This is a genomic window from Streptomyces sp. NRRL F-5123 (assembly GCF_000721495.1).
GTDB lineage: Bacteria > Actinomycetota > Actinomycetes > Streptomycetales > Streptomycetaceae > Actinacidiphila.
Genome location: NZ_JOHY01000046.1, coordinates 1 through 56,780 on the forward strand (window position 1 = coordinate 1; position 56,780 = coordinate 56,780).

General features: G+C 73.6%; 49 protein-coding genes, 1 pseudogene and 1 riboswitch. Of the genes and pseudogenes, 19 read left to right on the forward strand and 31 right to left on the reverse strand.

Features of this window, described 5'->3' with window-relative positions; all coding sequences use genetic code 11:
* Window positions 1-720 precede the first annotated feature (720 nt).
* A complete protein-coding gene (locus IH54_RS0128625) occupies window positions 721-2,373 on the forward strand; it encodes a DNA repair helicase XPB (RefSeq protein WP_031522307.1) in 1,653 nt (550 codons plus the stop codon).
* A gap of 22 nt (window positions 2,374-2,395) precedes the next feature.
* Here the strand turns inward: IH54_RS0128625 and IH54_RS46305 are convergent, their stop codons facing one another.
* Window positions 2,396-2,572 (reverse strand): hypothetical protein, encoded by a 177-nt coding sequence (locus IH54_RS46305; protein ID WP_199923479.1) that lies wholly within the window; start codon window positions 2,570-2,572, stop codon window positions 2,396-2,398.
* A 152-nt stretch (window positions 2,573-2,724) separates the two neighbouring features.
* Complete coding sequence (locus IH54_RS47785; protein WP_031522311.1) at window positions 2,725-5,088, reverse strand: protein kinase domain-containing protein; 2,364 nt, start codon at window positions 5,086-5,088, stop codon at window positions 2,725-2,727.
* A 367-nt stretch (window positions 5,089-5,455) separates the two neighbouring features.
* Here IH54_RS47785 and IH54_RS0128640 point away from each other — a divergent pair, with 367 nt between their 5' ends.
* Window positions 5,456-6,166 (forward strand): copper homeostasis protein CutC, encoded by a 711-nt coding sequence (locus tag IH54_RS0128640; RefSeq protein WP_031522312.1) that lies wholly within the window; start codon window positions 5,456-5,458, stop codon window positions 6,164-6,166.
* Between the two features lie 110 nt (window positions 6,167-6,276).
* On the opposite strand, the gene IH54_RS0128645 is transcribed toward IH54_RS0128640, so the two are convergent.
* The gene (locus tag IH54_RS0128645) at window positions 6,277-8,376 is read right to left on the reverse strand and encodes an AAA family ATPase (RefSeq protein ID WP_031522313.1); all 2,100 of its coding nucleotides are present in this window, start codon (window positions 8,374-8,376) and stop codon (window positions 6,277-6,279) included.
* Window positions 8,377-9,092: 716 nt separating this feature from the next.
* On the opposite strand from IH54_RS0128645, the gene IH54_RS0128655 reads away from it, so the two are divergent.
* Entirely contained in the window at window positions 9,093-9,788 is a 696-nt protein-coding gene (locus IH54_RS0128655) for a hypothetical protein (RefSeq protein WP_052397977.1), read from the forward strand.
* Window positions 9,789-9,807: 19 nt separating this feature from the next.
* Here IH54_RS0128655 and IH54_RS0128660 read toward each other — a convergent pair whose 3' ends face one another.
* On the reverse strand, window positions 9,808-10,482 hold the full coding sequence (locus IH54_RS0128660) for a class I SAM-dependent methyltransferase (RefSeq protein ID WP_052397978.1): 675 nt from the start codon (window positions 10,480-10,482) through the stop codon (window positions 9,808-9,810).
* Window positions 10,483-10,586: 104 nt separating this feature from the next.
* Window positions 10,587-11,321, reverse strand: a complete 735-nt coding sequence (locus IH54_RS0128665) for an SDR family oxidoreductase (RefSeq protein ID WP_031522320.1) — start codon at window positions 11,319-11,321, stop codon at window positions 10,587-10,589.
* 111 nt (window positions 11,322-11,432) lie between these two features.
* Between IH54_RS0128665 and IH54_RS0128670 the strand changes: the two genes are divergently transcribed.
* From IH54_RS0128670 to IH54_RS0128680, 3 genes are all read left to right on the forward strand, one after another.
* Window positions 11,433-11,879, forward strand: coding sequence for a MarR family winged helix-turn-helix transcriptional regulator (locus IH54_RS0128670; protein ID WP_052397979.1), 447 nt, complete (start codon window positions 11,433-11,435; stop codon window positions 11,877-11,879).
* A gap of 102 nt (window positions 11,880-11,981) precedes the next feature.
* Window positions 11,982-12,323, forward strand: coding sequence for a hypothetical protein (locus IH54_RS0128675; protein ID WP_031522325.1), 342 nt, complete (start codon window positions 11,982-11,984; stop codon window positions 12,321-12,323).
* A gap of 13 nt (window positions 12,324-12,336) precedes the next feature.
* Window positions 12,337-17,040: a caspase family protein gene (locus IH54_RS0128680; RefSeq protein ID WP_031522327.1), complete on the forward strand. Its 4,704-nt coding sequence runs from the start codon at window positions 12,337-12,339 to the stop codon at window positions 17,038-17,040.
* Window positions 17,041-17,107: 67 nt separating this feature from the next.
* On the opposite strand, the gene IH54_RS0128685 is transcribed toward IH54_RS0128680, so the two are convergent.
* Both IH54_RS0128685 and IH54_RS0128690 read right to left on the reverse strand, forming a co-directional pair.
* A complete protein-coding gene (locus tag IH54_RS0128685; RefSeq protein WP_031522329.1) occupies window positions 17,108-17,389 on the reverse strand; it encodes a DUF4031 domain-containing protein in 282 nt (93 codons plus the stop codon).
* Window positions 17,386-17,763 (reverse strand): hypothetical protein, encoded by a 378-nt coding sequence (locus IH54_RS0128690; protein ID WP_420711805.1) that lies wholly within the window; start codon window positions 17,761-17,763, stop codon window positions 17,386-17,388. Before IH54_RS0128690 ends, IH54_RS0128685 begins: the two co-directional genes overlap by 4 nt.
* Window positions 17,764-17,871: 108 nt before the next feature.
* Between IH54_RS0128690 and IH54_RS0128695 the strand changes: the two genes are divergently transcribed.
* The 3 genes from IH54_RS0128695 to murQ all read left to right on the forward strand — a co-directional run bounded on the left by IH54_RS0128695 (window position 17,872) and on the right by murQ (window position 20,633).
* A complete protein-coding gene (locus IH54_RS0128695) occupies window positions 17,872-18,435 on the forward strand; it encodes a 3'-5' exonuclease (protein WP_234343976.1) in 564 nt (187 codons plus the stop codon).
* A 56-nt stretch (window positions 18,436-18,491) separates the two neighbouring features.
* Window positions 18,492-19,460 (forward strand): MurR/RpiR family transcriptional regulator, encoded by a 969-nt coding sequence (locus tag IH54_RS0128700; RefSeq protein WP_031522332.1) that lies wholly within the window; start codon window positions 18,492-18,494, stop codon window positions 19,458-19,460.
* A gap of 240 nt (window positions 19,461-19,700) precedes the next feature.
* Window positions 19,701-20,633 (forward strand): N-acetylmuramic acid 6-phosphate etherase, encoded by a 933-nt coding sequence (murQ, locus tag IH54_RS0128705; RefSeq protein WP_107060288.1) that lies wholly within the window; start codon window positions 19,701-19,703, stop codon window positions 20,631-20,633.
* Between the two features lie 108 nt (window positions 20,634-20,741).
* Here the strand turns inward: murQ and groL are convergent, their stop codons facing one another.
* The 4 genes from groL to thrC all read right to left on the reverse strand — a co-directional run bounded on the left by groL (window position 20,742) and on the right by thrC (window position 24,885).
* The gene (gene groL / locus IH54_RS0128710; protein WP_031522334.1) at window positions 20,742-22,364 is read right to left on the reverse strand and encodes a chaperonin GroEL; all 1,623 of its coding nucleotides are present in this window, start codon (window positions 22,362-22,364) and stop codon (window positions 20,742-20,744) included.
* 314 nt (window positions 22,365-22,678) lie between these two features.
* Window positions 22,679-22,882: a cold-shock protein gene (locus IH54_RS0128715; RefSeq protein ID WP_003949956.1), complete on the reverse strand. Its 204-nt coding sequence runs from the start codon at window positions 22,880-22,882 to the stop codon at window positions 22,679-22,681.
* Between the two features lie 432 nt (window positions 22,883-23,314).
* Window positions 23,315-23,590 carry a ubiquitin-like small modifier protein 1 gene (locus IH54_RS0128720; RefSeq protein WP_031522335.1) on the reverse strand — a complete coding sequence of 92 codons (276 nt, stop codon included), beginning with the start codon at window positions 23,588-23,590 and terminating at the stop codon, window positions 23,315-23,317.
* Complete coding sequence (thrC, locus tag IH54_RS0128725) at window positions 23,587-24,885, reverse strand: threonine synthase (RefSeq protein ID WP_031522336.1); 1,299 nt, start codon at window positions 24,883-24,885, stop codon at window positions 23,587-23,589. The genes IH54_RS0128720 and thrC overlap by 4 nt, the downstream gene beginning before the upstream one ends.
* Before the next feature lie 17 nt (window positions 24,886-24,902).
* Window positions 24,903-25,029, reverse strand: a riboswitch (SAM riboswitch).
* A 167-nt stretch (window positions 25,030-25,196) separates the two neighbouring features.
* Here thrC and IH54_RS0128730 point away from each other — a divergent pair.
* Window positions 25,197-26,162, forward strand: a complete 966-nt coding sequence (locus IH54_RS0128730; RefSeq protein WP_031522337.1) for a glucosyl-3-phosphoglycerate synthase — start codon at window positions 25,197-25,199, stop codon at window positions 26,160-26,162.
* A gap of 158 nt (window positions 26,163-26,320) precedes the next feature.
* Window positions 26,321-27,736: an alpha,alpha-trehalose-phosphate synthase (UDP-forming) gene (locus IH54_RS0128735; RefSeq protein WP_234343978.1), complete on the forward strand. Its 1,416-nt coding sequence runs from the start codon at window positions 26,321-26,323 to the stop codon at window positions 27,734-27,736.
* A 66-nt stretch (window positions 27,737-27,802) separates the two neighbouring features.
* On the opposite strand, the gene otsB is transcribed toward IH54_RS0128735, so the two are convergent.
* The 3 genes from otsB to IH54_RS0128750 are packed head-to-tail and all read right to left on the reverse strand — an operon-like array spanning window position 27,803 to window position 30,246.
* The gene (otsB, locus tag IH54_RS0128740; RefSeq protein ID WP_031522339.1) at window positions 27,803-28,648 is read right to left on the reverse strand and encodes a trehalose-phosphatase; all 846 of its coding nucleotides are present in this window, start codon (window positions 28,646-28,648) and stop codon (window positions 27,803-27,805) included.
* 59 nt (window positions 28,649-28,707) lie between these two features.
* The gene (locus tag IH54_RS0128745) at window positions 28,708-28,947 is read right to left on the reverse strand and encodes a DUF3263 domain-containing protein (RefSeq protein WP_031522340.1); all 240 of its coding nucleotides are present in this window, start codon (window positions 28,945-28,947) and stop codon (window positions 28,708-28,710) included.
* A gap of 6 nt (window positions 28,948-28,953) precedes the next feature.
* Window positions 28,954-30,246 (reverse strand): extracellular solute-binding protein, encoded by a 1,293-nt coding sequence (locus tag IH54_RS0128750; RefSeq protein WP_031522342.1) that lies wholly within the window; start codon window positions 30,244-30,246, stop codon window positions 28,954-28,956.
* Window positions 30,247-30,516: 270 nt separating this feature from the next.
* Here IH54_RS0128750 and IH54_RS0128755 point away from each other — a divergent pair, with 270 nt between their 5' ends.
* From IH54_RS0128755 to IH54_RS0128765, 3 genes are all read left to right on the forward strand, one after another.
* Window positions 30,517-31,449: an ROK family protein gene (locus IH54_RS0128755; RefSeq protein WP_031522344.1), complete on the forward strand. Its 933-nt coding sequence runs from the start codon at window positions 30,517-30,519 to the stop codon at window positions 31,447-31,449.
* Window positions 31,449-32,642, forward strand: coding sequence for an N-acetylglucosamine-6-phosphate deacetylase (gene nagA, locus IH54_RS0128760; protein WP_031522346.1), 1,194 nt, complete (start codon window positions 31,449-31,451; stop codon window positions 32,640-32,642). Before IH54_RS0128755 ends, nagA begins: the two co-directional genes overlap by 1 nt.
* Before the next feature lie 395 nt (window positions 32,643-33,037).
* Window positions 33,038-33,808 carry a PfkB family carbohydrate kinase gene (locus IH54_RS0128765; protein ID WP_052397981.1) on the forward strand — a complete coding sequence of 257 codons (771 nt, stop codon included), beginning with the start codon at window positions 33,038-33,040 and terminating at the stop codon, window positions 33,806-33,808.
* Here IH54_RS0128765 and IH54_RS0128770 read toward each other — a convergent pair.
* The gene (locus tag IH54_RS0128770; RefSeq protein ID WP_031522350.1) at window positions 33,798-34,808 is read right to left on the reverse strand and encodes a hypothetical protein; all 1,011 of its coding nucleotides are present in this window, start codon (window positions 34,806-34,808) and stop codon (window positions 33,798-33,800) included. The genes IH54_RS0128765 and IH54_RS0128770 overlap by 11 nt on opposite strands.
* A 193-nt stretch (window positions 34,809-35,001) precedes the next feature.
* Here IH54_RS0128770 and IH54_RS40340 point away from each other — a divergent pair, with 193 nt between their 5' ends.
* The 4 genes from IH54_RS40340 to IH54_RS0128790 all read left to right on the forward strand — a co-directional run bounded on the left by IH54_RS40340 (window position 35,002) and on the right by IH54_RS0128790 (window position 40,051).
* Window positions 35,002-35,973 carry an SAM-dependent methyltransferase gene (locus IH54_RS40340; protein WP_052397984.1) on the forward strand — a complete coding sequence of 324 codons (972 nt, stop codon included), beginning with the start codon at window positions 35,002-35,004 and terminating at the stop codon, window positions 35,971-35,973.
* Window positions 35,974-36,454: 481 nt separating this feature from the next.
* Window positions 36,455-37,438, forward strand: a complete 984-nt coding sequence (locus IH54_RS45765) for an NAD-dependent epimerase/dehydratase family protein (RefSeq protein WP_199923480.1) — start codon at window positions 36,455-36,457, stop codon at window positions 37,436-37,438.
* Window positions 37,439-38,000: 562 nt separating this feature from the next.
* Window positions 38,001-39,143, forward strand: coding sequence for an NADH-quinone oxidoreductase subunit D (locus tag IH54_RS0128785; RefSeq protein ID WP_031522357.1), 1,143 nt, complete (start codon window positions 38,001-38,003; stop codon window positions 39,141-39,143).
* Between the two features lie 68 nt (window positions 39,144-39,211).
* Window positions 39,212-40,051 (forward strand): sigma-70 family RNA polymerase sigma factor, encoded by an 840-nt coding sequence (locus IH54_RS0128790; RefSeq protein ID WP_043182566.1) that lies wholly within the window; start codon window positions 39,212-39,214, stop codon window positions 40,049-40,051.
* Window positions 40,052-40,055: 4 nt separating this feature from the next.
* Here IH54_RS0128790 and IH54_RS0128795 read toward each other — a convergent pair whose 3' ends face one another.
* The 10 genes and pseudogenes from IH54_RS0128795 to IH54_RS0128840 form a co-directional block, all read right to left on the reverse strand.
* Window positions 40,056-41,000, reverse strand: a complete 945-nt coding sequence (locus tag IH54_RS0128795) for a hypothetical protein (RefSeq protein WP_031522361.1) — start codon at window positions 40,998-41,000, stop codon at window positions 40,056-40,058.
* A gap of 227 nt (window positions 41,001-41,227) precedes the next feature.
* Window positions 41,228-41,743 (reverse strand): annotated as a pseudogene (locus IH54_RS0128800) (glycine betaine ABC transporter substrate-binding protein); the annotation flags it as partial.
* A gap of 265 nt (window positions 41,744-42,008) precedes the next feature.
* Complete coding sequence (locus IH54_RS0128805; RefSeq protein ID WP_052397982.1) at window positions 42,009-42,464, reverse strand: rhodanese-like domain-containing protein; 456 nt, start codon at window positions 42,462-42,464, stop codon at window positions 42,009-42,011.
* On the reverse strand, window positions 42,464-42,979 hold the full coding sequence (locus IH54_RS0128810) for a cysteine dioxygenase (protein WP_031522367.1): 516 nt from the start codon (window positions 42,977-42,979) through the stop codon (window positions 42,464-42,466). The genes IH54_RS0128805 and IH54_RS0128810 overlap by 1 nt, the downstream gene beginning before the upstream one ends.
* A gap of 661 nt (window positions 42,980-43,640) precedes the next feature.
* Window positions 43,641-44,132, reverse strand: coding sequence for a DUF3180 domain-containing protein (locus IH54_RS0128815; protein ID WP_031522369.1), 492 nt, complete (start codon window positions 44,130-44,132; stop codon window positions 43,641-43,643).
* A 72-nt stretch (window positions 44,133-44,204) separates the two neighbouring features.
* Window positions 44,205-44,816: a 2-amino-4-hydroxy-6-hydroxymethyldihydropteridine diphosphokinase gene (gene folK, locus IH54_RS0128820; protein WP_031522372.1), complete on the reverse strand. Its 612-nt coding sequence runs from the start codon at window positions 44,814-44,816 to the stop codon at window positions 44,205-44,207.
* Window positions 44,813-45,172: a dihydroneopterin aldolase gene (gene folB, locus IH54_RS0128825; RefSeq protein WP_031522373.1), complete on the reverse strand. Its 360-nt coding sequence runs from the start codon at window positions 45,170-45,172 to the stop codon at window positions 44,813-44,815. The genes folK and folB overlap by 4 nt, the downstream gene beginning before the upstream one ends.
* A gap of 16 nt (window positions 45,173-45,188) precedes the next feature.
* Window positions 45,189-45,659, reverse strand: coding sequence for a nuclear transport factor 2 family protein (locus tag IH54_RS0128830; protein ID WP_031522375.1), 471 nt, complete (start codon window positions 45,657-45,659; stop codon window positions 45,189-45,191).
* Entirely contained in the window at window positions 45,656-46,555 is a 900-nt protein-coding gene (gene folP / locus IH54_RS0128835; RefSeq protein WP_031522379.1) for a dihydropteroate synthase, read from the reverse strand. Before folP ends, IH54_RS0128830 begins: the two co-directional genes overlap by 4 nt.
* Window positions 46,556-46,578: 23 nt before the next feature.
* Entirely contained in the window at window positions 46,579-48,486 is a 1,908-nt protein-coding gene (locus IH54_RS0128840) for a phosphatidylglycerol lysyltransferase domain-containing protein (protein ID WP_078862603.1), read from the reverse strand.
* Between the two features lie 211 nt (window positions 48,487-48,697).
* Here IH54_RS0128840 and IH54_RS0128845 point away from each other — a divergent pair, with 211 nt between their 5' ends.
* Window positions 48,698-49,816, forward strand: a complete 1,119-nt coding sequence (locus IH54_RS0128845; protein WP_031522381.1) for an alpha/beta hydrolase — start codon at window positions 48,698-48,700, stop codon at window positions 49,814-49,816.
* Between the two features lie 72 nt (window positions 49,817-49,888).
* Here the strand turns inward: IH54_RS0128845 and folE are convergent, their stop codons facing one another.
* The 6 genes from folE to IH54_RS0128875 all read right to left on the reverse strand — a co-directional run bounded on the left by folE (window position 49,889) and on the right by IH54_RS0128875 (window position 56,717).
* Window positions 49,889-50,497, reverse strand: coding sequence for a GTP cyclohydrolase I FolE (gene folE, locus IH54_RS0128850; protein ID WP_031522383.1), 609 nt, complete (start codon window positions 50,495-50,497; stop codon window positions 49,889-49,891).
* 184 nt (window positions 50,498-50,681) lie between these two features.
* A complete protein-coding gene (gene ftsH / locus IH54_RS0128855; protein WP_031522385.1) occupies window positions 50,682-52,745 on the reverse strand; it encodes an ATP-dependent zinc metalloprotease FtsH in 2,064 nt (687 codons plus the stop codon).
* A gap of 247 nt (window positions 52,746-52,992) precedes the next feature.
* Window positions 52,993-53,547: a hypoxanthine phosphoribosyltransferase gene (gene hpt / locus IH54_RS0128860; protein ID WP_031522386.1), complete on the reverse strand. Its 555-nt coding sequence runs from the start codon at window positions 53,545-53,547 to the stop codon at window positions 52,993-52,995.
* 58 nt (window positions 53,548-53,605) lie between these two features.
* Window positions 53,606-54,601 carry a tRNA lysidine(34) synthetase TilS gene (gene tilS, locus IH54_RS0128865; protein ID WP_031522388.1) on the reverse strand — a complete coding sequence of 332 codons (996 nt, stop codon included), beginning with the start codon at window positions 54,599-54,601 and terminating at the stop codon, window positions 53,606-53,608.
* Window positions 54,602-54,891: 290 nt separating this feature from the next.
* Window positions 54,892-56,076, reverse strand: a complete 1,185-nt coding sequence (locus IH54_RS0128870) for a zinc-dependent metalloprotease (protein WP_031522389.1) — start codon at window positions 56,074-56,076, stop codon at window positions 54,892-54,894.
* A gap of 146 nt (window positions 56,077-56,222) precedes the next feature.
* Window positions 56,223-56,717, reverse strand: a complete 495-nt coding sequence (locus IH54_RS0128875) for an inorganic diphosphatase (RefSeq protein WP_031522391.1) — start codon at window positions 56,715-56,717, stop codon at window positions 56,223-56,225.
* Window positions 56,718-56,780: the final 63 nt, after the last annotated feature.

Here is a 56,780-nt window from a genome sequence, read left to right on the forward strand (position 1 = left end):
GAAGACGGCATACGAGATTTCTGCCTGTCTCGTGGGCTCGGAGATGTGTATAAGAGACAGGGTGGTGGGTGGGCGGGCAGCTGGACGTGCTGGGCTGCGGCCACCCCGTGTCCGGCTGACTCGGGTGATCCGTCGTGGGCTGCTGGCTGGGCCACCCCGTGTCCGGCTGACTCGGGTGGTCCGTCGTGGGCTGCTGGGTGGGCCCGTGCGTGTCGGGGGGGCCGGGCCAGTCGTCGGTGGGCTGCGTGGGGCCGTGACTGGCGGACGGCAACCCGTCGCCCGTCGGGTCCCCGCCTGAGGCGGAAGCGGAGGCGGGGAGCAGCAGGCCGGCCGCGGCGATGACTCCCGCGACGACGACAGCCGAGGAGGCCGCGACCGCGCGGAACGTCCTACGCCGGCGCGGCTCGGCGGGAGGATGCGTCTGCTGGTGATCCATGACCGCAGAAAACATCAAATAGGAAAAATACGGAGGTAAGGCACGAGTAAGGACGCCACAGATTCGCACGGATGGCGCTCAGACCCCATCCCGGGCCCCACCCCGGCTCCCGTTCCAGGCCCTGCACGGACCGTCACTCCCCCGCCCTCACCCCCCGCGCCGACCCCCGCTCACCGCCCCTCACCCCCTCCCCGTCCGCGGGGTGACCGCGGACACCCTGTCGTTGCGCCCGTCCGGCGTACAATTTTTCGTTCGCCCCATCCCGGCAGCCCGGAGGTACCCGCGTGTCCTGCCTGATCGTCCAGAGCGACAAGACCCTCCTGCTGGAGGTCGACCACGAGCTGGCCGACGCCTGCCGGCGGGCCATCGCCCCCTTCGCCGAGCTGGAGCGAGCGCCCGAGCACATCCACACCTACCGGCTCACCCCGCTCGGCCTGTGGAACGCCCGGGCCGCCGGGCACGACGCCGAGCAGGTGGTGGACGCGCTGGTCGAGTACAGCCGCTACCCCGTGCCGCACGCCCTGCTCGTCGATGTCGCCGAGACGATGGACCGCTACGGGCGGCTGCGGCTCAGCAAGCACCCCGCGCACGGGCTCGTGCTGACCACCACCGACCGCCCCGTCCTGGAGGAGATCCTCCGGTCCAAGCGCGTCCAGCCGCTCGTCGGCGCGCGGATCGACGAGGACACCGTGCTCGTCCACCCCTCCGAGCGCGGCCAGATCAAGCAGGTGCTGCTCAAGCTGGGCTGGCCGGCCGAGGACTTCGCCGGATACGTGGACGGCGAGGCGCACCCGATCCACCTCGACGAGGAGGGCTGGGGGCTGCGGCCCTACCAGAAGCAGGCCGTGGAGGGCTTCTGGCACGGCGGCTCGGGCGTGGTCGTGCTGCCGTGCGGCGCGGGCAAGACGCTGGTCGGCGCGGGCGCGATGGCCGAGGCGAAGGCGACCACCCTGATTCTGGTCACCAACACCGTGTCGGCGCGGCAGTGGAAACACGAGCTGATCCGGCGCACCTCGCTCACCGAGGACGAGATCGGCGAGTACAGCGGTACGCGCAAGGAGATCCGGCCCGTCACCATCGCGACCTACCAGGTCCTGACGACCAAGCGGAAGGGCATCTACCCGCACCTGGAGCTCTTCGACTCCCGGGACTGGGGTCTGATCATCTACGACGAGGTCCATCTCCTTCCTGCTCCGGTCTTCAAGTTCACCGCCGACCTCCAGGCGCGCCGCCGCCTCGGGCTGACCGCGACACTCGTCCGGGAGGACGGCCGCGAGTCTGACGTCTTCTCGCTCATCGGCCCCAAGCGCTTCGACGCCCCCTGGAAGGAGATCGAGGCGCAGGGCTACATCGCGCCCGCCGACTGTGTCGAGGTGCGGGTCAACCTCACCGATGCGGAACGGCTGGCCTATGCCACCGCCGAGGCCGAGGAGAAATACCGCTACTGCGCGACGACGGCGACCAAGCGCAAGGTCACCGAGGCGCTGGTGCGCAAGCACGCCGGCCAGCAGACCCTGGTCATCGGGCAGTACATCGACCAGCTCGACGAACTGGGCGAGCACCTGGGCGCCCCGGTGATCAAGGGTGAGACGTCGAACGCGCAGCGCGAGAAGCTCTTCGAGGCCTTCCGGCAGGGCGAGCTGTCGGTGCTGGTCGTGTCGAAGGTGGCCAACTTCTCCATCGACCTGCCCGAGGCGACGGTCGCCATCCAGGTCTCCGGTACCTTCGGCTCCCGCCAGGAGGAGGCGCAGCGGCTGGGACGGGTGCTGCGGCCCAAGGCGGACGGTCACGAGGCCCGCTTCTACTCGGTCGTGGCGCGGGACACCATCGACCAGGACTTCGCGGCCCACCGCCAGCGCTTCCTGGCCGAGCAGGGCTACGCCTACCGGATCGTCGACGCGGACGACCTGCTCACGGGCGCGGGCGAGGACGTCTGAGAGCGTCCAGGGCCTGCGGGGCTCAGCGCTTGCCGCCGGTGCCGAGCACCACCACCTCCACCGCCGCGACGGCGTACACGCGTATCGCGCGCAGGGCGTCGCCCAGGCGGTGGCGGGGGTGGTCGGGGCGGGAGTCGGGCATGGTCGCACCGTGCGCGAGCTGCGGCGCGGGGGCTGGGGTGAGCGTCGAGGAGGCCATGTCCCCACGGTACGAAATCCGGCATTCGCCCCACGTCGGGCTGGGGATGTAATTCTCTCGCCCGGTGATCATCCCCCGGGTGGACCCGCACCCCCTACCCGGATATCAGGGTCACCCCGAGACCGTCCGCCCCCGGTCGGAGGCGGACGGTCTCAGTCGAGCTTCCACAGCGCCAGGCAGTAGTCCAGCGGCTCCGCCAGGTAGTCGGCGCGCGGGCTGAAGGACACGCTGTCGGGAGCCGTGGAGTCGGTCATCGCGGCGCTCAGCGTGTCGGTCGCCCCGTCCGTCGTGCTGTCGAAGGCGTGGACGAGGCTCCAGTCCGCCGTCGCGAGCACCTGCGCCGAGCCGCCGATCTGCGCGACGGCCAGGTACTTGCCGTCGCGGCTGAAAGCGACGCTGCTGACCCAGTACGGATCGCACGGCACGGTTTCCAGCGCCTTGCGGGTGTCGGGGCGCCACAGCCGTACCTCGCCGTACGCGCCCACCGCCAGGATCTTGCCGTTCGGGCTCACCGCCAGGTCCGACAGGCCCTCGCGCGGGCCGCGTACGGTGGCGGCGATCCGCTGCCCGCGCAGGTCGCAGAAGTGCAGCTTGCCGACCGACGTGGACGCCACGACCGTCCGGCCGTCCGCCGTGAAGGCCATGCCCTGGAGATCGCTCTCCGCCTCGTACTCCGCCTCGCTGTCCTGCGGCCACGCCACCTTGGCGGTCCTGCGCCGGGAGGCGACGTCCCACACCGTGATCGTGCGGGTGGCGCCCAGCGCCAGGGATTTGCCGTCCCGGCTGAAGACCAGGGCGTACGTGGACGCCGCCCGCCGCTGGCCCGGGTCGCCGTGCAGTGTGGCGACACTCTTGCGGGACGCGACATCCCACAGGGTGACCGCCGCGTTCTCGTTGACGCTCGCGAGCAGCTTGCCGTCGGGGCTGAACGCGACGTCGCCGGTGCTGTTGAAGACCGAGCCGTCGACCGGCTGCGCGAGGACCGTATCGATCTGCAGGCTGGGCACCCGGCGCAGCACCACGCCGCCGTCCATGTCCCCCACCGCGACGAGCCTGCCGTCCCGGCTGATCTCGGCGGCGGTCAGCATCGACGTCTTCTCGGACAGGACGTACGCCGCCGTCTCCTCCCCCGCCGGCAGCGGGGACGGCGGCGCGGTCGGCGTCGGGCTCGCCGCCGTCGAGGGCGGCGCGGTCGACGGAGACGGTGACGGGGGCCGGGACGCGGTCCGGGTCGGCGGTGCGCCGGAGGCCTTGCCGTCGCCGCCGCCGGAACCGCCGTTCAGCGCGAGCGGGACGCCCACGGCGGCGCCGATGCCGGCGACACCCAGGGCGCCGAGCACGAGCGCCCGCCGGCTCGGGCCCCGCCCGGCGGCTCCGTCCGCCGGTGCGTTTGCGGCTCCGTCAGCCGGTACGTCCTCCGCTGCGTCCGCCGGTACCTCGGCGGGCGGTCCTTCGGCGGGCGGTACGGACCCGGGCACGGATGCGGATGCGGATGCGGCAGGCGGTACGGGCGGCTCCGGCGGTACGCGCGGCGGTACGGCCGGGGCGGCGGTCTGCGTCGGCAGGCCCGCCACGTCGGGGGCCGGTACTCCCCCCGCCTCCCCCGCCGGGCCCGGCTCCGTACCGCCGAGCGCCCGCTCGATCTCCGCCTCCTGCGCGCCGATCAGCTCGTGCACGGCCGCCGGCCAGGGGCGGGTGGCGGGCGGGACGTGGCCGACGCGGGCCAGGATCTCCGCCGGGGCGGGCCTGGCGGCCGGGTCCTTGGCGAGGCAGTCCCGCACCAGGCCGCGCAACTCCTCCGGCAGTCCGCTGAGTTCGGGCTCGCCGTGCACCACGTCGTAGAGCGTGAGCAGCGCGGACGTACCCGTGAACGGGCTGCGCCCCGTGCAGGCGTACGCCACGACCGAGCCGAGTGAGAAGACGTCGGCTGCCGGGGTGAGGGCGCGTCCCTCGGCCTGCTCCGGCGACATGAAGGCGGGCGAGCCGACCACCATGCCGGTGCGGGTGATCTCGGTGCCGCCCTCGCTGTCCGTCGCCCGCGCGATGCCGAAGTCGATGACGCGCGGGCCGTCCGCGGCCAGCAGCACGTTGGACGGTTTCAGGTCGCGGTGGATCAGCCCCGCCCGGTGGACCTCGCCGAGCGCCGCCGCGAGGCCCGCCGCCAGCCGTACGGCCGCGGGCGGCGGCAGCGGGCCCGCGCGCTCGACGACCTCCCGCAGCGCGGGGCCCGGCACGAAAACGGAGGCAAGCCACGGGGTGGGGGCGTCGGCGTCCGCGTCCAGGACGGCGGCGGTGTACGCGCCCGACACCCGGCGGGACGCGGTCACCTCGCGGCGGAAGCGGTCGCGGAAGCCGGGCTCGTGCACGAGTTGCTCGTGCACGAGCTTGACCGCGACCAGGCGGCCGTCCGGCGAGACGGCGAGCAGGACGCGGCCCATGCCGCCTTGGCCGATGGCGGCGACCGGCCGGTACGGACCCGTTTGCGCGGGTCGGCCCGGCTCCCCCAGGAACTCCATGCGGACCTTTCCGGTTCGGGGCGCGTTCGGCGATCAGTTGATCGCGGGAGGCGCGGTGCGTGCAAGCTCTTCACGAAGTCCCCCGCACCCCGCGTGCGGCTGCCGTTGCGCGACGGGCCGGGGCTCGCGCCGTCACGCGCGATCTTCCGCCGGTGCGAGCCCGTCACGCGGTACTCCCCCGAGCTCCCCCCGGGAAGTGCCCGCGCGCGCTCCTTCGTGCTCCGGGCCGCCCCTTGCGGTGGGTACCGCGGCTGTCCCACTGTCGTGGTGGCTCGCGCAGTTCTCCCGCTCCTCCGGGCGTTGCCCCTCGGCGCCACGGGGGACCCGGGGGTCGCGTGGGGCGGGGGCATGTGGCAACCTTGGTCATATGTCTAGACCAATCTTCGAGGTAATCGCCCTCGGACCCGATGACGCCGTTTCGGCACAGGCCGGCGGCGCCGACCGGCTCGAACTGGTCACGGACATGGCCGCCGACGGCCTGACCCCGTCACGGGAGACGTTCGGGGCGATTCGCGCCGCCGTCGACATCCCGCTGCGGGTGATGCTGCGGCTCACGGACGGGTTCAGCGCGGGCGGGACCCGGCAGCTGGACGAGCTGTGCGAAGCGGCGCAGGGGCTGCGGGCGGAGGGCGCCGAGGAGTTCGTGCTCGGCTTCCTCGACGGGAGCGGGGCCGCGGACCTGGAGGCCGTGCACGCGCTGGTCGACGTGCTCGACGGGTGCCGCTGGACCTTCCACCGGGCGATCGACCGGGCCGCCGACCGCGACGCCGTACGGCTGCAGCTCGCGGGGCTGCCCGGCCTCGACACGTACCTGACGGCCGGGTCCGCGAAGGGCGTCGGCGACGGGATGGACGTGCTGTGCGCCGAGGCCGCGCGCGGCGGCGAGCCCGGCTACGAGCCGCGGCTCCTGGTGGGCGGCGGGCTGCTGCTGGAGCACGTCCCCGAACTGCGCGCGGCGGGCCTCGACGGCTTCCACGTCGGCGGTGCGGTACGGGCCGGCGGGTGGTCCGGCGCGGTCGACCCGTCCGCCGTCCGGACCTGGCGCGAGGTGCTGGACGCCCCCGTCGCCGTGGGCTGAAGCGCCCGCCGCGCGGGCTGAACCGGCCCGCCGCCGCCGGCCGAACCACCCGCCGCGCGGGCCGAACCACCCGTCGGCGCCGGCCGAACCACCCGCCGCCGCACCCGCGTTCAGGACGCCAGCGCCGCCGGCAGGGGCTCCGCGTGGAGGACCGTGAGACCGGACACCGCGCGGGTCAGCGCCACGTACAGGCGGCGCAGGCCGGTGCGCGGGTCGGGCTCGGCGGCGACGACGGCGGCAGGTTCGGCGAGGACGACGTAGTCGTATTCGAGGCCCTTCGCGAGGGACGCCGGGACGAGGGTGAGGCGGGCGTCCGCCGAGGTCTCGTCCCCCGGGGCGAGGAAGGGCAGTCCGGCCGCGGTGAGCGCGGCGGCGAGGGCCGGGATGCCGGGGTCCGCGGCGATCAGGCCGACGGAGCCCTCGTGCTCCAGCGCCGTCCCGCACGCGGCGAGCACCGCCGTCTCCAACTCCCCCTCCGCCACCGCCCGTACGGCGAAGTCGCCGCCCGCCTCGCGGACGGACGTCGCCGGGGCGAGGTCCGGCGCGATCTGCGGCAGCAGCCGGGACGCGTAGCCGATGACCTCGCGCGGCACGCGGAAGCCGCGCGTCAACTCCTCGATCCTGGCCTCGGGTTTGCCGAAGTGCCGCAGCGCCTCCGCCCAACTGGCCGTCGCCCAGGGGGTGGTGCCCTGCGCGATGTCGCCGAGCACGGTCGCGGAGCCGGTCGAGCAGCGCCGGCCCACCGCGCGGTACTGCATCGGTGAGAGATCCTGCGCCTCGTCCAGCACCACGTGCCCGAGCGACGGCGTGCGCTGCACCAGGTCCCGCGCCTCGTCGACGAGCACGGCGTCGGCCGCCGACCACTTCGCCGACGCGAGCCCGCGCGCGGGCTTGGCCCACAGGACGGTCCGCTGCTCCTCCGGGTCGAGGATGCCGTCGGCCGCCCGGGCGAGGAACTCCGCGTCGGACAGCAGCCGCAGCACCAGCTTCGCCGGGTCCACCGGCGGCCAGCACTCCTTGACGGCCGCCTTGACCGCGGAGTTGCGGGCCACCGCGTCCTGCACGCGGTCGTCGGGGGCCTCCCCGGCACGCTCCATCTGGACGAGCACGGCGTGCGCGATGCGCTGCGGCAGCGCGTCGTGCGCGGCTCCGTAGCGGATGTCGCGCCCGGCCAGCTCGCGGACGATCTCCTCCAGTTCGTACACGGGCACGCGCCAGCGGCGGGAGCCGCGGACGACCACGACCGGCTCCCGCGGCATCCGGATCCCCGAACGCACCGCGCGCCGCAGCACCTCCGCCATCCGGGCGTCCCCCTTGAGGCGGGCGGCCTCCGCCGAGTCCGCGCCGCGCACCGGCACATGGGCGACCAGCGAGTCCACCGTGGCCTGCTTGACGTGGAGTTCGCCCAGCGCCGGGAGCACCTGCTCGATGTAGCGCAGGAAGGACGCGTTCGGGCCGATCACCAGCGTGCCCGCGCGGGCGAGGCGCTCCCGGTGCGCGTAGAGCAGGTACGCGACGCGGTGCAGGCCCACGGCCGTCTTGCCGGTACCCGGCGCCCCCTGCACGCACACCGTGCCGGTGACCCCGGCGCGCACGATCTCGTCCTGCTCCGGCTGGATCGTCGCGACGATGTCGCGCATCGGGCCGACACGCGGCCGCTCGATCTCGGTCTGGAGCAGCTTGCTCGCGGTGTCCGCCTCGCCGGGGTCGGTGAGGTGCTCGTCCTCGTACGCGGTCAGCTCCCCGCCGGTGTAACCGAACCGGCGGCGCAGCCGGACGTCCATCGGCTCGGCGCGCGAGGCGCGGTAGAAGGGCTGGGAGACCGGTGCGCGCCAGTCGATCACCATCGGGTCGCCGACCGCGTCGTGGACGTGCCGCCGCCCGATGTAGAAGCTCTCGCCCTCCGCGCCCTCGGCCGCTTCCGCGCCCGGCGCGTGGCCGTAGTCGAGCCGGCCGAAGAAGAGGGGGGTGTCGGCGAGGTCGGCGAGCGCGACGATGCGGGCCGCGTGCGCGGCGGCCAGCACCTTGGCGTCCACCCAGTTGCCGCTGACGTCGCTGATGTCCATCGCCTCGACGTCCGCGCGCATCGCCCGCAGCGCGGCGCGCGAGTCGGCGAGGTGGTCGCGCTCACGGCGCAGCGGGTCGCTTCCCGCGGGGGCGCCGGCGGGGGTGGGGCTGCTGTGGTCCTGGCTCTGGGCGTGCGAGGGCACGGGTGCCTCCGGCGGTCGGGGCGGGTACGTGAGGAGGCCGGCCGGTTTCCGTCCGGGCGGCGGCGCTCCCGTCCGGGAGGCGGCAAGACCGGCGATCCTACGCCTCCGGCGCGGGGGAGGCGAATACGTTTTTGCCCCGGAGCCGACTCGCGTCCGCCGGGGTGCCTCTTGCGGTCCGTGGCGGGACCTTCTCGCCGTCGAGGCCGGTCACGCTGTTCTCCCCCGGGCCCCGACGGGAGGTGCCCCACGCACCCCTGGCTGTCCCCGGCGGGGCGGACTTCCCGGAATTGCCTTCGGGTCCCCGGGGCCGAACGGGGCCGGGAAGCCGACGGCGATGCGCATGATCGCCGCCGTCTCCCCGGTGTCGGGCGGCACGCTGCGCGTGCCGGGGAGGACCCGGAGGTGGAAGGTCTGCGATCCGCGCACGGCCCGGGTCCGTACCGCGGGACGGCACGCTGGACACACCGCGCCGGCCGCCCGGGAGAACCTGCTGGTCCACGGGCGCTGCTCCGGGCTGCCCCGCGCCGGGACACGGGCCCGCACCGCCCGGCCGCGGCCCTCTTTCCGGTGATCTTCCGCGCCGCCGCGCCGGCCCTGGCGGTGCGCGGCTGGGGCGCGGGCCGACACCGTGAGCGCCCGGCGGGGCGGGCGTCCGCGACAGCGCGGACCGCGGTGCGGCGGACCCGCGACCACCCCGCGCGTGTGCTTCCGCCACAATGGCCCGCATGCCTCACACCAGCTCCGTTGCCCACCCGCGGTACGACGCCCTGCTCGCCGAGTGGAACCAGCTGCTGCGCCGCTGCCAGGAGAGCGAGCACGGCGGGGCGGGCGAGCAGGCGCCCGACCCCGGGCCGTACGGGCAGGAGCTGCTGGACCGCTGGGGCGAGCCGCAGCGCCGCTACCACACGGTCGACCACCTCGCGGAGGTGCTCGCGCGGGCGACCGAGCTGACCGGTTACGCGGAGGACCCGGACACCGTGGCGCTGGCCGCGTGGTTCCACGACGCCGTCTACCGTCCCGACCGCAGCGAGAACGAGGAGCGCAGCGCCGATCTCGCGCGCCGCGCGCTCACCGAGGCAGGGGTCGGCGCGGAGCGCGTCGCGCAGGTCGTACGGCTCGTGCGGCTGACCGTGACGCACGACCCCGCGCCCGGCGACGCCGACGGCGAGGTGCTCTGCGACGCCGACCTGGCCGTCCTCGCGGGCCAACCGGCCGCGTACGCCGCCTACGCCGCCGCCGTCCGCGCCGAGTACGGCTTCGTGCCCGACCCGGACTTCCGCGCCGGGCGGGCCGACGTCCTGCGCCAACTCCTCGGCCTGCCGCACCTGTTCCGCACCCCGTACGGCCGCGAGCACTGGGAGCGCACGGCGCGCCGCAACCTCACGACCGAGCTGGAACTCCTGGAGTCCTGAGACCTCGGCCCGGGGCGCTTCAACTCCGCGCGCGCACCGCACGGATGAGGGTCGTGGCGACGGGCGGCCGGCGGTCGCCGCCGCCCGGGTCGCGCAGCACCTCGGTGGTGATGTCGGTGAAGCCCGCGTCCACCAGCAGCTTCTCCCACACGGCGGCCTCCAGCACCCAGCGCCGCTTGGTCGACAGGCTGCCGCTGGAGGAGCGCACCGACACCTCGGAGGGCCGCAGTTCGGACGCGGGCGGCGCGCCGTCCTCGTGGTGCGCGAGCGTCGCGAGGACGAACGTGCCGCCGGGCCGCAGCCCGCTCGCGGCGGCGGGCAGCAGGTGCACCGGGTCGGAGAAGTCGGCGGCACCGAAGCAGGAGTAGGCCACGTCGATGCTGCCCGCGGCGGCGGCCAGATAGGTGGCCGCGTCGCCGTGCACGAAGTCCAACTCCGCTACGTGGCCGTACCGTTCGCGCCCGAGGGTGACGCGGGTGGCCGAGGTGTCGATCGCGGCGACCTGGTCCGCGCCCAGCACGGCGGCGACGTACGCGGCACGCTCGCCCGTCCCGGCCCCGAGGTCGGCGACGGTGGCCCCGCGGACATCGCCGAGCACCTCGGCACCGGGCCCGAGCCGCTGGTACCAGTCCCAGTACAGCCGCTCCCCGTCGAGCGGCCCCGGATCGGTGAGGGAGGAGGTCAGGGAAATCACCCGGACATCCTGGCGGAAGTCCCGCGTTCAGGTCCCGTACTCCACGATTTCCCCCTCGCCCGTGCACCAGTGCGCTCCCCCGCGCACCCGCCGCCGCGCGCGTCTCAGATCATGCCGCCCGCGGCGTGCAGCGTCTGGGCGGTGACCCAGCGGCCCGCGTCCGAGACCAGGAAGCCGACGACGCCCGCGATGTCGTCCGGCTCGCCGAGCCGCCCGAGCGGCGTGCGGCGCACCGCGTCCTCGACGACCGGCGGCGGCACGGTGGCCAGTACGTCCGTACGGGTCAGGCCGGGGAGGACGCTGTTGACCGTCACCGCCCGCGGGCCCAGCTCCCACGCCAGCGTGCGCCCCAGCTGGTCGCCCGCCGCCTTGGCCGCCGCCAGCAGCGCCGCGCCGGGCAGCGGCGCGACGGCCAGCGCCGACGACACCAGCACGATCCGCCCGCCGTCGCGTATCCGGCGCGCGGCCTCCCGCAGGGCGGTGAAGGTCCCGTACGCGGCGGCGGTGAAATACCGCGCGAAGTCGTCGTCGGTGGCGTGCGCGAGCGGGCCCACGGTCGCCGGTGCCGCGTTGTTCACCCACACGTCGACCCTCCCGTACGCCGCCTCCGCCTCGTCGAACAGCCGTGCCGCCGCGCCGGGTTCGGTGACGTCGGCGGGTACGGCGAGGGCCTGCCCGCCGCTCTCCGCGATCCGTGCGACCGCCTTCTCCGCGTCCGCCGCGCCGCGCGAGCCGATGACGACCCGGAGGCCGTCGCGGGCCAGCCGCCCGGCGACGGCCCGCCCGATGCCGCGTGACCCGCCGGTCACGATCGCGACCCGCTCCTCGTGTGTGGCCATGTGCGCTCTCCCCGTCGTCGGCCGTGAGCCGGATATGCATGATGATCTGGACAGTCGAGAGCATCAACCATTTAGTCGAGGGTGTCAACCATTCACCGGTACGCTGTCCGCATGGCTCACGACGCACAACCGACGCCACCGCCGGAGGGCGACGGCCTCACCGACTCCCTGATCGGGCTCTTCCGCGAGATCGACGCCCTCTTCAGCGCCGCCAGCCGCAGCCAGGGCCTGACCCCGCAGCAGGCCCAACTCCTGTGCTTCGCCCAGCACATGCAGCCCTCCTTCGGCGAACTCGCGCGGCTGCTGCACTGCGACAAGACCAACGTCACGGGCCTGGCCGACCGCCTCGAACGCCGCGGCCTGATCACCCGCGAGCCCGACCCGCACGACCGGCGCCTCAGCCGCGTGCATCTCACGGCCGACGGCGCGGCGCTGACCGCCGCCTTCCAGCAGGTCGTCGACTCCTCGCTGGCCGGACGCTTCACCGGCTGGACCGCCGAGCAGCGCGCGAGTCTGCTGCCGCTCCTGCGGGCCGCGACCACGACGCTGCGGGGCTGAGACCCGCACCGCCGCGTCCCCCGTCCCGCCTGTCAACCACCGGCCCGGCCCCTACAGTTGACGCACCGCAAGCAGCGGTGACCGGAAGGCGGGGGCAGGCGCATGACGGACGTCGAAGCGGTGGGCGGCAAGGAAGCGGCGGCGGGGGACGGCGCGACGCTGCCGTTCTGGGTGGACGCCGAGGACGGCGAGGACACCATGGGGCTGCTCGGCGGCAACCCCGAACTGCGGGCCGTGCCGCTCGGGCCGCTGCGGCGCAACCTCGCCGCCACCGTGGACGCGCTCCAGCAGGTCTTCGCCGACATCACCGCCCAGGGCGGCACCCTGCCGCTCGCCGAGGCGCAGCTCTCCTTCCAGGTCACGGCGAGCGGCGGGGTGCAGCTCATCGGAACGGGCCAGGTGGGCGGCAGTCGCGCCCTCACCCTGACCTTCCGGCGCCCGTGACGCGGCGGCGGGCGTGGCGTACCGTGCGCTGCTGATCGGGGCGAGCAGTTACGACGACCCGGCGATCGGCGATCTCCCCTTCGTGCCGGAGGACCTGCGGCAGCTTCACGCCGCCCTGATCGCACGGGGTTTCGCGTCCGTGGAGGTCCTGGAGGCGCCGCGCGGCATCATCCGCACGACGGTGAACGCCCGCGTCGGCGGCTTCCTGCGCGAGGCGCGGCGCGACGACGTGCTGCTCGTCGTGCTCAGCGGCCACGGGCAGCGCTTCGAGGGCACCGACTACCTCATCCCGGAGGACGCCAGCTTCGCGATCCGGCCATTCGCCGAATGCTGCGTGGCGATCGACTGGCAGCGGGAGCTGGAGGATTCGGCGGCCGCGCAGGTCCTCTTCCTCGTCGACGCCTGCCGCGAGGGCTTCGCGCGCGACGCCATGAGCCCCGCGGGCGTCCAGGGGTGGGGCAGGCAGCGGATCGCGGCGGCCCTGCGCCGCAAGGTCGGCTACGTGTACGCGTGCTCGCCCGCGCAGGTCGCGCTCTTCGTCACCCCGAACGAGCGGGCGGCGGACGGCTCTTCGCCCGGCGAGTCCTTCAGCCTCTTCTCCCGCGCGGTCGCCGGGGTCGTCGCCGAGCTGCCGCACGCCGTGGACCTCGGCGAATTCCACCAGCAGGTGCAGGAGCGGGTGTCGGCGCTGCACCGCGCGTACGCGAAGCCCGGCAGCCCGCAGGTCGTCCGGCTCGCCACCGACCTGGACGGCGCGGACTTCACCGTGCTGCCGGGACCGCCCAAGGACGAAGGTGTGCACCCGTGGGTGCGGTCGGTCACCGGCCACGCGGCCTGGGAGCGTACGGCGGCGGGGCCCGCGCGGGACGCGGTCCAGGAGGCCGCGCAGACGCTCGCGGCCCGACTCGTCCGCGACTACGCGGAGTCGGGCGCCCGTCTCGCCGACGACCCGTGGCACGACGCCGAACTGGCGACCCGCACGCAGGAACGCGCGAACTTCCTCGTCCGCGGCCTCGACCCCGCCACCGTCTTCTCCCCCACCGAGGCCGCACTCCTCGTGCTGCTGCCGCTCGTCACGCAGGCGTACTGGGCGCGGCAGGCCGCGAGCCGGGCCGGGGTGCTGGACGGCACCGCACCTCGCCCCGAACAGGACCGCTTCCAGGCCTTCACACGCAGCCACCCCCGTCTGGTGCGCAGACTCGCCGCCCTGGACCAGGCCGCCGACCCGCACGGCGACGCGGCCCGCATCCGCTGGTGGCTGCACCACCGCTGGCTGCTGCACCAGCCCGAGCTCTACACCGGCGGCGCGCTCACCGCCCTGCTCGCGCTGCCCGACCGCCCGCCGCGCCCCGCGTGGTGCTCCGCCGCGCTCGGCACCGCGCGCTTCGCGCACTTCCTCCAGGACCAGCGGCAGGCGCCGTTCGCCCACCCGCAGGGCCCCGCGCTCCCCGACACCGTGGCCGCGTCCACCGGCCACGAGCACCTGGTCCGGCAGGACGTCGTCGGCGCCCTCGCCAAGACCGCGCACGCGCTCGCCGTCGACCCCGTCGACCTCTCCGAGATCGTCGCCGAGCACCTCGGCGTGTCCGACGCCGTCGACACCGGCGGTCTGCTGGCCACCCTGCGCGGCTCCGACTGGCGCGGCGCGGGCGCCGGGCGCTCCCTCAACGCCGAGTGCGGGCACCCCGCCGTACAGATCGCCTTGCGTGAACACGCCACGCGCACCGACGCGTTGCTGCGCGACATCAGCCGCAGCGCCGGGGGCGGGCCGCTGCACGCGCTGCCCGCGTACGCCGACGCCGACCGCGTCCGGCTCACCGGCGGCGCCGCCCACCACCTCACCGAGGGCATCCGCTTCCAGCTCGCCGAGGACCGCGTCCAGGAACTGCTGATGGGCGAATCCCTCTACGGCGACCGCGACCTCGCCGTCCGCGAGCTGTACCAGAACGCCCTGGACGCGCTGCGCCACCGCGACGCCCGCACCCAGTACCTGGCCCGCACCGGCACCGGCCGCCGCATGCCCGCGTGGACCGGCACGGTCACCTTCCGCCAGGGGATCGCCCCCGACGGCCGCGGCTACCTCGAATGCCACGACAACGGCGTCGGCATGGGCGTCACCGAACTCGCCCGCGCCTTCGCCCAGGGCGGCGCCCGCTTCGTCGACCTCCCCGAATACGCGGAGGAGCAGGCGCAGTGGTCCCAACTCGACCCGCCCGTCCAGCTCTTCCCCAACAGCCGCTTCGGCATCGGCGTCCTGAGCTACTTCATGCTCGCCGACGAGATCGAGGTCCGCACCTGCCGCCTCGGCCGCGACGGCCGCCCCGGGCGTCAGCTGAGGGTGACGATCGCGGGCCCCGGCAACCTCTTCCGCGTCGAGGACCTGGGGGAGGGTGACGAACCCGGCACGGTGGTACGGCTGCTGCTCTCGCGCGGGCGCGCGCCGGTGTCGGTGGTGGACGTGCTGGAGCGGGTGCTGTGGGTGGCGCAGTACCGGACGGTGGCCGAGCAGGGGGCTCGGCGGGCGGTGTGGGAGCCGGGCGTGCTCAGGCCTCCGGCGGACGTGGCGCGGGAGCCCCGGCCGGTCGCGTCCGGACATCCGGACCTGTGGTGGACGAGGGGGAAGGGCCTGTTCCTGGCCGACGGCCTCGCGGTGACGATCCCCGACCGGTCGCCCCGGCCCCGCCTGGGCCAGACGCTCGTGTCGAGCGCCCCTCCCCCGGGTCCCTTGCCGTACGGCGTGCTCGTCAACTTCCACGGACCGCATCAGCTGAAGCTGACCGTCGACAGGGCCCATGCCGTCGATGTCCCGCTGTCCCACGTCATCCGCCTCGCGCGGGACGCCGTCGGACGGGACGAGGGCGCCGCCGCGGCCATGGCGGAATGGGTGTGGCTGGCGGAGATGAGCGCCTTCGCCCCGTCCCTCGCGGACGCCGTCGCCGCGGCAGCCGAGCGTGCCGGCCGGCTCTGGGAACTGGGGGGTACGACGATGCCCTTCGGCGCCACGGGCTTTCTGCCCGTCGACCGGCTGCTGCTTCCGCTGATCCGGACGGACGCCGCCGCCTCCCCGAGACGCCTGCGCGTCGCCGCCCTGCTGCGCGGCATGCCGCCCTTCCTGCTGCGCTGGCGCCTGCCGACCCTCCACCGGGCCCTGGGGGCGGACGGTTTCGAGGGCCCGGGGCCGCACGCCTCGGGGTTCGCGCGGCCGAGTGACTTCCTGCTGCTGCACCGCGAGGGGAAACCGCAGCTCTGGCTGGACCAATTGGACACGTCGGGGGTGAACCTCACGGAGACCGCCACACAGAGTCTCGTCCACAAGGTGGCCGGTCTCTGGGCGCGGACCCTGCGTTTCCTCTGCGACTGGCGGCCGTCGTCAGCCGAGGTCGGCACCGGCGAGGTGCTGAGCGTGGTCGCGAACAGCGGACTGAGCCCGGAGGCCGTCGCCGACCGCTTCCGGGAGCTGGGCTACCGCGTCGCGCCCCTGGCGGGTCTCGCCGCGGCGGGGCCCGCTGACCTGCCGTTGCTCAGGCCGTTGGGAGGAAGGCAGGAGTGGCTGCCGTCCGAGGGCGAACTCCCTTCGGCGCAGGTGTCGTTCAGCGCCGTACTGGCCGGGGTGCCGGTCGCCCGGGCGGCCGCCCGGCTGCGCGAACTCGGCTACACCGTGCCGACGCCGCCCGCAGCCGCGGTGCCCGCGTTCGCCGAACCGAGGGCCTTGTTCAGGACGTTGTGGTCGTGCCTGCGGGAGCTTCCGGCCTTCACCGACGCCGTCCACGTGAGCGCCGCCCAGCTGACGCTGACGGCCGCGGCGTGCGGGCGCTCCGTCGCCGACACCGCCGCCGCCCTGCGCGGCCTCGGCTTCGTCACGCCTGCGCCGGAGCGGCTCCCCGAGCTGGCCGAGGACGACCGGCTGCTGCTGGAATACGGCCAGTTCTCGCCCTGGGCCGACCGCCCTGTGCACCCTCTGCACCTCCTTGCCGTGGCCGCCCGGGACGGGCGCCCCACGGACGTCGTCATCAGCCGGCTGCGCGACCTCGGCTTCGACGTCCCCGGTATCCCGGCCGACGTGCACGACCGGCTCCGCGCGGCAACGGACGCCGTCGTCGCCGCGGGCCACTACGAACGCGCGGCGATGGAGCTGACCGCCGCGCTGCGGGGCAGGCAGCAGCTGCTGTTCTCGACCCGGACGTCCCCGGAGGCCGACACGGTGATGGAGCGGTTCCGCGAAGCCCCCTGGCCCCCGCCTGCGCCAGGGGAAGGTCCGCACGGCCGGGCGCGTGCGCGGGTCGCCTCGGCTGCCCAGCGCTACGCGCTCGCGGTGTGGCTGGGCATCCGCCCGCCGGGGTCCCGGGCCGACTTCGAGGTGCTGGGCTTCGAACTCCCGCCGGAGGACGCCGAATTCGACCGCGATGTACGGACCGAACTCCGTCTCGAGGCCTTCCTCCGACGCCCTGACCACCCGCTCCTCCCCGGGCCGCCCGGGGACACGCTCTCCCTGCCGGGGTTGTGTGCCGTCGCGCTCCGCAACGGCCGGACGCTGCGCGAAGTGGCTCTGGCGGCCTCCGGGCTCGGGATACGCCACGAGGCGGAGACGTGGTTCGGGCCCGTCGTGGCCGCCGCACCGGCCGAGGCGCCGTCGGGCGCGGCTGCGGACGCCGGGGCCGGGAAACGCGCCGAAGGGCCCGCCGCCCCGGCGGAGGAGGCAGCCGCCCCGGAGCCGTGACGTGCGGTCGGCGGCGCCGCCCGCCCGCGCCCGGCGGGCCGTCCGCCGCACCGGCCGCGAGCGCGCCTCAGGCGCCGCCCCCGCGCCGCGGGTCGTACTTGCGGCGGCGCAGCCCCGCCTGCGTGAGGCGGCGGACCAGTTCCTTGCTGCCGATCTCCACCGCGCCCAGCGTCACCGCGTCCGGGTAGCGCTCGGCGGGGATGTCGTAGTGGTCCCGCTCGAACGCGCGCGGCGGGGCGCCGAGCCGGGCCGCGAAGGCGTGCAGTTCGTCGTACGAGACGTCGCTCACCAGGTGGGACCACATCCGGCCGTGGCCCGGCCACGTCGGAGGGTCGAGGTACACGGTCACGGCTGCGGCCCCGCCGCACGCGGCCCCAGCTCGCCGACCGGCGCGATCGCCTCGCGGCGCACCTCGCACACCCAGACCGGGTCGGGGCCGAGCTCCGGCTCGACCGCGAGCGCGTGCGGGTCGTCGCAGTACGGGCACAGCGGCCAGCGGCCGTACGACTCCAGCAGCGCGTCCTGCACGTCCTGGGCGACCAGGCCCGGGACGAAGTCGGCGCCGTCCGGCCACTTGCCCACCCACCAGCGGCGCTCGGCGACCGCCTCCTCCACGAGCGAGACGATCGCGGGACCGGTCACCTCCCGCGCCCCCAGATCCGCGAGGACGCGGGCGCGAGCCTCGTGCAACGCCGCTTCCGCCGGGTCTTCCATGAGCCCCATTATCCCTTGCCGGTGAGGACCCCGCGGCCCTGGCCGGCCCGGCGGCGCGGCCGCCCCCCGGCGAAAACGGATGGCCCCCGGCAGCGGGAGCTTCCTATGCTCGCGGACATGGACACCCCCCATCTCCTCAACGTCGTCGACGTCGAGGCGACGTGCTGGGAGGGGCAGCCGCCCGCCGGGCAGGTCAGCGAGATCATCGAGATCGGCCTCACCGTGGTGGACCTGCGCACCCGCACCCGGCGGGCGAAGCACCGGCTGCTGGTGCGGCCGGACCGCTCGCGCGTGAGCGCCTTCTGCACGGAGCTGACGGGGCTGACGCAGGACGAGGTGGACGGCGGCACCGGCTTCGCCGAGGCCTGCCGCGTGCTCGCGGCCGAGCACCGCGCGGCCGTGCTGCCCTGGGCGAGCTGGGGGGATTACGACCGCAACCAGTTCACGCGGCAGTGCCGCCGCACCGGCACGCCGTATCCCTTCGGGAGCGCGCACACCAACGCGAAGACCGCCTTCACCGCTGCGTACGGGCTGCGGCGCAGGCCGGGGATGGCGCAGGCGCTGGAGGTCGCGGGGCTGCCGCTGGAGGGGCGGCACCACCGGGGGGACGACGACGCCTGGAACATCGCCGCACTCGTGCTGGACCTGGCCGCCCGCGGGGACTGGCCCGCCCCCGGGTGAGCCGCGGCGCCGGCCACGGCTTGACGGCCCGATGGCGTGAAAATACCTTTCATAGAGTGACCCACAGCGTGAAGGAAAATTTCCCGCCGGGTGTCCGCCCGCTGCGCGGCAGCCCGGACGCGCCCGTCATACCCGTCACGCCCCCCGACCCGGGGGCGCTCGCCGCCAAGGTCCGTACGCTCGCCCCGTCCATGACGCGCTCCATGCAGCGCGTCGCGGAGGCCGTCGCGGGCGATCCGGCCGGCTGCGCCCAGCAGACCGTCACCGCCCTCGCGATCCGCACGGGCACCAGCGAGGCCACCGTCGTCCGCACCGCCCGGCTGCTCGGCTACCCGGGCTACCGGGATCTGCGGCTCGCCCTGGCCGCGCTCGCCGCCCAGCAGGCGGCCGGGGTGCCGCCGGCCGTGACGGCGGACATCGCGGTGGACGACCCGCTGCCCGACGTCGTCGCCAAACTCGCCCTGGAGGAGCAGCAGACCCTCGCCGACACCGCCGCCCAGCTGGACATGGCCCAACTGGAGGCCGCCGTCGCCGCGTTGGCGGGAGCCCGGCGGATCGACGTGTACGGCACGGCCGCCTCCGGGCTGGTCGGGCAGGACCTGGCGCAGAAGCTGCTGCGCATCGGGCTGATCGCGCAGGCGCACACCGACCCCCATCTGGCGGTCACCAACGCCGTCCAACTCCGGCCGGGCGACGTCGCCGTGGCCATCACCCACTCCGGCAGCACGCACGACGTGATCGATCCGCTGCGGGCCGCCTTCGACCGCGGCGCGACGACGATCGCGGTGTCGGGCCGTCCGGACGGTCCGGTCACGCAGTGGGCGGACGTCGTGCTGACCACGTCCTGCTCCCGCGAGAGCGAGCTGCGGCCCGCCGCGATGTCCAGCCGGACGAGCCAACTCCTCGTCGTCGACTGCCTGTTCGTGGGCGTCGCACAGCGGACGTACGAGACCGCGGCCCCCGCGCTCGCCGCCTCCTACGAGGCCCTCGCCCACCGCCACCGACCCCGACCGAGCCGCGGCTGACCCCGACCGGCCCGAACCCCCGCACGCGGCCGGTCAGGCCGCGAACCGCCGGGCCCCGCACGGGACATGCGGGCGCCCGGACAGTCCCCGCACGCCCCCACCAGCCTCCGCCGGGCCCGCGCCGGGACGGGCGGACCGCCCGACGCCATAACCGGTCATTGCCTGACATACTGCACCAAGCCCCCTTCTGCGGCCCCACCCGCCGAGCCGACCCCTGCGAGAAGGATGAACGAGCCGCATATGCCCCAGTACACCGAGCTGCGTCGCGAACTGGACACGCTGACCACCGAGGCCTTCCGGCCGGAGCTCGCCGAGATCGACCGCATGACGACGCTGGAGATCGCCCGCACGATGAACGGTGAGGACGCCACCGTTCCGGCCGCCGTCGCCGCCCAGCTGCCCGCCGTCGCCGCCGCGATCGACGGCATCGCCGCCCGGATGTCGCGCGGCGGCCGGCTCGTCTACGCGGGCGCCGGGACCGCCGGGCGGCTCGGCGTGCTGGACGCCAGCGAGTGCCCGCCGACCTTCAACACCACGCCCGGCGGGGAGGTGGTGGGGCTCATCGCGGGCGGGCCGTCCGCGATGGTCACCTCGGTCGAGGGCGCCGAGGACAGCAAGGAGCTGGCCGCGCGCGACCTGGACGCGCTCGGGCTGACCGCCGCCGACTCCGTCGTGGGGGTCTCGGCCTCCGGGCGCACCCCGTACGCGCTGGGCGCGGTCGAGCACGCCCGGGCGCTCGGGGCGCTCACGGTGGGCCTCGCGTGCAACGCGGGGTCGCCGCTCGCGGCCGCCGCCGAGCACGGCATCGAGGTCGTCGTCGGACCCGAACTCCTCACCGGCTCCACCCGGTTGAAGTCCGGCACCGCGCAGAAGCTGGTCCTCAACATGCTCTCGACGATCACCATGATCCGGCTGGGCAAGACGTACGGGAATCTGATGGTGGACGTCCGCGCGTCCAACGAGAAGCTGCGCGCGCGCTCGCGCCGTATCGTCTCGCTCGCCACCGGCGCGGACGACGCGGCGATCGAGGACGCCCTCACCGCGACCGACGGCGAGGTCAAGCCCGCCATCCTGACCCTGCTCGCCCGCGTGGACGCCCCGACCGCGGACCGGCTGCTGCGGGAGTCCGACGGCCATCTGCGCGAGGCCCTGGAGTCGGCCCGGCCCGTGTAACGGCCCGCGACGGAGCGCCCGCCCGCAGAACGGAAGCGGCGCCCGCCCCCGAGCGATCGGGGAGCGGGCGCCGCTTCGTGCGTGCAGGACGGATGATCCCTGAGGGGATCAGAAGTCCATGTCACCGCCGGGCATGCCGCCCGGAGCGGCCGCGGCGGCCTTCTCCGGCTTGTCGGCGATGACGGCCTCGGTGGTCAGGAACAGCGCGGCGATCGACGCGGCGTTCTGCAGCGCGGAACGGGTGACCTTCGCCGGGTCGATGATGCCCTCGGCGATCATGTCCACGTACTCGCCGGTCGCGGCGTTCAGGCCGTGGCCGATCGGCAGGTTGCGGACCTTCTCGACGATGACGCCGCCCTCGAGACCGCCGTTGACGGCGATCTGCTTGAGCGGGGCCTCCAGCGCGAGCTTCACGGCGTTGGCGCCGGTCGCCTCGTCGCCGTCCAGCTCCAGCTTCTCGAAGACCGCGGAGGCCTGCAGCAGGGCCACGCCACCACCGGCGACGATGCCCTCCTCGACGGCGGCCTTGGCGTTGCGCACCGCGTCCTCGATGCGGTGCTTGCGCTCCTTGAGCTCGACCTCGGTCGCGGCACCGGCCTTGATGACCGCCACGCCGCCCGCGAGCTTCGCCAGGCGCTCCTGGAGCTTCTCGCGGTCGTAGTCCGAGTCGCTGTTCTCGATCTCGGCGCGGATCTGGTTGACGCGGCCGGCGACCTGGTCGGCGTCACCGGAGCCGTCCACGATCGTGGTCTCGTCCTTGGTGATGACGACCTTGCGGGCGCGGCCGAGCAGGTCGAGGCCCGCGTTCTCCAGCTTGAGGCCGACCTCCTCGGAGATGACCGTGCCGCCGGTGAGGATCGCGATGTCGCCCAGCATCGCCTTGCGGCGGTCGCCGAAGCCCGGGGCCTTGACGGCGACGGACTTGAAGGTGCCGCGGATCTTGTTGACGACCAGGGTCGACAGGGCCTCGCCCTCGACGTCCTCGGCGATGATCAGCAGCGGCTTGCCCGACTGCATGACCTTCTCCAGCAGCGGGAGCAGGTCCTTGACCGCGGACACCTTGGAGTTGACGATCAGGATGTACGGGTCGTCGAGCGACGCCTCCATACGCTCCAGGTCGGTGGCGAAGTACGCCGAGATGAAGCCCTTGTCGAAGCGCATGCCCTCGGTGAGCTCGAGCTCCAGACCGAAGGTCTGCGACTCCTCGACGGTGATGACGCCTTCCTTGCCGACCTTGTCCATCGCCTCGGCGATGAGCTCGCCGATCTGCGTGTCGGCGGCGGAGATGGAGGCGGTGGAAGCGATCTGCTCCTTGGTCTCCACGTCCTTGGCCTGCTCCAGCAGGGCGGCGGAGACGGCCTCGACGGCACGCTCGATGCCGCGCTTGAGGGCCATCGGGTTGGCGCCGGCGGCGACGTTGCGCAGGCCCTCGCGGACCAGGGCCTGGGCCAGGACGGTCGCGGTCGTCGTGCCGTCACCGGCGACGTCGTCGGTCTTCTTCGCGACTTCCTTGACCAGCTCGGCGCCGATCTTCTCGTACGGGTCCTCCAGCTCGATCTCCTTGGCGATGGACACACCATCGTTGGTGATCGTGGGGGCGCCCCACTTCTTCTCAAGGACGACGTTGCGGCCCTTGGGGCCGAGAGTGACCTTAACGGCGTCGGCGAGCTGGTTCATCCCGCGCTCAAGGCCGCGCCGCGCCTCCTCATCGAACGCGATGATCTTAGCCATGTGAAGTGTCCTCCGCGGACTGGGGGTTCCCCCACCGGAGGCGGGGGCGGTGGAACGGACCGCGTGGCGCCCGCGACGGACGGCCTGCCGGCCGCCGGTTCCTTCCCGGCGTCCGGACGGGCCTCACCGACCCGGTCCAAGTGGCACTCTCACGCGCAGAGTGCTAACGCCAATGATTAGCACTCTCCCCTGCCGAGTGCAAGCGCCCCCACGGACGGGGCACCCCTGCGAGGGGCCTCAACGGCGAAAGGGCCACCCCGTGCGGGGGTGGCCCTTCCTGGCGTCGCGTCGGTGGCCGAACGCGCCCGTGCCGATCAGGCGGCCACGCGGACCATGTCCGCCTGCGGCCCCTTCTGACCCTGCGAGATCTCGAACTCGACTCGCTGGCCTTCTTCGAGGGTGCGGTAGCCGTCCATCTGTATCGCGCTGTAGTGGACGAAGACATCCGCACCACCGTCGACCGCGATGAAGCCGTAGCCCTTCTCCGCGTTGAACCACTTGACGGTGCCCTGAGCCATTCCTAACTCCCCTATTACTGGCCCTATCGCGGCCCCGCGCTCCGCGGGTCCGGGTCAGACCTCACCCCCGTGGGGGTGTGCGCCGGAACGCGTCGACCGCGGCTGAATGTATCTGCACGGATGCCGTCCGCAACAGGTCAATTGGACGAGAATTCTTGGCGCGACGCATCCGAAATACCCCAGGAAGAAACGATAATGTGGGGCAATACGGACCGGACACAGCGGACATAGCACGCTTATCTCTTGTGAATTTGCCGATAAATCGGCGCTACGACTTCGCGCCGCACATGAGGGCGCCCCACCCGGGGCGAAAGCAGTTCCCGGATGGGGCGGGGTTTAAACGTCGAAGCTTCTGCGTATTCTCGTCAGTTCCGTGACGCTACCGGATCAAGCTCTCGCTCACGCTCGGTATCCGGCGCCGGGTATCCGCTATCAGCCGCCGGCGACCGCGGGAATGATCGACACGCTGGCGCCGTCCGGCACCGCGGTGGCGAGTCCGTCGGAAAACCGTACATCGTCGTCGTTGACATAGACGTTCACGAAACGCCGGAGCTTTCCGGTGTCGTCGAGAACCCGGGCGGAAATACCCGCATGATTCTTTTCCAGCGACTCGATGACCTCGCCGAGCGTCGCGCCCTCGGCGGGCACCTCGGCCTGGCCCCCGGTGTACGTGCGGAGGATCGTGGGGATGCGGACGGAAGCACTCATGCGAGTCCAGCCTCTCGGAAGGCGGCAAGGGAGGGGGCGATGGTCGCGGTCGGCCCGGTGGTCGGGGAGACGGCGTCCAGGGTCTTCAGGCCGTCGCCGGTGTTCAGCACGACGGTCTCGGCGGCCGGGTCGAGCTGCCCGGTCTCGATCAGCTTCTTCAGCACGCCGACGGTCACCCCGCCCGCCGTCTCGGCGAAGATGCCCTCGGTGCGGGAGAGCAGCTTGATGGCGTCCACGATCTGCTCGTCGTCGACGTCCTCGATCGCGCCGCCGGTGCGCCGGGCGATGTCCAGGACGTACGGGCCGTCCGCGGGGTTGCCGATCGCCAGCGACTTGGCGATGGTGTCGGGCTTGACCGGGCGCACGACGTCGTGGCCGGCCTTGAAGGCCGCCGAGACCGGCGAGCAGCCCTCGGCCTGGGCGCCGAAGATCTTGTAGGGCTTGTCCTCGACCAGGCCGAGCGCGATGAGCTCCTTGAGGCCCTTGTCGATCTTGGTGAGCTGCGAGCCCGAGGCGATCGGGATGACCAGGTTGTCCGGCAGCCGCCAGCCGAGCTGCTCGGCGATCTCGTACGCCAGCGTCTTGGAGCCCTCGCCGTAGTACGGGCGCAGGTTGACGTTGACGAAGCCCCAGCCCTCGCCGGCCGGGTCGCCGATCAGCTCCGAGCAGAAGCGGTTCACGTCGTCGTACGTGCCCTTGATCGCGACCAGGTCGCCGCCGTAGACCGCGGCCATCACGACCTTGCCCTGCTCCAGGTCGTCCGGGATGAAGACGCAGGAGCGGAAGCCGGCCCGCGCCGCGGCCGCGCCGACCGCGCCCGCCAGGTTGCCGGTCGAGGAGCAGGACAGCGTCGTGAGGCCGAAGGTGCGGGCCGCCTCCAGCGCGATGGCGACGACCCGGTCCTTGAACGAGTGCGTCGGGTTGCCGGAGTCGTCCTTGACGTACAGGCCGCCGGTGACGCCCAGCTCGCGGGCCAGGTTGTCGGCCTTGACGAGCTTGGTCCAGCCGGGGTTCAGGTTCTGCTTCGCAGTCACGTCCGCCGGGACGGGCAGCAGCGGGGCGTAGCGCCAGATGTTCGCGGGGCCGGCCTCGATCTGCTTGCGCAGCCGCTCCGGATCGCCGGCCGGCAGCTCGTAGGCCACCTCCAGCGGCCCGAAACACTCCAGGCACGCGAAGACCGGGGTCAGGGGGTAGCGGGTGCCGCACTCCCGGCACGACAGCGCCACGGCGGGGCCGAAGGCGGCGTCCTGCGAGGCGTCCTGGGGGGTGGTGGTGGCGGTGTTCTGCACAGCCATGGTGGCGAGGCCCTTTCTCCTCATCTTCCCCACGGCGTACGTCGCCGCGAGCCGGAATTGGCACCGTCCCCACCTGACCTCGCGGTCGGCGGGAGGGTTGCCGGGGCTTCAACGGGCCGTTCCCTCTGCCCCTCTGGATGAGCGGTATGGCACCGGACGGCTGAGCCGGTCCGGGCGTTTGTGACACCGGTCGGCCCCGGCATGCGGGGCGGACGGGCGTTGTTCAAGACTGTATCCGACACCGGACACCGGTGAGATAGCCGTCCGTACCGCGAGATGCGTCACACACGGGACACACGGGAGCGCTGAACGTGCTGGAAGAGGTCGAGCGCTGGCTCGCCACACGGTCCTGGTCCGCCGGCGAGCGGCCGCTCGACCTGCTGCTCGCCGCCAAACGGGCGGCGGGGCCGGCCGGCAGCGTGAGCGTGGTGCTGCCCGCGCGGGACGAGGAGGGCACGGTGGGCGCGATCGTCGCCGCCATCCGCCGCGACCTCATGGCGCCGGGGGCCGCGCTCGTGGACGAGCTGGTCGTCGTCGACTCCGGCTCCCGCGACCGTACGGCCGAGGCCGCGGCGGCGGCCGGGGCGACCGTCATCGCCCGCGACGACATCCTGCCGCGGCTGCCGGCGCTCCCCGGCAAGGGCGAGGTGCTGTGGCGCTCACTGCTCGTGACCAGCGGCGAGATCGTCTGCTTCGTCGACGCGGACCTGCGGGAGTTCGACTCCCGCTTCGTCAGCGGCATCGTCGGCCCGCTCCTCACCGAGCCCGGCGTCGACCTCGTCAAGGCGATGTACGACCGCCCGCTGGAGACCGGCGGCACGGTCGTCCCCGCGGGCGGCGGCCGCGTCACCGAACTCGTCGCCCGCCCGCTGCTCAACCTGCACTGGCCGCACCTGGCGGGCTTCGTCCAGCCCCTCGGCGGCGAGTACGCGGCACGGCGCTCGCTGCTGGAACGGCTCCCCTTCCCCGTCGGCTACGGGGTCGAGCTGGGCATGCTCGTCGACGCTCTCGCCCTGGTGGGGCTGGACGCGCTCGGGCAGGTGGACGTGGGCGTCCGGCACCACCGCCACCAGGACGGTGCGGCGCTGGGCCGCATGGCCGCGGCGATCTACCGCACGGCGCACGTGCGGCTGGCCCGCGGGCCCCTCGTGCGGCCGCGCCTCACGCAGTACGACCGCGCGGCGTCCGGCTTCGTCCCCTCGACCCACGCGGTCGACACGGAGGAGCGCCCCCCGATGCTCGCCGTCCCGGAGTACCGGCACCACCGCGCCGCGTAGCCCCTGCGGGGCAGCGTCAGGGCGTGGGGAGGTTGCGCTTCCCGCGCGGGGTGCGCGTTTTTCAGGGGCGACGCTCACCCGGCGCGGTAGCGCCAAGCCCCTGATGTTTGAGGCGGTAGCCGTACGGCAAGGTACGCAGCGTGGATGGACTCGCACGTGTGCTCGTCGCATCGAACCGCGGCCCGGTCGCGTACAGCCTCTCCGACGGCGCGCTGCAAGCGAGGCGCGGTGGCGGCGGAGTCGTCTCCGGGCTGAGCGCGATCGAGTCGGACAGCGACTCGCTGTGGGTGTGCGCGGCCCTGAGCGAAGGTGACAGGGAAGCGGTGCGGCGCGGGGTCGGCGAGCCGGGCTCGCGGATGCTCGCGATCGACCCGGACGTCTTCCATGCCGCGTACAACGACATCGCGAACTCCGTGCTGTGGTTCGTGCACCACATGCTCTACCAGACGCCGCTGGAGCCCGTCTTCGACGAGGAGTTCCGCGGCCGGTGGGCGTCCTACGAGGCGTACAACGCGGCCTTCGCGGACGCGCTCGCGGAGGCGGCCGCGCCCGGGGCGGCGGTGCTGGTGCAGGACTACCACCTGGTGCTGGTCCCCGCGATGCTCCGGGAGCGGCGCCCCGACCTGCGGATCGGGCACTTCTCGCACACCCCGTGGGCGCCGCCGGACTACTTCCGGCTGCTGCCGGACGACATCGCGGCGGCCGTGCTGGAGGGCATACTCGGCGCGGACCGCGCGGCCTTCCTGACCCGGCGGTGGGCGGACTCGTTCGCGGCGTGCTGCGTGGACGTGCTGGGCGCGGAGCTGTCGGCGGACGGGCAGGCGGTGACGCACCGGGGGCGGACGACCCGGCTGGGCGTGCACGGCCTGGGGGCCGACGCGGACTTCCTGCGCGAGCGCGCGGGGCGCGACGACGTCGTGGAGCGGATGGCGGCGCTGCGGGCCGAGACGGGCCCGGGGCGCAAGCTCGTGGTGCGGGTGGACCGCACGGAGCTGTCCAAGAACATCGTGCGCGGCCTGCTGGCGTACCGCAGGCTGCTGGAGGAGCGGCCCGGCTGGCGCAGCCGGGTGGTGCACGTCGCCTTCGCGTACCCCTCGCGGCAGGATCTCGCGGTCTACCGCGACTACACCGCGGAGGTCTCGCGGGTGGCGGCGGAGATCAACGAGGAGTTCGGGACGCCCGACTGGCAGCCGGTGCTGCTGAAGGTCGACGACGACTTCGCGCGCTCGCTCGCGGCGTACCGGCTGGCGGACGTGGCGCTGGTCAACCCCATCAGGGACGGGATGAACCTGGTGGCCAAGGAGATGCCGGTGGTCTCCGACAACGGGGTCGCGCTGGTCCTCTCCCGCGAGGCGGGCGCCTACGCGGAGCTGGGCGACGACGCGATCGTGGTCAACCCGTACGACGTGAGCGCGACGGCGGAGGCGCTGAACGCCGCCCTGACGCTGCCGGACGCGGAGCGCGCCGACCGTACGAAGCGGCTCGCCGCCGCGGCGACCGCGCTGCCGCCCACGCGGTGGTTCCTCGACCAGCTCGCGGCGCTGGAGGCGGGCGGGTCAGCCTCCGCCGACTGACCCGCCCGGCTCTCGTCCGCCGCTTCGCGACCTGCTGCCGGGATCGGCGGCGGGACGGCGGGGAGGTCAGGCTCCGATGGCGTCCGCCAGGGCGTTCAGCAGCGCGACGACGCCCTCCGGGCCGGGGACGACCAGGTCGGCCTGGCCCGTCAGCTCCTGCGGGGCCTCCGTGTCGGCCGCGGCGGCGACCAGCAGGCCGGGCAGGCCCTGCTTGCGCAGTTCGCGGACGGCGGCGTAGGCGGCGAGGTCACCGAGGTCGTCGCCGCCGTAGAGGACGCTGCCGGCGTCCACCTCGCGGAGGTACGCGGCGAGCGCGACGCCCTTGTCCATGCCCGGCGGGCGCAGCTCCAGGACGTAGCGGCCCGGCTCCACGACCAGGTCGTGGACGGCGGCCAGCTCGGTCAGGGGCGCGCGCAGCGCGTCGAACGCGGCGTCCGGGTCCTGTGCGCGACGGGTGTGGACGGCGACCGCGCGGCCGCCCTTGTCCTCGATCCAGGTGCCCTGCCAGGCGCCGTTGCGGTCCAGGAAGCCGGGCAGCTCCGCGCGGACGGCGGTCACCCCGGGGTGGGCGCCCACACTGTGCACCGCGGAGCTGTGCGCGTCCCAGCGCTCGGCCCCGTAGTGGCCGAGCACCACCAGGTGCTCCAGGGCGGGGACGCCCGCGAAGCCGCCGTAGCGTACGGCGACGCCGGCCGGGCGGCCGGTCACGACCGCCACGGAGGCGATGTGCGGGGCGAGCCGGGCCAGCGCCGGGACCGCTCCCGGATGCGCTCTGGCCTGCTCGGGGTCGGGGACGATGGGGGAGAGGGTGCCGTCGAAATCCAGTGCGACGACCGCACGGTGCGGTTCGGCTAGGAGGGCGGCGAGGGCTTCTTGGCCCTCACCCGTTCCGGGCGTCGGAATCTCGGCCATGCGCCTAACCTACCCGCGGCGTGCGCACCGGACTGCCTCTTGCGGCAGTCCGCGCGACCTCACCGCCTCCCGCGGCGCTCGGCCCGGGCGTCGCGCAGGCGGCGGACGGTCGCCGGGGCGTACGCCGCGGCGCGCGGGTCGTCGAGGAGGGCGTTGAGGCGCTGGAGGTAGAGCGTCGGCGACAGCCCGAGGCGCTCGCGGACCGCGCGGTCGCGGGCGCCTGGACCGGGCCAGGAGCGGGACGCGAGGTCCAGCACCGCCCGGTCCCTGGCCGGAAGCTCGTCCGCGTGCTCGCTCATACGGGGCTACTTCCCGCCCTGCGAGGACGCGAACCGCTGCAGCGCCCCGAGCACCTGCCAGGGATCCGCCTCCACCGCCTGGCCGATGCTCTTCTTGACCTCGTCAGAGACCGCGCCCCAGGACGTCTTGTTCATGGGGTAGAAGACGGCCGTCGGCAGCACGTCGATGAACTGCTTCATGTCCGCCTCCTTCGGGTCGGCCGCCATCGCCTGCGAGACGGAGGTGGTCACCGGCAGGAAGCCGTACTCGTCGAGGAACTTGCGCGAGTTCGCGGGCTGGTAGACGTACTGGAGGAAGGCCGCGTCGGCCTGGAGGTGGTCGTCGCCCTTCCTCTTGAACGCCATCATCCAGTCGGCGACGCCGAGCGTGTCGCGCGCGGGGGCGTCGAGGCCGGGCAGGGCGGCGAGGCCGACGTCGATGTGCGCGGCCTCGGCCTGCGCGAGCAGGGTGGGGTGGCCGTTGAGCATGCCGACGTCGCCGGCGAGGAAGCCGGCGAAGACGTCGCGGCGGTTGGTCTTGGCGGGGCTGCCCGGGCCGGTGAGGCCCTTGCTGACGAGGTTCTCCTTGAGCCAGCGGAAGGCCGTGACGTTGCCGGAGTAGTCCAGGCTGTAGGCGCCGGCGCTGCTGGTGTAGCCGCCGGCGTCGCCGAGCATCCACATGAGGGCCTCGGCCTGCGCCTCCTCGGTGCCGAGCGGCAGCCCGTACGGCACCTTCACGCCCTTCGCCTTGAGCTTGCGGGCGTCCTTGGCGACCTCGTCCCAGGTCCTGGGCGCCTTCTTGATGCCGGCCTGCGCGAAGAGGGTCTTGTTGTAGAAGAACAGCCGCGAGCTGGACACCCAGGGCAGCCCGTACTGCACCCGGTTGACGGAGCCGATGGTCGCCAGGGAGGGGATGAAGTCGGCCTGCTCGCTGATGCTGAAGAGCTTGTCGGCGCTGTACAGCCGGCCCTTGGCGGCGTAGCCGGCGTAGGAGCCGATCTGCGCGATGTCGGGGGCCTTGCCGGACTTGACCATCGTGTCGACCTTGTCGTCGACGTGGTCCCAGTCGACGACCTGGACGTCGACCTTGATGTGCGGGTGCTGCTTCTCGAAGCCGTCGACGACGGTCTTCCAGTAACCGGTGGAGCTGTTGCCCGTCTTGGGGTCCCCGTAGTCGGCGGCGACCATGTGCAACGTGACGTCCTTGCTCAGCGGGGACTGCCCGCTGCACCCGCTCACCGCGGTCACGGTCAGGGCCGTGCTCAGGCCGAGCGCCCCCGTGCCGAGGAGCCGCCGCACCCTTCGCCGCTGGACGCGCATGCCGGTTTACCGCCTTCGAGGAGGGATTGTCTGCGGAAGCGCAGAGTCTTCCCCATGGGTTCACCCAAGGTCTACACCACTTACGAAACTGTTTCGTAAGCGAGGCCGTCCAGCAATCAGCCCACCGCGCTGACCTGCGCATACGCCGACCCGTACGCGCCAAGAGGTCTACGCCACAGCAGTCTCAGCGCGTCACGACCCGCAGTTCCGCGGATCTTCCTCGACGAGTGGACTAGACCTTTTTGGGGGTTACCCGGGAGACTGTCCCCCGTGAGACATGTCATCGCCCTTGATGTCGGCGGCACCGGGATGAAAGCCGCCCTGGTCGCAGCGGACGGAACGCTGCTGCACGAGGACCGCAGGCCGACGGGCCGGGGGCGCGGACCGGACGCGGTCGTGGCGGCGATCCTGGACTTCGCCGCGGACCTGCGCGACCACGGCGTGCGCGCGTACGGCGAGCCCGCGGCCGCCGCCGGGGTCGCCGTCCCCGGCATCGTCGACGAGGTGCGCGGCATCGCCGCCTACGCCGCCAACCTCGGCTGGCGCGACGTCCCGCTGCGCGACCTGCTCTCCGCCCGCCTCGACGGCGTCCCCGTCGCGCTCGGCCACGACGTCCGCAGCGGCGGGCTCGCCGAAGGCCGCATCGGCGCCGGGCAGGGCACCGACCGCTTCCTCTTCCTCGCCCTGGGCACCGGTATCGCGGGCGCGATCGGCATCGACGGCCGGATCGAGGCGGGCGCCCACGGCTACGCCGGCGAGATCGGCCACGTCGTCGTACGCACCGACGGCCCCGAGTGCGGCTGCGGGCAACGCGGCTGCCTGGAGGCCCTCGCCTCGGCCGGCTCGGTCTCCCGCGCCTGGGCCGCGGCCGGCGGCGGGCCCGACGCGAACGCCGCGGACTGCGCCCGCGCCGTCGAGGCCGGCGACCCGCGCGCGATCGAGGTGTGGCGGAACGCGGTCGACGCGCTCGCCGCCGGCCTCGTCACCGGCTTCACCCTGCTCGACCCGCGGATGCTCATCATCGGCGGCGGCCTCGCCGAGGCCGGGGACACCCTCTTCGGCCCGCTGCGCAGCGCCGTCGAGTCCCGCATCACCTTCCAGAAACTCCCCCTCATCGTCCCCGCCGCCCTGGGGGACACCGCCGGATGCCTGGGCGCGGGCCTGCTCGCCTGGGATCTACTCTCCGTGGAGGTAACCGCCTGATGGCTCCCGTAACGACAACGCAGCGCACGGTGCTGGCGGGTGCCCGTGTGGTCCTGCCCTCGGGTGTGGTGGACGGCGGCCGGATCACGATCGAGGGCACGCGGATCGCCTCCGCCGGCCCGGCGGACACGGCGTCCGGGAACGGTTCCGGGCCCGCGCCCGACGCCGGCGCCGTCCTCGACCTGCCCGCGGACCACCTCGTCGTCCCCGGCTTCGTCGACATCCACAACCACGGCGGCGGCGGCGCGTCCTTCACCTCCGGCACCGCCGAGGAGGTCCTCACCGGGGTGCGCACGCACCGCGAGCACGGCACGACCACGCTCGTCGTCTCCACCGTCACCGAGTCCATGGACTTCCTCGCCCGCCGCTCCGGGATGCTCTCCGAACTCGTCGAGCAGGGCGACATCGCCGGCATCCACTTCGAGGGCCCCTTCATCAACCCGTGCCGCAAGGGCGCGCACGACGAGACGCTGCTGCGCGACCCCGACCCCGCCGACGTCCGCAAGCTCGTGGACGCCGCGCGTGGCGCAGCGAAGATGTTCACGCTCGCATCGGAGCTCCCCGGCGGCATCGACTCGGTGCGGCTGCTCGCCGAACTCGGCGTCATCGCCGCGATCGGCCACACCGACGCGACGTACGAGCAGACCGTCGAGGCGATCGACGCGGGCGCCACCGTCGCGACCCACCTCTTCAACGCGATGCCGCCGCTGGCCCACCGCTCCCCCGGCCCCATCGCGGCGCTGCTGGAGGACGAGCGCATCACCGTCGAGCTCATCAACGACGGCACCCATCTGCACCCCGCCGTCCTCGAACTCGCCTTCGGCTCCGCCGGGGCGGGCCGCGTCGCCTTCATCACCGACGCGATGGACGCCGCCGGCTTCGGCGACGGGACGTACGACCTCGGCCCGCTCAAGGTCGAGGTCCGCGACGGCGTCGCACGGCTCGCCGAGGGCGGCTCCATCGCCGGTTCCACGCTCACCCTCGACACGGCGTTCAAGCGGGCCGTCACACTCGACGGGCTCTCCGTCACCGACACGGTGGCCGCGATCTCGACGAACCCGGCGCGGCTGATCGGGCTCGCCGACCGCGTCGGCACGCTGGAGGCGGGGAAGGACGCGGATCTCGTCGTCCTCGACGCGGATTACGCCGTGGCCGGCGTGATGCGACGGGGCGAGTGGGTCGTCCGCCCCTGACCCCATGGGCTCCCCCTTGCGCAGGGCGGCCGTTCCAGGGCCGCGCCTGCGGCGCGGGGCGAGCGTTTTCGGGCCGCGCCGCGCCGCCGGGCACGCGTTCAGGCCGCGCCTGCGGCTCGAGGCGAGCGTATTCGGACCGCGCCGCGCCGCCGGGCACGCGTTCAAGCCGCGCCTGCGGCTCGAGGCGAGCGTATTCGGACCGCGCCGCGCCGCCGGGCACGCGTTCAAGCCGCGCCTGCGGCGCGGGGCGAGCGTTTTCGGGGGCGCGTGGGGGGACCTCCCAGGCGCCCCTGAAAAGCAGTTCCCCACGCCCCTGAAAAACGAGTGCCCCGCGGCGCAGACGCAAGCCCACCCCCGGGGTGGGCCGGGAGCGGCAGGTGCGGGATTATCGACGGGTGATCGTCGTCACGACGGAGGCCGCCCCCACGCCGCCCGGCAAGGGCGTACGCGTGGCCCGCGCGCTGAGTGCGCTCGGGCACGACGTCGCGCTCACCGGCTTCGCGCCCGCCCCGGCGGAGCCGATCGCGCGGGTCACGGACGCGGTGGTGGGGAGCCCAGCGGAGGCCGTGACCGAGTGGGCGCGGCTGCTCGCCGTCTACCGCGGGCTGCTGGCCCGCGGGGCGGAGGCGGTCGCGCTGTGCGGGGGCCTGCCCCCGGGCGTACCGGTCGGCGGGTACGCGGAGCTGATACGCGAGGCCCGCGCGGCGGGCGTCTACGTCGTGCTGGACGCGTACGGGCCCGCGCTGCGCCGCGGTCTGGGCGCCCGGCCCGACCTCGTCGTGCAGGACGCCGCCGGGCTCGCGGGCCTGACCGGATTCAACGAGCCGGTACGGGCGGCGCGGGACGCGTGGCAGCGCGGGGCGCGGGCGGTGGCCGCGTCGCTGGGCCCTGGCGGCGCCGGGATGCTGGTGCTCACCGAGGAGGGCGGCTGGCGCGCCGCACCGCCCCCCGGGCACGGGCCCGACGCCCGGGCAGGCGCTGCCGACCGCGCGCTCGCCGGGCTGCTGTCGGGCGCGGCGGCGGGCCTGCCCTGGCCGGAGCGGCTGGCCCGCGCGGTCGCGCTGGCGGAGGCGCCCGGCCCCGACCCGGCCGCCGGGGACCACGACCCGGCCGCGTACGGCGAGCTGCTGCCGCGCGTCGAGGTCGTGCCCCTCGCTACTTCTTGACCTGGCCCTGCTTGAGCCACAGCTGGTCGAGGTTGACGCCGCCGGTGTCGGTGGGCTGGTAGGAGAGCTGGAGCGTGTTCTCGCCCTCCTTGAGGGCGACGTAGGCGTAGGTGGTGTTGTTCCACGCCTTGTCCCACGCGGTGTACTGCCCGTAGTTCCTGAGGTTGACGGGCGTGGCGCGCATCTTGCCGTTCACGGTGAGCGACAGTGTCGCGTCGTCGCCCGCGTTGCCGTAGTTGATGAAGAAGGTGTACGTGTCGTCCGCCGGGACGGTCACCTTCCACGTCACGCTGGCGCCGGCCTCGTTCATGTGGTCGACGTACGCGCCGCCCGCGGCGTTCGCGCCCTTCCACTGCGTGCTCACGGCGGCGGGGCTGCCCAGGACGAGGGTGGCCGCGTCGACCTTGTCCGACGCGAACTGCGTCGGGGTCGCGGACGGCGTCGGCTCCGTCGTGGGCGCGCTGCTGGCGGTGGCCGCCGGGGTGGTGTCCTTGGCGTCGGGCTTCTTGTCGCCCGGGCTGTTCGTCATGGCGACGGCGATGACGATCGCGACGACGACCACGACCGCGCCGGCCGCGATGAGCAGGCCCCGGCGGTTGCCGCCGCCCTCGTCGCCGCTGCCGCCGCGGTGGCCCCCGTCGTCCGGGCCGCCCGGGGCGTACTGCGGCTGCTGCCGCGTGTACTGCGGCGGGCCGCCCGCCTGCGGGCCGCCCGGACCCGGGCCGTAGCCCTGCTGCTGGGGCGGGTAGCCGTAACCACCCTGCTGCCGGCCGCCCTGCTGGGGCGGGTAGCCGTAGCCGCCCTGCTGCTGACCGGCCTGCTGCGGCGGGTAGCCGCCCTGCTGCTGGCCCTGCGGCTGCGTCGGGCGCCGCTCACCGACCCGCTGCACCTGGTTGTACGAGGTGCGGGGCGCCGCCGGCTGCTCACTGCCGTCCTCGGCCCGGTAGAGATACCCGAACGGGTCGTCGTTCTCCGGCGTGCCGTCTTGTCCGGCCGTCATCCCTGTCCACTCCCTCGTACTGCCTTACCGCACATCTGCCGCCACCTGCACGCTGGCGCTCGCGGCGCTGTGGTATGCCGGAACCCTACCGGCCCCGGGCGGCCCCGTGCCCAGCCCTACGACGCATCACCAGGCCAGGAAGGTTCCCGCTGTGACCAGCCCCACCCCGCGGTGGCTCCCCTGGCGGCAGGCGATGGCCCGGGCCCTGTACGGCCCGGACGGCTTTTTCGTCCGCGAACGCCCCGCCGCGCACTTCCGCACGTCCGTGCACGTCTCGCCGCTCTACGCGCGGGCCGTCGCGGAACTCCTGTGCCGGGTGGACGCGGCCCTCGGCCGCCCCGCGGAACTGACCTTCACGGACATGGCGGCGGGTGGGGGCGAGCTGTGCGAAGGCGTCCTCGGGGCCTTGCCGCCCGAGGTAGCCGGGCGTGTGCGGGCGTACGCGGTCGAGCTGGCCCCGCGCCCCGCCGGGCTCTCCCCCCGGGTGACCTGGACCGCGGAGCCGCCACGGGGCGGGCGGGGGCTGCTCTTCGCGAACGAGTGGCTCGACAACGTGCCGCTGGACGTCGCGGAGGTGGACGAGTCGGGCGCCGTCCGCTACGTCGAGGTCCGCGTCACGGACGGGGCCGAGCGCCTGGGCGCGGAGGTGGGCGGTGCCGATGCGGAGTGGCTGCGCCGCTGGTGGCCTTCCTGCGCGCCGGGCGCGCGGGCCGAGATCGGGGTACCGCGGGACGGGGCGTGGGCGGCGGCCGCCGGGAGCCTTTCCGCCGGGCTCGCCGTCGCGGTGGACTACGCCCACATGCGCGACGCCCGCCCGCCGTACGGGACCCTCACCGGCTACCGGGCCGGCCGCCAGGTCCCGCCCGTCCCCGACGCCTCGTGCGACCTCACCGCGCACGTCGCCGCGGACTCCCTGCCGGGTGCGGTGCACGCCCCGCAGCGGGTGGCCCTCGCCGCTCTCGGCGTGACGGGGGCGCGTCCGCCGCTCTCCCTCGCCTCGACCGACCCCGCGGCCTACGTCCGCGCGCTCGCCGCCGCGGGCGAGGCGTCGTCCCTCACGTCCCCGGAGGGGCTCGGGGCTTTCACGTGGTCCGTGACGCCCCTGACCGCCGCGTGCGAAGAGCTGGCGGCGGGGTTGGGCGCGGCGCCCTGCGGCTTGGGGTGATCCGCGCGATCTCCTCTTGGTGGGTGGTTGCTCGCGCCCGCGCGGCGCCAGCCGCACATCGGATGCAGCCCCGCGCCCCTGTTGTTGCCCGGCGGGGCATCGCGCTGTCCGTGCGGTGTGGGGTCGGGTGCCACTCCGGGGGTACCTCCTCGGAATGCGCGTTCACCCTCATCCGTATGCGGTAGGGGCTGGGAAGCGCATTCCTGCGGGGGCACCCCCGGATCGTCCCCCTCCCGACGTCTCGTCGGCGGCCACCTGCCGGTGGGGGTGAGCGTGCGAGGGACTGCGGTTCGCCCCCGACCGCGAATGCGCCCCGCAGGGGGACAGAAAGCCGACGTCCCACCCGCACGGGTGGTGGGGGGTGGGAAACACCCGCGCCGCAGGCGCGGGCCCCCCGCCGACGGAAGGCGACTGCCTCCGTTGAGGCAGCTCTCAGCGAAATGAAGGGGTGGGCCCGCAAGGGAGGGGGAGGGTGGGGGGCATGGCGAAGAGGACGATGTTGATGTTGGGCGGGACGGGGTTCGTCGGGCGGGCTATGGCCGAGGAGGCGATTGCGCGGGGGTGGGAGGTGACTCTGTTCAACCGGGGGAAGCGGGCCGTGCCGGAAGGGGTGGCGCGGGTGGTGGCCGGGGAGCGGGAAGGGGACCTCGCCGGGATCACGGGCGGGGAGTGGGACGTGGTGGTGGACACGTGGTCCGGGGCGCCCGGAGTGGTGGGCCGGTCCGCGGAAGCGCTCAAGGGGAGGGTGGGGCGGTACGCGTACGTGTCGAGCCGCTCCGTCTACGCGTACCCGCCGCCGGAGGGTGGCACGGAGGAGGCCCCGCTCGTGGAGGGCGGGGACGGTGACTACGCCCAGGTCAAGCGGGGGGCCGAGATGGCGCTGGAGGAGGTCTTCGGGGACGCGGCCCTGCTCCTCCGGGCGGGGCTGATCCTCGGGCCGTACGAGGACATCGGCCGGCTCCCGTGGTGGCTGAACCGCGTCGCGCGCGGCGGCCGCGTCCTGGCTCCGGGGCCGCGCGACCTGCCGCTCCAGTACGTGGACGTACGCGATCTCGCCGCCTGGACGCTGGACGCCCTCGCCGCCGGGCTCGGCGGACCGTACGACGTCGTGAGCGAGCCCGGCCACACCACGACGGGCTCCTTCCTCGCCGCGTGCGCCGCGGCGACGGGCGGCGCCGCCGAATTCGTCTGGGCCGACCCCGACGCCATCCTGGCCGCGGGCATCCAGCCCTGGACGGACCTCCCCCTCTGGCTCCCGCCGGGCCCCGAGCACGCCGGCATGCACGGCGCCAACCCCGCCAAGGCCCTCCGGGCCGGGTTGCGCTGCCGTGACGTCACGGCGACCGTCGCCGACACCTGGTCCTGGCTCCAGTCCATCGGCGGCAAGGCCCCCCACCGCCCCGACCGCCCCCCGGTCGGCCTCCCCCCGCAAACCGAGGCCCGCCTCCTCCTCACCCTCCCCTGACCACCCCCACCACCCGTGCGAGTGGGACGTTGGCTGACGGCCACCTGTGGGGGGTGACGCGCCATCGGGGGCGAACCGCTATCGGGGTGTCCGCGCCTGGCGGCGCGGGGGCGGGTGGGACGTCGGCTTTCTGTCCACCTGCGGGGCGCATTCGCCGCCGGGGGCGAACCGCAGTCCCTCGCACACTCACCCCCACCGGCGGGCAGCCGCCAACGCAACGTCGGGAGGGGGACGATCCGGGGGTGCCCCCGCAGGAATGCGCACCGACTCCCCGCCACGCTCGGGGAGAGGCCAGACGCGCATTCCGAGGAGGTACCCCCGGAGTGGCCCCCGACCCCACCCACCGCACGGACAGCGCGATGCCCCGCCGGGCAACAACAGGGGCGCGGGGCTGCATCTGATGTGCGGCTGGCGCCGCGCGGGCGCGAGCAACCATCCACCGACGGCAAGGTCGCGAAAACCACCGCAAGCCCCGCCCCGGTGCGGGGACCCGCGGCCCGACCATCCCGCCCCGGTGCGGGGACCCGCGGCCCGACCACTCCGCGCCTGAGAGGATGGCCTCATGACGGAGACCACCATCGGCATCGGCGGCGCAGCCGAAAGCACGGACATGGTGCTGAACATCGGCCCCCAGCACCCCTCCACCCACGGAGTGCTCCGTCTGCGGCTCGCCCTCGACGGCGAGCGGATCCGTTCCGCCGAGCCGATCATCGGCTACATGCACCGCGGCGCGGAAAAGCTGTTCGAGGCCCGGGACTACCGGCAGATCATCATGCTGGCCAACCGCCACGACTGGCTGTCCGCGTTCTCGAACGAGCTGGGCGTCGTGCTCGCGGTGGAGCGGATGCTCGGCATGGAAGTGCCGGAGCGCGCGGTCTGGACGCGCACCCTGCTCGCGGAGCTGAACCGCGTGCTGAACCACCTGATGTTCCTCGGGTCGTATCCGCTGGAGCTGGGCGGGATCACGCCGATCTTCTACGCGTTCACGGAGCGCGAGGAGTTGCAGCACGTGATGGAGGAGGTCTCCGGGGGGCGGATGCACTACATGTTCAACCGGGTCGGCGGGCTGAAGGAGGACCTGCCGAACGGCTGGACGGGGCGGGCGCGGGCGGCGGTCGCGGGGGTGCGGTCGCGGATGGGGCGGATCGACGACCTGGTGCTCGGCAACGAGATCTTCCGCGGGCGGACCCGCGGGATCGGCGTGCTGTCCCCGCAGGACGTGCACGGCTTCGGGGTGAGCGGGCCGATCGCGCGGGCGAGCGGCGTGGACTTCGACCTGCGGCGCGACGAACCGTACCTGGCGTACGGGGAGCTGGCGGACACCCTGCGCGTCGTGACGCGCGAGGAGGGCGACTGCCTGGCGCGTTTCGAGGTGCTGCTGGAGCAGACGCACGTGGCGCTGGACCTGGCGGACGCGTGCCTGGACCGGCTGGCGGAGCTGCCGCCGGGGCCGGTGAACCAGCGGCTGCCGAAGGTGCTGAAGGCCCCGGAGGGCCACACGTACGCCTGGACGGAGAATCCGCTCGGGCTCAACGGCTACTACCTGGTGTCGAAGGGCGAGAAGACGCCGCACCGGCTGAAGCTGCGCTCGGCGTCGTTCAACAACATCCAGGCGCTGACCGTGCTGCTGCCCGGCACGCTGGTGGCCGACATGGTCGCGATCCTCGGCTCGATGTTCTTCGTGGTCGGCGACATCGACAAGTAGTCCGCCGTCCTGTCACATCCGCCGCCCGCCGGGAGTCAGAGCGGCAGGGTAAGCGACGGAGGAACGTGATGGGCGACGAACTGCTGGCCGAGCGCTTCGAGGCGCACCGGGGGCATCTGCGCGCGGTGGCCTACCGCATGCTGGGCTCCACCGCGGAGGCGGAGGACGCGGTGCAGGAGGCGTGGCTGCGGCTGAGCCGCGCCGGTGACGCGGGGGTGGGCAACCTCGGCGGGTGGCTCACGACGGTCGTGGGGCGGGTGTGCCTGGACATGCTGCGGTCCCGGCGGCGGCGCGGGGAGGAGCCGCTGAGCGAGGTCGAGCAGGCGCCGGGTGCCCCCGACCCGGAGCAGGACGCGCTGCTCGCCGACTCCGTCGGGCTCGCGCTGCTGGTCGTGCTGGAGACGCTGGAGCCGGCGGAGCGGCTGGCGTTCGTGCTGCACGACATGTTCGCGGTGCCGTTCGACGAGATCGCGCCGATCGTGGACCGTACGCCGGCGGCCGCCCGCCAGCTGGCCTCGCGCGCCCGGCGGCGCGTCCAGGGCGCCCCGCTGTCCCCGCCCGAGCCCGATCTCACACTCCAGCGGCAGGTCGTGGGGGCCTTCCTCGCGGCGGCCCGGCTGGGCGACTTCGAGGCCCTGGTCGCCGTCCTGGACCCGGACGTCGTCTCCCGCTCCGACATCCCCGGCGTCCCCGTCCGCCACGGAGCCCACGAGGTCGCCCGCGGCGCCCGGCTCTCCGCGACACTGACCGGCGAGTCCGCGCTCGCCCTGGTCGACGGCAGGGTCGCCATCGTCTACGGCCGGGGCACCCCCGACTACCGCGTACTCACCTTCAAGGTGGCGGGCACCCGTATCCGCGAGATCGACGTCCACCTGTCCCCGACGATGGAGGTCCACCCGCTCCCGTAGCGGCTTACGCCTGGGCCCGCAGGCCCGACATGTCGAGCTGCTCGGTGTCGTCGTGGGCCGTGAGGTCGATGACCTCGGACGCCTCCGCGGCCTGCACGTGCTCGGCGGCGGCGGGCGGGGCGGCGGCGGGCGGCAGCGCGGGGCCCGCGGCGGGCGCGGCCGGAAGCTCCTTCTGGGTGCCGAAGAAGTCGAAGCCCCCGACGGCCCGCCCGGCGGGATACGTGCCGGACTGCGCGTAGGGGAGCACCGCGGCCGCCGCGGGGACGAGGCGGGTCTCCCGGGGGGCGAGGCCCGCGCGGGCGTGGGCCTCGGCGGTGTGGCGGCCCTCGGGCTCCTCGGGGGCGGCGGCCTCGCGGCGGCGGGCCGCGTCGACGGTGGCCTGGGCCTGCTGGCGGGCGGCGTTGCGGGACAGCTCCCGCAGGGCCTGCTCGGCCTTGAGGAAGGCCGCGGGGCCGACGGGCGAGCCGCCCGGCAGGGCGAGCTGCTGCTGTGGGACGTCGCCGACCCGCAGCTCGCGGATCTTCTCCAGCGTTCGCGCCCGCTCGGCCTCGGCGGTGGCGTACCGCCGCAGCAGGTCGGCGTGCTCGGTGCGGAGCCTGGCCAGTTCGCCGCGCTTGCCGCGGAGCTTCTTCTCCAGGCGGGCGCGGATGTCCCGCGACTCCTCCAGGTCCGACTCCAGCTCGGCGACCCGCTCCTCGGTCCGCCACTCCTCGCGGACGCGGCCGGCTTCGAGGTCGGCGACCTTGCGCCCGGCGGCGCGGTCCCACGTGCGGGCGAGCGCAGCTCCCGCTATGGCGGTGAGCGCGGTCGCGGCGGTGATGACCCGTATCACGCCGGAATCCGCGACGACGAACGACGCGGCGGTGAGGACGGCCGCCGTGCCGCCGACGGTGAGCGGCGGCAGCATGCGGTGCAGGGGCTGGGAATGGCGGTGACGTCCACGGGGCATGGCCAGAAATTTAGCGTGCGCGGGCGGCCCGTGGGGCAGCGGGTCACACTTTTTCTGTGCGATTGCGGGATGGAATTGCCGTGCGAATACGACGGGCATTCACCGTGGTCCGTTTCATCCCTTTTGCGGCATGACCGGTGTCATGGTGAATGCCCGTCCGCACCTCACAACCCCTTCACCTCGACCTACTGATCGGCCACTTCCCCGGTCTTGTGCCGCCGGGCGTCCTTCAGCCCGGGTACGCAGTAGGGGCGGTCGGGGCATTCGTCGCCCGCCGCCAATCCGATCTTGAGCTTGGCGGCACCAAGATCGGAAAGGGTCTTGAGGTGGTGCTGCCCGGCGAACTCCCGGCTGACGGCAAAGGCATTCCGGTCGACCGCCTTGCCGGCCGACAGCACCTTCAGGCCGCGCGGTTCGGCGATCTCGCCGAGCGCCGTCACGGTGGCGGTGACGTCACTGGAGGCGACCGGTCCGGCGTGCTGCCCATTGACCTTGGTGTTGAGGAACTCCGCGAGTGTCGCGGCATATTCCGGGACGACGTCGATCTGGCCCTTCTCCAGGGCCGGTTCGTACAGCTCGCGGTCGGCGAGGGTCTTCACCGGGGTGTGGAATCCGGCATTGGACATCGCTTTGGCGTACAACTCGGCGAGGATCGCGCTCTCGGTGGAGCCCGCCGAGCCGATCATCAGGCCGGTGCTCGCGGCGCCGGCGGCAGCCGGGGTCGCGGACCACACCCGCGGCATGCGCGCCCAGGTCCCGCTCGGCGCGCCCCTCAAGCAGGCGCCGAGCACGTACTCCAGCACGACGCCGACTGGGTCGCCGTAGTCGACGGCGACCACTTCACGGGTGTCCTCACCCCCACCGGCCTCCACGAGGCCCTGCACCGCTCCGTCCGCGAGGGCGCCCGATGGAGTCGGCGAACTGACCGTCAGCACAGCTGACGGTCAGGCCCCACCGCTCAGTCAGCCCGACCGCCAGGCGGCCCGGACCGCTCAACCGGCCCGACCGTCAAGCAGGCTGACCGTCAGGCGGGCTGACGGTCAGGTCCGCCACCGACGGCGACGGCCGGGTCGGCGTGCCGTCCGGGGGCGCCACCGGCAGACCCGCCGCGCGCCAGGCCTGGAAACCACCGGTCAGGTCCGTCACCGCCGCCAGGCCCAGGCCGCGCAGCGACGCCACCGCGAGGGTCGAGGCGTAGCCCTCGTTGCAGATCACCACCACCGGCAGCTCGTGCGACACGATCTCCGGCAGCCGGTGCGATCCCTCCGGGTCCAGGCGCCACTCCAGCTCGTTGCGCTCCACGATCGCCGCGCCCGGGATCGTGCCGTCCCGGTCCCGCAGCGCCCCGTAACGGATGTCGACGAGCAGCGCGCCGCCCTCCGCCGCAGCCGCCGCCTCCGCCGGGCCCAGTCGGCGGTACGTCGCCCGCAGCGCGTCCAGGTGCGCGTCCAGCGAGGGCGCCATCACCACTCCTCGGGGCGCTCGACCAGCTCCAGCCGCAGGGTGCCGCCCTTGCGGCTGAAGCGGCGCATGAGCGGCAGCGGCGGGTAGTAGGCGTGCACGGACACCGCGTGCGTCCGCGGGGAGCGGTTCTCGACCTGGTGCACATGGTGCCGCCCGAACGCCCGCCCCTTGCCCTCCGGCAGGACGCGGCTGCGGTCGACTCCGTCGGCGAGTTCCAGCGCCCGCCAGCCCTCCGCGGGCAGCGGCACCGCGAGCGACAGCTCCGTCAGCTCGCCCGCCGCCGTGACGAAGGCGCCGTACGACCCGCCGTGGTCGTGCCAGCCGGTCTCGGCGCCCGGGGGCCACCCGATGAGCCAGGCCTCGGAGCCGGCCGGGCCTTCCAGACGCGCCCAGGTGCGGCCGTCCGGGTCGAGGGGGAGATCGCGTACGAGCGCGGTGTCGGCGGCCGTGCGCCGCGCGAAGTCCAGCAGTTCCGCGGCGGTGGGCGCGGTTGCCTTACGGCGTGAGGTGAGCATGGGTATCCACCCGGGGGATGTGAAGGTTGACGGCGGGCCCGGAGGCGCGCTGAGCGCTCAGCGCGCGGCCGTACACACGCAGCCCGCGTACCGGAGGAGGTCCAGATGGACCCTCCGGGTCAGCTTGGGCGTACGTACCTTCACGCCCCGAACTTCCCACGCACCCCCCTCCGGGGTCAACCCGCCACCGCGAGGTGGGCTTCCGGCTTCCCGCCGTGCGGGTTCCCGCGCCTGCGGCGCGGGGCGTTTTCCCACCCCCACCACCCGTGCAGGTGGTGGCGACAGCTTCTGTCCACCTGTGGGGGTGCACCACCGTCGGGGGCGAACCGCAGTCCCTCGCACATTCACCCCCACCGGCGGGCAGCCGCCGACGAGACCCCGGGAGGGGGACGATCCGGGGGTGCCCCCGCAGGAATGCGCTTCCCAGCCCGTCACCGAATACGTAAGAGGGCGAACGCGCATTCCGAGGAGGTACCCCCGGAGTGGCCCCCGACCCACCCACCGAAGCAGAAGCGCGATACCCCGCCGGGCACACCCAGCGGCGCGAGCCGGCACCCGATGTGCGGCCGCCGCCGCGCGGGCGCGAGCAACCCCCACCCACGGAAGGTCGCGGGCCACCGCAACAGGCACCCCGCGGCGAACCCCCACCCCCCGCAAGCCCTCAGCGGCGCGAAGGCTGCGCTCCCGGCGGACCGTCCTGGTCCTCCGGGAGTTTGCAGACGCGCTCAAGGAAGATCGCCGCCGCCACCACGGCGACACCGGCGAGGAAGGCCAGGCCCGCGTAGACGGCCTGCTGGCGGCGCGGGTCCATGTCGAGCTTGTACATGATGAGGTAGACGCACGTGCCCCCGTACATCCCCGCCACCAGCGCAGCCACCAGCGCGCTGGCCTGCGCGAAGACCAGCGCGCGGGCGGCCGCGAGCGGATCGACCCCCTTCGCACCGGGACGCCGCTCCCGCTGCGCCCGCAGCCGCGACCGCAGCGAGAGGCCGGTGGCGAGGAGCGCCGCGGCTATCACCGCCAGGACGATGGGCGCGGCCACGGGCACGCCGGGCAGCGTGCCCAGCGTGTCCCACAGCCGCGCCGCGGACCACGCCACGACCAGGGCGGCCGCGAAGAGCCCTGCCAGCGTCCTGATTCGCAGTGTGGTCACCGAGCGCCCGCCTCCATGTCGAACATGCCCCTACAAGCTTCCGGCCGCCGGTCACGGCCATTGACGCAACGTCTACTCGGGCAGCCGGAGTTCCACGTCGTCGCGGCGCTGGACGCCCTGCCGGTCGACCGTGGGGATCAGATCGGCGACGGAGCCGCGGCCGGGGACCTCGGCGGCCGGGTCGACGTCGTACCACGGTACGAGGACGAAGGCGCGCTCGTGGGCGCGGGGGTGGGGCAGTGTGAGGACGGGGTCGTCGGAGCGGACGCCCTGGTAGGCGACGATGTCGACGTCGAGGGTGCGCGGGCCCCAGTGCGCGGCGCGGACCCGGGAGTGGGCCTCCTCGATCGCGTGGGCGCGCTCCAGCAGGGAGCCGGGCGGCAGGGTGGTGCGGATGAGGACGACGGCGTTGAAGTAGCCGGGCTGGCTGCCCGCGGGCACGCCCCACGGCTCGGTCTCGTAGACCGGGGAGACGGCCTTGACGCGCACCCCGGGGGTGTCCTCCAGCGCGTCGACGGCTCCCTGCAGGTTCTCCAGCCGGTTGCCGAGGTTGCCGCCCAGGGAGATGACGGCGGTCTGCGGGTTCTGCAGGGTGCTGTCGGCGGCGTCGACCGCTGCGACGACCGCCGCCGGAACGGGCTGGACGGTGGGGTCTGCGGACTGCTCCGGCCATTCGGCGGTCACGGGCGCCTCCGGGTGATGGTCACGGTCACGTCGTCGAAGGGCACGGCGATGGGCGCGTCGGGCTTGTGTACGGTCACCTCGACCTCCTGCACGGCCTCGTGCCCCAGGCAGGTGTCGGCGATGCGCTGGGCAAGAGTCTCGATGAGGTCGACGGGCTCGCCGGAGACGACGGCCGCGACCTCCTCGGCGACCACACCGTAGTGCACGGTCCTGGCGAGGTCGTCACCGGCTGCCGCGGGAGCGGTGTCCAGCCGCATGACCAGGTCGATCACGAAGATCTGGCCCTCTTCCCGCTCGTGCTCGAAGACCCCGTGGTGTCCGAGCACCTTCAGGCCGTGCAGCGCGACCGTGTCCATGGCACTCACCGGCACCTCACTCCTCGTTCTCCGCCGCTTCGGTCTCGTCGTCCTGCTCGGCGAGCACCGGGGAGCCGTGGTGGACCCACAGCTGCCAGCCGTCGGCGGTGCGCCGGAAGACGTTGGTGGCCACGACGAGTCCGCCGACGAGCGACGAGCCGGCCGGGTCGTCCTCCTCGGCGGGACCGCCGGTGAGGATGTTCTCGGTGCAGGTGACCACGGCGGCGTCGCCGTCCACGCCGATCTCGACGTCGGTGAGGAAGAACTGGATGTAGTCGGTGTTGGCCATGATGAGCGCGAAGGACCGCATGACCTCGCGGCGTCCGCGCAGCACCGGCCAGCCGGGGTGGACGACGGCGACGGTCTCGGCGAGCGGGCCGTCGAGGACGACCCCCTCCAGGGCGTCGAGGTCGGAGTTCTCCACCGCGTCGTAGAAGGCCTGGTTGGCCCGCTCGACCGCGCGCGCCTCCGCCGTCTTCGCCGTCATGCGCCCGCCTCCGTGCCGCCGGTCCCGGTGGTCCCCGCCGCCGCGGAGATGGCCCGCGCGACGCGTACGGCGTCGGCGCTCGCGTGCACCTCGTGCACCCGCACCGCCCAGGCGCCCTCGCGGGCGGCGATCGCGGTGACGGCCGCGGTGGCGGCGTCGCGTTCACGGGCGGGCGGTGGCGGGGCGGAGGTGTCGCCGGCCAGGACGCGGCCGAGGAAGCGCTTGCGGGAGGCGGCCACCAGCAGCGGCCGGCCGAGCGCGCGCAGCTCGCCGAGGTGGGCGAGCAGCGCCAGGTCGTGCGGGGTCTCCTTGGCGAAGCCGAGGCCGGGGTCGAGGACGATGCGCCCGGGGTCGACGCCGCCGGCGACCGCGCGGTCCAGGGCGGCGCGCAGCTCGTCGAGGACCTCGCGGAGCACGTCGGCGTAGACGGCCCGGTTGTTCATGTCGATGCTCTGGCCGCGCCAGTGCATGACGACGAAGGGTGCGCCGGCGGCCGCGACGACCGGGATCATCGCGGGGTCGGCCTGGCCGCCGCTCACGTCGTTGACCAGCGACGCGCCCGCGGCGAGCGCCTGCTCGGCGACGGTCGCGCGCATCGTGTCGACGCTCACGAGCACCCCCGCGGCGGCCAGCTCGCGCACCACCGGGAGCACCCGGCGCAGCTCCTCGGCCTCGTCGACCCGCGCGGCGCCCGGCCGGGTGGACTCGCCGCCCACGTCGACCAGGTCGGCGCCCTGCGCGACGAGGTCGAGGCCGTGCTTGACGGCCAGCTCGGCGTCGAACCACCGCCCGCCGTCGGAGAACGAGTCCGGCGTGACGTTGACCACGCCCATGACCGCGCAGCGGTCCCACTGCGGCAGTCCTACGGGTCCGGCGGGACCCTGCTGGGTACTCATGCGACCAGCGTAGGCGGTACGGGTCAGGCGACCGCACTCCGCTTGTCCGCGCCCTCGCCGCCCTCGCCGCCCTCACCCTCCGCGCACGCCCCCCGCGCCACGCCGGCTGCGGCGTGGTCGAGCGGGGCGGCGTACCCGGACCGCTGCCGGTGCGGGCGCCGGGCGCGGCCGGGCAGGAAGCGCTGGACGGCGTCGGGCAGCGGCAGCGACAGGGTCACGAAGCCTTCGGCCTGCATGGTCGCGAAGCCGATACGGGGCAGGTCGCGCGAGTTGGGGAAGACCAGGAAGCGGGGCACCCACTCGGGCTGGAATTTCGCGTTGAACTTGTACAGCGACTCGATCTGGAACCAGCGCGACAGGAAGACCAGCAGCCCGCGCCAGCCGCGCAGCACCGGTCCCGCGCCGATCCGCTCGCCGCGGGCCAGCGCGGAGCGGAACATCGCGAAGTTCAGCGACACGCGCGCCACGCCGAGGCCCGGGGCCTGCTGGAGGGCGGCGACGATCAGCAGCTCGTTCAGGCCCGGGTCGGCGGCGCGGTCGCGGCGCATCATCTCCAGCGACATCCCGTCCCGGCCCCACGGCACGAAGTGCAGCACGGCCCGCAGGTCGCCCAGCTCGGGGTGGGCGGCGCCCGGGTCGGGCTCCTTGTGGGCGGTGACCACGACGCAGTCGCCGTCCACGTCCTCCCCGAAGCGGCCCAGCGCCATGGAGAAGCCGCGCTCGGTGTCGGTGCCGCGCCAGGCGTCGGCGGCCAGCCTGACCTGCTGCTTCTCGTCCTCTCCGAGCTCGCGTACGCGGCGCACCCGGGTGACGTACCCGGCGCGCTCGATGCGCTTGACCATCTGCCGCACGTTCCGCATGGCGCGGCCTTCGAGGGTGAAGCGGTCGGTGTCGACGATGGCCTCGTCGCCCAGCTCCAGGGCGTCCAGGCCGGTCTCGCGGGTCCACACCTCGGCGCCGGTCTCGCTGCACCCGACGATCGCGGGCAGCCACGCGTGGGCGCGGGCGAGGTCGACGAAGGACTCGATCGCACCGGGCCACGCCTCGACGTCGCCGATCGGGTCGCCGCCGGCCAGGGCCACGCCGGACACCACCCGGTAGCAGACGGCCGCCTTGCCGCTGGGCGAGAAGACCACGGACTTGTCGCGGCGCAGCGCGAAGTGCCCGAGCGAGTCGCGGCCGCCGTGCCGGGCCAGGAGCGCGCGCAGCCGGGCCTCGTCGGCCTCGCTCAGCTCGGCGACCGGGCGGGCCGGGCGCAGCGCGAGGTAGGCGGTGGAGGCGGCGATCAGCAGGCCGAGGCCGCCGAGCGAGTAGCCGACGAGGTCGCCGACCCGGTCGCTGGTGTAGCCGACGGGCCCCTCGACGCCGAAGAGGCCGAGCATGACGTGCTGGCAGCGGTCGAGCAGCCCGGGGTTGCCGCGCTCGGAGGCGGGGTGGGCGCTGGTGATGACCAGGCCGAGGGCGAAGGCGGTGGCGCTCAGCGTCACGAAGTTCAGCAGCGCCCGCCAGCGGGTGCGCGGGTCGGACAGCGCGGTGAACTCGCGCCGGTTGCGCACCAGCACCGCGAGCAGCACGAGGGACACGCACGCGCCGAAGTACGAGTGCCGGTAGATCAGCTGGGTGGCGGCGCCGACCGGCAGCAGGGCGACGGTCGCCCACCACGCGCGGACCTTTCCGCGCTTGAGGGCGTGCGCGAGCATCAGCAGCAGGATGCCGGTGACGATCGAGGTCGCACCGGCCAGGGTGCTGACGGTGCCGGGGAAGACCGCGGCCATGTGGTGCATCCGCCCGTTGCGGAAGGCCGGGAAGACCGCCGAGATCACGTCCAGCAGGCCGATCACGGCCGTCGCGGTGCCGATGATCCTGGGTACGGCTCGCGACGGCACCGGCCAGCGGTGCCGGCGCTCTGGGGACTGCCGGTCAGCCGACATCACACACCGCCCGCGGAACCCGTACCGGGCTTTCGCCCTCTAGCACTACAGACATGAGCCACCAAACCACAGCATCACCGGGAAATCACGGGCACATCCCGCAATCTGCTCCAGTACGAATTTTTGCGCCCTCTAGGACGGAAACCTGGCTGCCCGGGTTGCGTCCCGGACCGTACCAGTGGACGCCGACGCAGAAAGCACTCCAGCCGACATGGGTCTCACGAGCAAGAAAGTGCTGCTGGCAGCCGTGCTGCTGGCGCTCACGCTGTTCATTCTCACCGTGTGGCTGTGGCCGCGGCTCTCCCGCCGCGGCCTGCTGCCGATACTGGGCCGGGTGGGGGTCCTGCTGGGTACCCAGCTGTCCCTGATCGCGGCGATCGGCCTGGCCCTCAACACCTCCTTCGGCTTCTACGCCTCCTGGGCCGACCTCTTCGGCCGCGAGACCACGCCGGGGGTCGTCGTCGACCACGGGCTCGGCTCGCCGCAGAACGGCGGGATGCGGGTGCTCGGCACGGTGCGCCAGGGGGCGCCCGCCGGTTCGGTGCGGCGCGCCGGGCTGATCCAGCAGGTGGCGCTCGCGGGCGGGGTGTCCGGCATCACCGGCAAGGCGTACGTCTACCTGCCGCCCGAGTACTTCCGCGAGCCCACCGCCCGCTTCCCGGCGCTGCTGGTCCTCACCGGCTACCCGGGCACCGCCGAGGCCCTCTACAAGAAGCTGCGGTATCCGGCGGTCAACGCCGGCCAGGTGCGGGCGGGCCGCTCCCGGCCCCTGGTGATGGTCATGATGCGGCCGACCGTCGCCCCGCCGCGCGACACCGAGTGCACGGACGTGCCGGGCGGCCCGCAGACGGAGACGTACTTCGCCAAGGACGTGCCGACCCAGATCACCGCCCGCTACCGGGTTGCCGCGGGCCCGCGGAACTGGGCGGTGATCGGCGACTCCACCGGCGGCTACTGCGCCCTCAAGCTGGCCCTGCGCGACCCGGGCAGCTTCTCGGTGGCCGTCGGGCTGTCCGCGGACTACGGCGCCCCGCAGGACGCGACGACCGGCGACCTCTACGGCGGCAGCCCCCAGCGGCGCCGCGAGAACGACCTGCTGTGGCGGCTGCGCCATCTCCCGCACCCGCCGGTGAGCCTGCTGGTGACCAGCAGCCGCAAGGGCGAGCACAACTACAAGGACACCCGGCTCTTCATCGCCGCGGCCGGCGCCCCGACCCACGTCTCGTCGATCATCCTCCCGAGCGGCGGCCACAACTTCACCACGTGGAACCGCGAGATCCCGGCGGCACTGGAGTGGATCAGCGCGCGGCTGGGAGGGGCGACGCCCTAGGCGTGCCGCCGCGCGTGTCCCTGCGTGTGCCCCGGGGCGCCCGGGTGTCTCCCCAGCCGCCTGGGTGTGTCCCTAGCCGCGCCCGATGATGAGGCTCATCGCCTCCGACCGCGTGGCCGGGTCGCGCAGCTGCCCCCGCACCGCGGAGGTGATCGTCTTCGCGCCGGGCTTGCGCACCCCGCGCATCGTCATGCACATGTGCTCGCACTCGACGACGACGATCACGCCGCGCGGCTCCAGGATGCGCATGAGGGCGTCGGCGATCTGGGTGGTCAGCCGCTCCTGGACCTGGGGGCGGCGGGCGTAGACGTCGACGAGGCGGGCCAGCTTGGACAGGCCGGTGATCTTGCCGGACGACGAGGGGATGTAGCCGACGTGGGCGACGCCCACGAAGGGCACCAGGTGGTGCTCGCACGAGGACATCACCTCGATGTCCTTGACCAGCACCATCTCGTCGTGCCCGAGGTCGAAGGTCGTCGTCAGGACGTCCTCCGGCTCCTGCCACAGGCCGGCGAATATCTCGCGGTAGGCCCGCGCGACGCGTTCCGGCGTCTCCCGCAGGCCCTCGCGGTCCGGGTCCTCGCCGACGGCGATGAGGAGCTCGCGCACGGCGGCCGCGGCGCGCTTCTCGTCGAACTCGCCGATGGTCCCCTCGCCGTCGAGCGTCACGGGGTCCGTCATGGGTGCCTCGTTCCTGCGGTGCTGACAATGCCGTGAGCGGTGCGGCCCCAGCCGGCTGGGAAACAGCTCGGAAACCGCGAAAAAGGGCCGCGGTCCCAGGGTAAAACCCCGAGACCGCGGCCTTCATTCCGGGCTGCCCCCGGACCTGCGGCTTCGCACCGCGGGCGCCGGGTCAGGCGATCGCTCAGGCGTCGCTCTGGCCGTCCTCCGGCGGGGCCGTCGGCTCGGCGGAAGGCTCGGCCGGCGGCTTGGCGGTGCTGATCGCCGCCGGGCCGCTGCCGTTGGCGGGCTGGCTGCCGTTGGTGAGCGCCAGCTCCTTCGGCGAGAGCACCGGGGGCCGGGTGGACGGCGTACGGCGGGCGGAGCCCGTCCAGGCCGGACGCGGCGGGCGCTTCACGATCGGGGCGAAGATCTCGGCGATCTCCTCCTTGTTCAGCGTCTCCCGCTCCAGCAGGGCGAGCACCAGGTTGTCGAGCACGTCGCGGTTCTCGACCAGGATCTCCCAGGCCTCGTTGTGCGCGGTCTCGATCAGCTTCTTGACCTCCTCGTCGACCAGCCCGGCGACCTCTTCGGAGTAGTCGCGCTGGTGACCCATCTCACGGCCGAGGAACGGCTCGGAGTCGGAGGAGCCGAACTTGATCGCGCCGAGGCGCTCGGTCATGCCGTACTGCGTGACCATCGCGCGGGCCGTGGCGGTGGCCTTCTCGATGTCGTTGGACGCGCCCGTGGTCGGGTCGTGGAAGACGAGCTCCTCCGCGGCCCGGCCGCCCATCATGTAGGCGAGCTGGTCGAGCATCTCGTTGCGCGTGGTCGAGTACTTGTCCTCGTCGGGCAGCACCATCGTGTAGCCGAGGGCGCGGCCGCGGGAGAGGATCGTGACCTTGTGCACCGGGTCGGAGCTGGGAGAGGCCGCCGCGACCAGGGCGTGACCGCCCTCGTGGTAGGCGGTGATCTTCTTCTCCTTGTCCGACATGATGCGGGTGCGCTTCTGCGGACCGGCCACGACGCGGTCGATGGCCTCGTCGAGGACGAAGTTGTCGATCAGCTTCTTGTCGCTGCGGGCGGTCAGCAGCGCGGCCTCGTTGAGCACGTTGCTCAGGTCGGCGCCGGTGAAGCCGGGGGTGCGGCGGGCGACGGCCATCATGTCGACGTCCGGCGCGATGGGCTTGCCCTTCTGGTGCACCTTGAGGATCTCCAGGCGGCCCATCAGGTCCGGCGGGTCGACCGCGATCTGCCGGTCGAAGCGGCCCGGGCGCAGCAGCGCCGGGTCGAGGATGTCGGGCCGGTTGGTCGCGGCGATGAGGATCACACCGCCCTTGACGTCGAAGCCGTCCATCTCGACCAGCAGCTGGTTGAGGGTCTGCTCGCGCTCGTCGTGGCCGCCGCCGAGGCCCGCACCGCGGTGCCGGCCGACGGCGTCGATCTCGTCGACGAAGACGATCGCCGGCGCGTTGGCCTTGGCCTGCTCGAACAGGTCCCGCACCCGGCTGGCGCCGACACCGACGAACATCTCGACGAAGTCGGAACCGGAGATCGAGTAGAAGGGGACGCCCGCCTCGCCGGCGACGGCCCGGGCGAGCAGCGTCTTGCCGGTACCGGGCCGGCCGTAGAGCAGCACGCCCTTGGGGATCTTGGCTCCGACGGCCTGGAACTTGGCCGGTTCCTGGAGGAACTCCTTGATCTCCTGGAGCTCCTCGACGGCCTCGTCGCAACCCGCGACGTCGGAGAACGTCGTCTTGGGGGTGTCCTTGGTGATCAGCTTGGCCTTGGACTTCCCGAACTGCATGACGCGCGAGCCGCCGCCCTGCATCTGGTTCATCAGGAAGAGGAAGACCACCACGATCAGCACGAAGGGCAGCAGCGACAGCAGGATGCCGACGAAGGCGTTCTGCTTGGACTGCGAGACGGTGTACTTGTCCGGGAGCTGGACCCCCGGGACCTTGCCGTCGACGATCTTCTGCAGGTCCTGCGCGATGGCCGCGCCCTGGTCGCCGATGTAGCTGGCGCGGACCTTGGAGCTGCCCTCGATCTTGACGCCGTTCTTCAGCTGGACCTTGATCGAGTTGTCGTCCCCGGTCGTCAGCTCGGCGGACTTGGCCTGATTGGTGTCGATCGCGTGCAGGACCGCGCCGGTGTCAACCGTCTTGTAGCCGCCGCCGGACGAGACGACCTGCATCAACACGACCACGGCGAGGACAACCAGCACGATCCACATGACTGGCCCACGGAAATAGCGCTTCACGTCCATCCATGCGGGGCGAAACCGCCCCGTCCCTCCTGCCACAGTGAGGCACCTCACCGCCTGTCAGGCGGCCTGTGCATCCGGTGTTGTAATGACCCGACCTTCGGACGGTACCCCAGCATTGTCACCCGAGGGCGCCGCCGACTGTTAACCAACCCGCTTTCCTGCTCCAACGCCGGGATATCGGCGCAGGTTCCCCGGGGCCTCCCGGGGGCATCCGGGCGGCTCGCGGCCGGCCGGCGGGCGGGGCCGGTCAGCCGCCGTAGACGTGCGGCGCGAGGGTGCCGACGAAGGGCAGATTCCGGTACTTCTCGGCGTAGTCCAGGCCGTATCCCACGACGAATTCATTGGGAATCTCGAAGCCCGTGTACTTGACGTCGATCTCCACCTTGGCCGCCTCGGGCTTGCGCAGCAGCGTGCAGACCTCCAGCGAGGCCGGGCCGCGCGAGCCCAGGTTGCTGATGAGCCAGGAGAGCGTCAGGCCGGAGTCGATGATGTCCTCGACGATCAGCACATGGCGGCCGGCGATGTCGGTGTCCAGGTCCTTGAGGATGCGGACGACGCCGGAGGACTTGGTGCCCGCCCCGTAGGAGGACACCGCCATCCAGTCCATCGTGACAGGGCTGGACAGGGCGCGGGCCAGGTCCGCCATGACCATGACCGCGCCCTTGAGGACGCCCACGATCAGCAGCTCCCGGCCCGCGTAGTCCCGGTCGACCTGTGCGGCCAGCTCGGAGAGCTTCGCGTCGATCTCGGCCTTGGAGATGAGCACTTTCTCCAGGTCCGTGCCCATGTCGATCTCGTTCACTGCCTGGTACGTCCTCAGCTGCTCGGGTCCACGTCGGCGCACGTCGGCCCACCCTTGGCTACGACGGCGAGAAGAACAGTCTGCCATTGGCCCGCCGGACGGCGACGCCGCCCGGCAGGTTGAGCGCCTTCTGCCCGCGCCAGCCGGTGACCAGGCGGTCCACCTCCTCGATGTGCCGGGCGAAGAGGAAGCCGGGCGGCGAGCCCGCGGCGATGGCGCTGCGGCGCAGCACCCGGCGGCGCACCGCGGCGGGCAGCGTGGACAGCCGCCGCACGTCGAGGCTGCCGTCGTCGCCCGCCGCGTCGGCCTGCGCGTCGGCGGCCCACTGGTCGAGCGCGTCGGCGTCGTCCCGGGACAGCTGGGCGGTACGGGCCAGGGCCTCGACGACGCCTTTGCCGAGCGACTTCTCCAGCACCGGCAGCGCCTCGTGGCGGACCCGCGAGCGGGTGTAGGCGGGGTCGTGGTTGTGCGGGTCCTCCCACACGGTGATGCCCTGGGCCAGGCAGCCCTGGCGTACGGTGTCGCGGTCGAGCAGCAGGAAGGGGCGGCGGTAGCGGCCGCCCACGCCGGACACCGCGGCCATGCCGGACAGCGACCGGATCCCGGAGCCGCGGGCGAGCCCGAGCAGCACCGTTTCTGCCTGGTCGTCGCGGGTATGGCCGAGGAGGACGGCCGCGGCGCCGAAGCGTTCGGCGGCCGCGTCGAGGGCGGCGTAGCGGGCGTCGCGGGCGGCGGCCTCGGGGCCGCCCTGGCGGCCGACGGTCACGCCGACGGCGTCGACCGGGTCGAGGCCGAGGGCGCGCAGCCGCCCGGCCACTTCCTGCGCGCGCACGGCGGAGCCGTCCTGCAGGCCGTGGTCGACGGTGACCGCGCCGGAGCGCACGCCGAGACGGGGGCCCTCGAAGGCGAGGGCGGCGGCGAGCGCCATGGAGTCGGCGCCGCCGCTGCAGGCGGCGAGCACCAGCGGGTGCGGGTCGGCGGACGAGCCGAGGACGTCGTGCAGGACGCGGCGGACCGCCAGGCGTATCGCCGCGACCGTGGGGTGGGGTCCCATGTCCGGTTCCCTCCTGAGGAGGCTGGGTGCGGGAACCTCGGTGAGCACGGGGGGCTCGCGAAGTTCGGGAGTTGATGACGCAGGGTATTCAGATGGTGACAGAAGCCCGGGCATTACCCGAGCATCGCACGCCCTACCCTGCGCTTACGGTCCCTCGGACGGGTGAACCGGGGGCGCGTGTCCCCTCCCGGGGGCGCGGGCGGAGGGCGCCGCGCCGACCCCCCGCGGCTCGCCGGTGACGGGGCGGCCGGTCCTCGGCGGCGGGGCGGGCGTTCCCGGCGGCGGGGCGGTCAGTCCTCGGCGGCGGGGCGGGCGTGGACGCGGGTGACCCAGTCCGCGGGCTTGGCGATCTCGGCCTTCGTCGGCAGCGTGTTCGGCGACGTCCAGACCTTGTTGAAGCCGTCCATGCCGACCTCGTCCACGACCGCGCGCACGAAGCGCTCGCCGTCGCGGTACTGCCGCAGCTTCGCGTCCAGGCCCAGCAGCCGGCGCAGCGCCTGGTCCAGGCGCCCGGCGCCGCTGGCCCGGCGGCGGCTGAACTTCTCCCGGATCTCGGCGACCGACGGCACGACCTCGGGCCCGACGCCGTCCATCACGTAGTCCGCGTGGCCCTCCAGAAGCGACATCACGCCGGTCAGCCGGGCCAGGATCTCCCGCTGCGAGGCCGTCTGCACCAGGTCGACGAGGCTCCGCCCGCCGTCTGCCTCGTCCTCGTGGGCCTCGGCCTGCTCCTGCTCCCTGGCCCCGTTCTGCCCGCTGAAGGACTGCACGGCCTGCCGGATCCGCTCCACCACGGTCGAGGCGTCCAGCTCGGTCTCGCCGAGGAAGGACTGGATCTCGGACTCGATGTGGTCGCGCAGCCACGGCACCGCCGAGAACTGCGTGCGGTGCGTCTCCTCGTGCAGGCACACCCACAGCCGGAAGTCGTGCGGGTCGACGTCCAGCTCCCGCTCGACGTGCACGATGTTCGGCGCGACGAGCAGCAGCCGCCCGGCCCGCGACTGCCCCGGCGCGGGCTTGACCGGCCCGGCGGGCATGTCGCGGCTGGGCGGCGCGAACGTCTCGTACTGCCCCAGCACGCGCGAGGACAGGAAGCTCAGCAGCATCCCGACCTCGACGCCCGTCACCTTGCCGCCGACCGTGCCGAGCACCGCCCCACCGGGGCCGCCCGGCCGCCGCGCCTGCATCTTGACCAGCAGCGGCTTGAGCACCTCGCGGAAGCCCGCGACGTTGGCCTTCACCCACCCGGCGCGGTCCACGACGAGGACCGGCGTGCCGTGCGGCGGCGCGTCGTCGCCGTACATCCGGGTGAAGCCGCGGACGTGCGCCTCCGAGGCCAGCGCGTGCCCGCGCAGCTCGGCCACGATCGCGCGGGCCTCGTCCCGGCTCACCTCCGGACCCGGCCGGGTGAGCCGCTGCGCCGTGGCCACGGCGAGGTTCCAGTCGACCATCTCGCTTCCACCGATGCTCGTCATGCCTTCACGGTACGTTGCCGGTCCGTGCTTTGGGGCGCCCGCAGCCGGGCGGGGAACCCGGAAAGAACCCGGAGACGCGCAAGGGCGGGCCGTACGGGGTCTCCCCCGCGGCCCGCCCCGCTGCGAAGGCGATGCGGCGAACGCGCTCAGTGGCCCGGCCCGTGCTCCTTCAGGCGGCGGAAGGAGTCCTCGATCTCGGCCTCGGCCTCGGCGCGGCCGACCCAGTCGGCGCCCTCGACGGACTTGCCGGGCTCCAGGTCCTTGTAGACCTCGAAGAAGTGCTGGATCTCCAGCCGGTCGAACTCGCTCACGTGGTGGATGTCCCGCAGGTGCTCCACGCGCGGGTCGGACGCCGGCACGCACAGCACCTTGTCGTCGCCGCCGGCCTCGTCGGTCATGCGGAACATGCCGATGGCGCGGCAGGTGATCAGGCAGCCGGGGAAGGTCGGGTCGTCCAGCAGGACGAGGGCGTCCAGCGGGTCGCCGTCCTGGCCGAGGCTGTTCTCGATGAAGCCGTAGTCGGCGGGGTAGCTGGTCGAGGTGAAGAGCCTGCGGTCCAGGCGGATACGACCGGTCTCGTGGTCCACCTCGTACTTGTTCCGCGAACCCTTCGGGATCTCGATCGTGACGTCGAACTCCAAGGCCGTACTCCTCCATGATCAGCGCATAGTGCGGGTGGTTAAGTGTCTCCCACGTAAGTGGGT

Coding starts and splice junctions, on each gene's coding strand:
- IH54_RS46305 (WP_199923479.1), bottom strand. CDS start 2,572: ATGGCCTCCTCGACGCTCACCCCAGCCCCCGCGCCGCAGCTCGCGCAC.
- IH54_RS47785 (WP_031522311.1), bottom strand. CDS start 5,088: ATGGAGTTCCTGGGGGAGCCGGGCCGACCCGCGCAAACGGGTCCGTAC.
- IH54_RS0128640 (WP_031522312.1), top strand. CDS start 5,456: ATGTCTAGACCAATCTTCGAGGTAATCGCCCTCGGACCCGATGACGCC.
- IH54_RS0128655 (WP_052397977.1), top strand. CDS start 9,093: ATGGCCCGCATGCCTCACACCAGCTCCGTTGCCCACCCGCGGTACGAC.
- IH54_RS0128665 (WP_031522320.1), bottom strand. CDS start 11,321: ATGGCCACACACGAGGAGCGGGTCGCGATCGTGACCGGCGGGTCACGC.
- IH54_RS0128670 (WP_052397979.1), top strand. CDS start 11,433: ATGGCTCACGACGCACAACCGACGCCACCGCCGGAGGGCGACGGCCTC.
- IH54_RS0128675 (WP_031522325.1), top strand. CDS start 11,982: ATGACGGACGTCGAAGCGGTGGGCGGCAAGGAAGCGGCGGCGGGGGAC.
- IH54_RS0128690 (WP_420711805.1), bottom strand. CDS start 17,763: ATGGGGCTCATGGAAGACCCGGCGGAAGCGGCGTTGCACGAGGCTCGC.
- IH54_RS0128695 (WP_234343976.1), top strand. CDS start 17,872: ATGGACACCCCCCATCTCCTCAACGTCGTCGACGTCGAGGCGACGTGC.
- murQ (WP_107060288.1), top strand. CDS start 19,701: ATGCCCCAGTACACCGAGCTGCGTCGCGAACTGGACACGCTGACCACC.
- groL (WP_031522334.1), bottom strand. CDS start 22,364: ATGGCTAAGATCATCGCGTTCGATGAGGAGGCGCGGCGCGGCCTTGAG.
- IH54_RS0128715 (WP_003949956.1), bottom strand. CDS start 22,882: ATGGCTCAGGGCACCGTCAAGTGGTTCAACGCGGAGAAGGGCTACGGC.
- IH54_RS0128720 (WP_031522335.1), bottom strand. CDS start 23,590: ATGAGTGCTTCCGTCCGCATCCCCACGATCCTCCGCACGTACACCGGG.
- thrC (WP_031522336.1), bottom strand. CDS start 24,885: ATGGCTGTGCAGAACACCGCCACCACCACCCCCCAGGACGCCTCGCAG.
- otsB (WP_031522339.1), bottom strand. CDS start 28,648: ATGGCCGAGATTCCGACGCCCGGAACGGGTGAGGGCCAAGAAGCCCTC.
- IH54_RS0128745 (WP_031522340.1), bottom strand. CDS start 28,947: ATGAGCGAGCACGCGGACGAGCTTCCGGCCAGGGACCGGGCGGTGCTG.
- IH54_RS0128750 (WP_031522342.1), bottom strand. CDS start 30,246: ATGCGCGTCCAGCGGCGAAGGGTGCGGCGGCTCCTCGGCACGGGGGCG.
- nagA (WP_031522346.1), top strand. CDS start 31,449: ATGGCTCCCGTAACGACAACGCAGCGCACGGTGCTGGCGGGTGCCCGT.
- IH54_RS0128770 (WP_031522350.1), bottom strand. CDS start 34,808: ATGACGGCCGGACAAGACGGCACGCCGGAGAACGACGACCCGTTCGGG.
- IH54_RS40340 (WP_052397984.1), top strand. CDS start 35,002: ATGGCCCGGGCCCTGTACGGCCCGGACGGCTTTTTCGTCCGCGAACGC.
- IH54_RS45765 (WP_199923480.1), top strand. CDS start 36,455: ATGGCGAAGAGGACGATGTTGATGTTGGGCGGGACGGGGTTCGTCGGG.
- IH54_RS0128785 (WP_031522357.1), top strand. CDS start 38,001: ATGACGGAGACCACCATCGGCATCGGCGGCGCAGCCGAAAGCACGGAC.
- IH54_RS0128790 (WP_043182566.1), top strand. CDS start 39,212: ATGGGCGACGAACTGCTGGCCGAGCGCTTCGAGGCGCACCGGGGGCAT.
- IH54_RS0128795 (WP_031522361.1), bottom strand. CDS start 41,000: ATGCCCCGTGGACGTCACCGCCATTCCCAGCCCCTGCACCGCATGCTG.
- IH54_RS0128805 (WP_052397982.1), bottom strand. CDS start 42,464: ATGGCGCCCTCGCTGGACGCGCACCTGGACGCGCTGCGGGCGACGTAC.
- IH54_RS0128810 (WP_031522367.1), bottom strand. CDS start 42,979: ATGCTCACCTCACGCCGTAAGGCAACCGCGCCCACCGCCGCGGAACTG.
- folB (WP_031522373.1), bottom strand. CDS start 45,172: ATGGACACGGTCGCGCTGCACGGCCTGAAGGTGCTCGGACACCACGGG.
- IH54_RS0128830 (WP_031522375.1), bottom strand. CDS start 45,659: ATGACGGCGAAGACGGCGGAGGCGCGCGCGGTCGAGCGGGCCAACCAG.
- folP (WP_031522379.1), bottom strand. CDS start 46,555: ATGAGTACCCAGCAGGGTCCCGCCGGACCCGTAGGACTGCCGCAGTGG.
- IH54_RS0128840 (WP_078862603.1), bottom strand. CDS start 48,486: ATGTCGGCTGACCGGCAGTCCCCAGAGCGCCGGCACCGCTGGCCGGTG.
- IH54_RS0128845 (WP_031522381.1), top strand. CDS start 48,698: ATGGGTCTCACGAGCAAGAAAGTGCTGCTGGCAGCCGTGCTGCTGGCG.
- folE (WP_031522383.1), bottom strand. CDS start 50,497: ATGACGGACCCCGTGACGCTCGACGGCGAGGGGACCATCGGCGAGTTC.
- ftsH (WP_031522385.1), bottom strand. CDS start 52,745: ATGGACGTGAAGCGCTATTTCCGTGGGCCAGTCATGTGGATCGTGCTG.
- tilS (WP_031522388.1), bottom strand. CDS start 54,601: ATGGGACCCCACCCCACGGTCGCGGCGATACGCCTGGCGGTCCGCCGC.
- IH54_RS0128870 (WP_031522389.1), bottom strand. CDS start 56,076: ATGACGAGCATCGGTGGAAGCGAGATGGTCGACTGGAACCTCGCCGTG.